Raw genomic sequence first — 56,354 nt, forward strand, 5'->3', positions numbered from 1 at the left:
TGTAGTACGGGTGGAACGGGATGCCGTCGAGCGGAATACCGTTCTCGTCCTTTTTCTTCTTGATGTCGACCCCATCCGGGTTGTTCGAGCCCACCTCGTGCAGGGCCAGAATATGCAGCACGACCAGCCCGAGAATGACGATTGGCAGGGCCACCACATGCAGCGCGAAGAAGCGGTTGAGGGTAATGCCGGAGATCAGGTAGTCGCCGCGAATCCACTGGGTAAGGTCGCCACCAATCACCGGGATGGCACCAAACAGCGAGATGATCACCTGGGCACCCCAGTACGACATCTGCCCCCACGGCAGCAGGTAGCCCATGAAGGCCTCTGCCATCAGCGCCAGGTAGATCAGCATGCCGAACAGCCACACCAACTCGCGCGGCTTCTGGTAGGAGCCGTAGAGCAGGCCGCGGAACATGTGCAGGTAGACCACGATAAAGAACGCCGAAGCCCCCGTAGAATGCAGGTAGCGCAATATCCAACCGTACTCCACGTCACGCATGATGTACTCGACCGAGGCAAAGGCCTCTTCAGCCGAGGGCGTGAAGCTCATGGTCAACCACACGCCAGTGACGATCTGGTTGACCAGCACCAGCAGCGCCAGCGAGCCGAAGAAATACAGGAAGTTGAAGTTCTTGGGCGCGTAATACTTGCTCAGGTGGTCTTCCCACATCTTGGTGGCGGGGAAGCGAGCGTCAATCCAGTCCATGAACTTGCTCATCATGCTTTCTCCTGGTCGACGCCGATGACGACAATGTCATCCGACTCGTAAGAGTGCGGTGGCACTGGCAGGTTGAGAGGCGCCGGCTGCGACTTATACACACGGCCAGCCAGGTCGTAATGGGAGCCGTGGCACGGGCAGAAATAGCCACCCACCCATTTCGGCCCCAGGTCGGCGGGCGCGACTTCCGGGCGGAAGGTCGGCGAGCAGCCCAGGTGCGTGCACAGGCCTACGAGGATGAGCAGTTCTGGCTTGATGGAGCGAACTTCCGGGTCGACGTAGGTCGGCTGCTCCGACGCTTTCGACTCAGGGTCAGACAGCTCCCCAGTGAGTTTCTTGAGATTCCCGAGGATTTCTTGCGTTCGCCGCACGATGAAAACGGGCTGCCCCCGCCATTCCGCGACCATCTGCTGCCCAGGCTCCACCTTGGCGATATTCACCTTCACCGGTGCACCGGCAGCCTTTGCCTTGGCACTGGGAAACCATGACCCCACGAACGGTACCGCAGCCCCCACTGCCCCCGCTGCCCCGACCACGGATGTCGCGGCTACGAGGAAGCGGCGCCGGCCTGCGTTGACGCCGTCATTGCTCATTCAGTCCTCTCCCATCAGCTTGCTTGGCCTGTTGAACCAGGCCTGTACTTAGGTAATGTCTGTGGCACTAAAAGTTGGCCGCCATGGTAAGAAACAAAACCACACAGTGACAAGGTGATTAGCCGGGGTACGGCTACAACCCTCGCTTTGCTTGATCTGCGTCTATGCGGCGGGTCGCCCCGGACATGCTGACAGGTTAGTTCAAGACATAAAAAAAGCCCGGTTCCAAGGAACCGGGCTTTTTTCGACTGCCGAAGCGGTATTAACGCTTGGAGTACTGAGGACGCTTACGCGCTTTACGCAGACCCACTTTCTTACGCTCGACTTCACGAGCGTCGCGGGTAACGAAGCCAGCACGACGCAGAGCGCCACGCAGAGTTTCGTCGTATTCCATCAGAGCGCGGGTGATACCGTGACGGATCGCACCGGCTTGACCGCTGACACCACCACCGGCAACGGTGACGTAGATGTCGAACTTCTCGGTGGTTTCGGTCAGCTCGAGCGGCTGACGAACAACCATGCGAGCGGTTTCGCGACCGAAGAACACGTCCAGAGAACGGTTGTTGATGGAGATGTTACCAGTACCCGGACGCAGGAAAACGCGAGCGGTTGCGGTCTTGCGACGGCCAGTGCCGTAATTTTGAGTCGCCGACATAATGAACTATCCCGTTAGATCTTCAGTTCTTGAGGCTGCTGAGCAGTGTGTGGGTGAGCAGCACCCGCGTACACTTTCAGCTTACGGTACATGTCGCGACCCAGCGGGTTCTTCGGCAGCATGCCTTTGACCGCGGTTTCGATAACACGCTCAGGGGCTTTGGCGATCAACTTCTCGAAGTTGATTTCCTTGATGCCGCCTGGGAAGCCGGAGTGGGAGTAGTACATCTTGTCGGAAGACTTGGCGCCAGTTACACGGATCTGCTCGGCGTTGATGACGACGATGTAGTCGCCGGTGTCAACGTGAGGGGTGTATTCTGGTTTGTGTTTGCCACGCAGACGGCTAGCGATTTCGGTAGCCAGACGACCCAGGGTCTGACCAGCGGCGTCGACTACGAACCACTCGCGCTTTACTGTTTCCGGTTTAGCAGTAAAAGTTTTCATTCTCTAAAGCCTCAGAGGCCGCCCAGCGAAAAATAGACGGCGAATCTTACTGGATAGTGCACAGCTTGCCAAGGGCAAGCGCGCAGCCGAACACAGACGCTTTTGGGGGCTCGGGTCGGGCACGCCAATGTTCGACGGGGTTCTTCCTGCGCGGCGGTGCATCACTCCCACCACACGGAGAGGTGCCGAATTATCCAGATTGCGCGAAAAATTTCAACCTGCTTTTATGGGCTTCTTTGCCAAGGAGTGTTTTCCCGATGGAATACCGCAAGCTCGGCCGTACCGATCTCGACGTCAGCGCCCTGTGCCTGGGCACCATGACCTGGGGCGAGCAGAACGACGAGGCCGAGGCCTTTGCCCAGATCAATCGAGCCAAGGCCAGCGGGGTCAACTTCATCGACACCGCCGAAATGTACCCGGTCCCTCCCCGCCCCGAAACCTACGCCGCCACCGAACGCATCATCGGCAACTGGTTCCGCCAGCACGGCGACCGCGATGACTGGATCCTGGCCAGCAAGGTGGCAGGCCCCGGCAACGGCATCAGCCATATCCGCGATGGCCAGCTCAAGCACAACCGCCAGCACATCGTTGCAGCCCTGGACGCCAGCCTCGAACGGCTAAGCACGGACCGCATCGACCTTTACCAGCTGCACTGGCCGGAACGCAGCACCAACTTCTTCGGCAAGCTGGGCTACCAGCATCTGCCACACGACCACTTCACCCCGCTGGAGGAAACCCTGGAAGTGCTCGATGAACAGGTGCGGGCGGGCAAGATCCGCCACATCGGCCTGTCCAACGAAACGCCGTGGGGCACCATGAAGTTCCTGCAGCTGGCGGAAAGCCGCGGCTGGCCGCGCGCGGTGTCGATCCAGAACCCGTACAACCTGCTCAACCGCAGCTTTGAAGTGGGCCTGGCGGAAGTGGCCATCCGCGAGCAGTGCGGCCTGTTGGCGTACTCGCCACTGGCTTTCGGCATGCTCTCGGGCAAATACGAGAACGGCGCGCGCCCGGAAAAAGGCCGCCTCACCCTGTTCAGCCGCTTCGCCCGCTACTCCAACCCGCAGACCGTGGCGGCCTGCAGCCGCTATGTGCAACTGGCCCGGGACCATGGCCTGGACCCGGCACAGATGGCACTGGCGTTCGTGACACGCCAGCCGTTCGTGACCAGCAACATCATGGGTGCCACCGACCTGGTGCAGCTGGAGAGCAACCTCAAGAGCGTGGAACTGAACCTGAGTGACGAGCTGTTGGCGGCTATCGAAGCGATCCATCAGGACCAGCCGAACCCTGCGCCGTAGCCGGGAAGGGGCCGCGTTGCGGCCCTTTCTCGACACAAGGCCGTTGCTACATTCTGCGGGGTAGACACAATCGCCAAAAAATAAGACGATCCAGCCGGTGATTGACCACTCTACCCTATAAGAACAATGACAATGATGTTTACCCAACCCTCCGCGTCGTTGCGGCGCGTCAGCATCCTGGCCATTGACAAGGTGTTCGCTTCGACCTTGATGCAGGCCAAGGATTTCTTCCACCTCGCCAGCCTGCGTTACAGCAAGCAGCTGGGCCTGGGCTTGCAGCCCATGTTCGAGATCAGCCTGGTGAGCCCGGACGGCCAGCCCGTGGACAGCTTCAGCAATGTGCAGCTGCCGGTCGATGGCGGCCTGGACGATGCCGATGTGATCATCCTCCCTGCCTTCTGGGAAGACTTCGACAACCTCTTGCAGCAGTACCCACAGGTGCTGCCATGGCTGCGCGCGCAGCATGCGCGGGGCGCCGTGCTCTGCGCCGAGGCCAGCGGGGTGTTCTGGCTGGCTGAGTCAGGCCTGCTCGACGGCAAGGAGGCGACTACCTACTGGCGCTTTTTCGCCAGTTTCGCCGAACGCTTCCCGAAGATCCGGCTGAACCAGGACAAGCACCTGACCGATGCCGACAACCTCTACTGCGCTGGCGGCACCACTTCGGCCTGCGACCTGTACATCTACCTGATCGAGCGTTTCTGCGGCGCCAACGTCGCCCGTGCCGTGGCCCGCGACATTCTCTATGAGGTGCAACGCAACTACACCCCTGGCCGCATGGGCTTTGGTGGCCAGAAGCTGCACCAGGACCTGATCATCCTGCAGATCCAGCATTGGCTGGAGGAACACTTCGCCGACAAGTTCCGCTTCGAGGACGTCGCCCGCAACCATGGCATGAGCATTCGCAACTTCATGCGTCGTTTCCAGGGCGCGACCGGCGACAAGCCATTGCATTACCTGCAGCGGCTACGGATCGAAACGGCCAAGGGGTTGCTGTCCAGTACGCGCAAGAGCATCAAGACCATCAGTTATGAGGTCGGCTACGACGATGCCAGCTTCTTCGCGCGGCTGTTCCGCCAGCATACGGAGTTGTCGCCGAACCAGTATCGGCAGCAATTCATGCAAGAGGCCTGAAATGGCTGGGGCCGATGTGTGAGCGGGCAAGCCCGCTCACACACCGATCACGCAAGCTTGAGCAAGACAGTTGCTCCCACAACTGTAATGATTACGGCTTGTGCGCGCGCGACAGGAATTCGTGCGACTGCATTTCCAGCAACCGGCTCAGGGTACGCTGGAACTCGAACGCCAGCCGGCCACCGGTGTACAGGTCTTTGAGCTCCACCTCAGCCGAAATGATCAGCTTGACGTTGCGGTCGTAGAACTCGTCCACCATGTTGATGAAGCGCCGGGCGATGTCGTCGGTGGCGACACTCATCTGCTCGACGTTGCTCAGCAGCACGGCATGGAAGATCTTGCCCAGTTCGATGTAGTCGTTCTGGCTGCGCGGCCCGTCACACAGGGCGCGGAAGTCGAACCAGGCGACGTCGTCACAGGTACGCAGGGCGTGGATCGGGCGGTTTTCGATCATCAGTACGTCATTGTCGACAGCCTGGGTGCACTCCGGCGTCAGCGCCTTGAAGCTTGCACGCATGCTCTGCTCGGCCGCCTCGTTCAACGGGTAGTGGAACAACTCGGCCTGCTCCAGGTGACGCAGGCGGTAGTCGACGCCGCTGTCGACGTTCACCACGTCGGTGTACTGCTTGATCATGGCGATGGCCGGCAAGAAGCGCGCACGTTGCAGGCCGTCCTTGTACAAGCCGTCCGGGACGATGTTGGAGGTCGCCACCAGCGATACGCCATTCTTGAACAGCTCTTCCATCAGGGTGCCGAGAATCATGGCATCGGTGATGTCGGAAACGAAGAATTCGTCGAAGCAGATCACCCGGGCTTCTTCACTGAAGCGCTTGGCAATGATGGTCAGCGGGTTCTTCTCACCCTTGAGGGTTTTCATTTCCTCGTGTACGCGCTTCATGAAGCGATGGAAGTGCGTACGCATCTTCTGCTTGAACGGCAGCGCCTCGAAGAAGGTATCGACCAGATAGGTCTTGCCTCGGCCTACCCCGCCCCAGAAATACAGGCCCTTGACCGGCGTCTGCTCCTTTTTGCCGAACAACTTGCCGAACACGCCGGGCTTGTTGTTCTGGGCCGCCACCAGGTCGTCGTACAGACGCTGGAGGTGACGCACCGCAGTTTCCTGCGCCGCATCATGGAAGAAGTCGGGACGTTTCAGATCTGCTTGATATCGTTCTAGGGGCGTCATGATTTCGTTAGCGAGGCAACAAAAAACGGGCCGTCACTGTAGCGACCGGCCCGCTTAATGGCAATCAGACTTGCGTCAAACTGTCTCAGTCCGCACGCAGTCCCTGTAGGAGCGGCTTCAGCCGCGAACACGGGCCAAGCCCGTGCCAGGCACCGCGGCGCCTGCTTCGCGGATAAATCCGCTCCTACAAAGGCTGGAGCGCTTCACGCAAGCGTTCGACGGCCGTGTCACGGGCTTCGGCGCTGTCGAACTGCGGCCCGTCTGCAACCTGCTCATCACCCAGCCACAGGCTGAAGCCCAGGCCTTCGACACGCACGTCGGCTTCGCCGCCCTGCTGCAATTGCTTGCTTACGGCACCCGCGCTCTTGCCGTCGGCGAAGCTGCGCGACAGCAAAAGTTGCTCGCCATCGGCGGCCAGCAAGCGGAAACGGAAGCTGCCGTCCTCATCACGGAAACTGACGAAACGCGCGCTCTTGGCGGCTTTTTTCTTCACTTCGGTCGTGGCCTGCACGCTGCTGCGGAACGAGCGCAGGCCAACGGCCTCGCGCAGTTGCTCGAGAAACGGCGTGGCGATCTTGCGCGCCTTGGTGGCGCCAGCCAGAAGGATGTCTTCCAGGTCCGCCGGGCGTGAAATCAGCTGGTGATAATGCTCGCGCTTCTCGGCCAGCTGGCCGTCGAGCAACTGGAACAGGCGCTGCTTGGCCTCACCCCAGCCCAGGCCCTGCAGCAGTTCTTCGCGGAACTCGGCACATTGCGCCGGCGACGAGAAGGCCTGGAACAGGGTGAACAGGTGCGAGTTGTCCGGGTCCTTGGCTTCGCCGGGCGCACGCGAATCGGTGACGATGCGCGAGATAGCGTCCTTCATGTCCTTGGCGCTGGTGAACAGCGGGATGGTGTTGTCGTAGCTCTTGGACATCTTGCGACCGTCCAGGCCCGGCAAGGTCGCCACGCTTTCCTCGATCACCGCCTCCGGCAGGGCGAAGAAGTCTTTGCCCTGGCCAAACAGGTGGTTGAAGCGCTGGCCGATATCACGGGCCATTTCCACGTGCTGGATCTGGTCGCGACCGACCGGCACCTTGTGAGCGTTGAACATCAGGATGTCCGCAGCCATCAGCACCGGGTAGCTGTACAAGCCCATGGTCACGCCGGCATCCGGGTCTTCGCCGGCCTCGAGGTTCTTGTCCACCGAAGCCTTGTAGGCGTGCGCGCGGTTGAGCAGGCCCTTGGCCGCAACGCAGGTCAGCAGCCAGGTCAGCTCGGGGATCTCGGGAATGTCGGACTGGCGGTAGAAGGTCACCTTGTCCGGGTCGAGGCCACCAGCCAGCCAGGTGGCGGCGATTTCAAGGCGCGAACGCTGAATGCGCAGCGGGTCGTCGCACTTGATCAGGGCGTGGTAGTCGGCCAGGAAGTAGAACGAATCGGCACCGGGCTGCTGGCTGGCGACGATGGCCGGGCGGATGGCGCCGGCGTAGTTGCCCAGGTGCGGGGTGCCGGTGGTGGTGATACCGGTGAGAATGCGCGTGGTCATGGGTGTTCGCTTATTCAGGCTTGGCTCAATTCGAAAGGCGCGGCAGCAGCAGATCCTTCAGATCGGTCAGCTTGCCATGGAAGAAGTGTCCGCATTCTGCCACTTTCAGCAGCTCATGGGGGCGCGACAGGCTGTCGGACCATTCGTAAACCAACTGCGGCGCGACGACTTCGTCGGCATCGGGCTGCACCACGGTGATCGGGCAACGCTGGGGCAGCGGGAACTCTGCGGTCAGGCGCATCACTGCCGGGGCAATCATGAACAGATGTTGCAGCGAGACATCGGCGCTTTCCAGCCGGCCCGCCAGGCTGGTAGCCACGAACCCACCGAACGAGAAGCCCATCAGCACCAGCGGCAATTGCGGATGTTTTTCACGCAGCCAGGCGGCGGCGGCCTCGGCATCAGCCACCTCGCCGGCGCCCATGTCATGGCTGCCGGCGCTCTGGCCCACGCCGCGGTAGTTGAAGCGCAGGGTCACGTAACCGGCATCACGCGCCGTGCGCTGAAGCGTCGAGACCACCTTGTTGAGCATGGTGCCGCCCTGGACCGGGTTGGGGTGGCAGATCAGCACCGCGCCGCGGGCGTCGGCCACGTCCAGGTACAAGGCTTCCAGCTGGCCGACAGGGCCGTCGATGAACAAGGGGGTTTCGCGGACAAGCAAGGCACTAACTCCGTGACCTCGAAGGGGGTCGATTCGTCTAGGTGAGGAATTCTGTTCTGATTTGCGATCGCTCGCGGTATACAGCGCAGGTCTGAGCCGTTAACGTAAAGCAAAGCCGTTTATAGAGGAAGGACTCGTGGAACTCTCGCTCCTTGTTTGGTTGTTGCCAACCCTGGCCCTGGTCATCGGTGTGGCGGTCGGTTTCATCGTGGCCCGCCTGCTGCCCAATGCGGCGCCCAGCAACACCCAGCGCCAACTGGATGACATCCAGAAGCGCTTCGACAGCTACCAGAACGAAGTGGTGACCCACTTCAACAGCACCGCCATGCTGGTCAAGAAACTGACCCAAAGCTACCAGGACGTGCAGGATCACCTGGCCGAAGGCGCCAACACCCTGGCCCTCGACGACGTCACCCGCCAGCGCCTGCTGGCTGCCCTGCACTCCGAAGCGGCCCAAGGCCCACGTGACCGCCTGACGCCGCCCCGCGACACCGCCGAAGTGCCTCGAGACTACGCGCCAAAGACGCCGAACTCGCCGGGCATGCTCGATGAGAGCTACGGGCTCAAGCGCTGATGCGCTGAAATGAAACAAGGCCTCGCGAGAGGCCTTTTTCTTGGGCTGGTTTTACCGGCCTCTTCGCAGGCAAGCCCGCCCCCACAGAAAAACCAGTGCCCTTGAGGCCCCCACTGTACCTGCAGGAGCCGGCTTGCCGGCGATAGGGCCAGACCAGGCCACCTATCTGCAAGACCCCAATGCCTGCTTCACATCCGCGATCAAGTCCTCGACATCCTCCAGCCCCACCGACAACCGCACCAACCCCTCCGAAATGCCATGGTGCGCACGCTCCTGCGGCGTATAGCTGGAATGCGTCATGCTCGCCGGGTGCTGGGCCAGCGACTCGGCATCGCCCAAACTCACCGCCCGCGCAAACAGCTGCAAGGCGTTCATGAAGCGCCGCCCCGCGTCGATCCCACCTTTGAGCTCGAACGCAATCATTCCACCTGGCAAGCGCATCTGGCGCTGGGCCAGCGCATGCTGTGCAAACGATGGCAACCCTGGGTAGTGGATCAGCTCGACCTGCGGTTGGCTTGCCAGAAACTGCGCCACCTGCTGCGCATTGGCGCAATGGCGGTCCATGCGCAAGGCCAAGGTCTTGATGCCCCGCATCAACAGCGAAGCGTCCTGCGCCGACAGCACCGCGCCGGTCATATCCTTCAGCCCTTCCAGGCGAATCCGGTCGATCAGCGCCTTGCGCCCGACCACCAGGCCCGCCGTGATATCACCATGGCCGCTCAGGTATTTTGTCGCGGAATGCACCACCAGGTCGGCCCCCATTTCCAGAGGCCGCTGCAAATAAGGTGTGCAATAGGTGTTGTCGACCACGATATGCACGTCATGCCCACGCGCTGCGTCGGCCACCCCTGCGATATCGACCAGTTGCATGTTGGGGTTGGCCGGGGTTTCGAAGTAGATCATCCGTGTCTTGCGGGTGATCGCTGCCTTGAGCGCCTCGATGTCGTTAAGGTCCACATGATGGATCTTGACCCCGAACTCGCCGATGCCATGGTGCAGGAAAGCAAACGTGCAGCCATATAACGTACGCCCAACGATCAGCTCGTCGCCCGGCCGTAGCAGCGTCCACATCGTCGAAGTGATGGCCCCCATCCCCGACGCCAATGCCAGCCCCGCCTCGCCCCCTTCCAGTGATGCCATGCGCTGTTCCAGCAGCGCCAACGTCGGGTTGGAAATGCGACTGTAGACGTGCCCGCCCTCCTCCCCGGCAAAGCACGCCGCACCGTATTCGACGGTAGGGAAGGCATAAGTGGCAGTCTGATACACCGGCGGCACCAAGGCGCCGCCGTGAGTAAGCGGGTCGTAGCCATGATGAATGGCGCGTGTGGAAAAACCGTTGTTGTTATGGGAGTCGCGCATGGCAACAGCCTCTGGTGGTTTGCTATAAGCTTATGCCACCGAGCTGCCCGAATTTTTCCAAAATTGCCCACGTATTCGCAGGTGTATTGGAACAAAAACAACAAAAAGCACACCAGGAGGGCAAACCATGCCTGCAAGCCTCGACCGCACCGACCGCGCCCTGCTCGCCGCCCTGCAGGACAACGCCCGCCTCACCGTTTCCGAACTTGCCGACCAGGTAGCATTGACCACCTCGCCCTGCTGGCGGCGGGTCAAACTGCTGGAGGACAACGGCTACATCACTGGCTACCAGGCGGTTCTTTCGCCCAAGTCACTGGGGTTCGGCGTCACCGCCTTCGTCAGCATCATGATGGATTCCCACACCAAGGACATGGCCTTGGCGTTCGAAAAGCGGCTGATGGAAATTCCCGAGATCGTGGCCTGCCACAACATCTCCGGGCGCTATGACTTCTTGCTGGAAATCCTGGCGCGGGACCTGGAGTCATTTGGCGAATTTACCCGGGAAGTACTGCAGCGGTTGCCGGGGGTGAAGGAGATTTACTCGAGTTTTTCCTACAAGGCGGTTAAGGAAAAACGCGTGATTCCCGTGTCGGAAACGCATATCTGAATCAGATCTTTCAAACCGGTCGGAACACTCCTACCGGTTGACAGGCCGCGCCTGACATACGGGAAAAACTGCCTGGAGCACGCTTGCCATGTAGCGATCAGGAGGATGACTACATGGCTCAAAATGACACCATTCACTTACAGAACTCGTACGTTGATGCATCCAGAACGCTGCATATCAATGAAGCCGTCTGGATCAGCGCCCATGCCCCCGACCGAACTCCGCTAAGCCCTTTGCCTGGCGGTGGAGGGCCAGGATACGGCGGCTGGGGCCTTGACGCCGGCCGACCTCGAGGTACCGGAGGGCCTCCACGGTTTAACCACGAAAAGGGCTGGCGAACAGCATTCGGCGATGAACATCAGGCTGTCAGTAACGGCTACGCCGAACAATACGCTCCTACCCTGCAACAACTTCCCACACAAATTGCCGCGGAGAGAGCGGCCATTCAGCAGCAGGCGCACACTGCAGCGACCAGCCCCACCCAGCTTATCGAACTTCAACAACAGTTGATCACGGCAAACGTGCAACAAAAGCGTACCGAATACCTGCAAACCGTGCCAACGGCAACCGGGTTCTACGGCGCCATTCCCTTTTATAAACGCTACGACTCATTTGCGACTCGGCTCAATGATGACGGCGCGTTCGATTTGACTAGCTCGCCCGAGGAGTGGGGCAGACTAATCTGGGAAACTTTCAATGCATCAATCGACGCTGCCTACAGGCTCCACCTTATTGCAGAGAAGCACCGAGCACTGGCCAGCGATTTCCCCGCATTGGCCCAGCAAGTAGACCAAGCAGAGCTTGCGCAGACACCGGTAGATCTGCCCCGGGCGATTGATCGCAGAGCCAGGCAAATTCAACTGGAGCAGCAAATATGCTTTGACTGCCTGCCAAATTTCGTGCAGCAGCAGTTGATGCAGTCCGCCCCTGTTCAGGAAACCGACACGCTCAGCCAACGACTTTCGCTATATCTAAATGCCACCCATGCACTTATAAGTGCCAAGCAATCAGAAACCCCTGCTTTCAGCGAGCCCAACCCGAATATTGTCGGGCCGTTATCCAAGCCGCAGACCGAAGCACTGCAGCACCTTGTCGATGAACAGGCCACGCGAAGAGCGGGACCGCTTTGGGCAGACTATCACCGAGCACTCTCGCTAACGGAGTCCATTCGGCATCTGGAATGGTTCAGCGGCGCCATGAGCGGCCTGGTTCAACGCGCCATAGAGGTGGAGCAACTACAAGCCAGGCATGTAGCCGAGCAAGCAACGGCCGAGCAAGCTGCACGGCTTCAGGCAGAGGCCGAGCGACTGGCTGCCGAACAAGCTGCACGACAACAAGCCGAGGCCGAACGGTTAGCCATCGAGGCCGAGCGTCAGAGACTTGAAGCGGCGCGGCAAAATATCAGCTACATCAACGAGGCCCGCGTCGCCTCTTCAATACCGAGCTTCATTCCTGTAGGTGCTGCGACATTCGGCATTGCCGAGGCCGCATCCACGGCTCTGCTGGCAGCGATCGCGGCGGCAGTTAGCCGAATGTCTGCGGCACTGGTATCCCTTCCCCCTCTTACCGTGGCGGTGCTGACTGCAGCCTGGCCATCAGCGCTCGGCAACGCTGAGCGGCGTTATCTGATCACCGCCCCTCTTTCCAGCCTCTCGCCTGCGGGCGGCCCGGACCTCGCAGCACTGGCCATGTCATCTGCCAGCGTCGACGTGCCGTATTTGCTCGCGGGGGATGAGAACGAGAACGAAATGGGGCTCTATGTAGTGCCGGGTGGCAAGCCGGTAGGGGTACGCGCGGCGACATTCGACAGCGAGCGGCAGGTTTACAGCCTCGCGCTGGACAATCCCCAGCGAATCCTGACATGGACGCCCGTGAGCGCGCCGGGCGATGAAGATGGAAACTCCACAAGCCTGCCTTCAGCACCACCGGGTACCGTCATTTATACCGGCAGCAGCCTGAACCCTGTAAGCACCGAGACGGAAAGCTACCCAGCGTTGGATTTACTGGATCAGGAACGGCTAATCATCACGTTCCCGATTGACTCGGGACTGCCGCCTATTCTGGTGGTGTTTAAAAGTCCACGCTATGAGCCGGGGACCGCTACAGGTGTCGGCATGCAGATAACGGGAACCTGGCTCGGAGACGGTACTCGGGAAAACGGCGCGTCAATCCCAGCACATATTGCTGACCGTCTCAGAGGTGCGGAATACAGAAATTTCGATGCATTCCGAACAAAATTCTGGAAGGCCATCGCTAATGATTCAGAGCTTTCGAAGCAATTTGACGAAAGAAGCTTGCGCCGGATGAGGAAAAACGGGAATGCTCCGCCAGTAGATGACAGTGACATCTACAGGAGTCAGGTATCTTTTGTGCTCCATCACTCCACGCCGATAAGTGAGGGCGGCGGAGTCTACGACATGGACAACATTAAAATCGTGACGCCGGTGGCTCATAATAGAATTCATTATGGAGACAACCAATGATATTTAAAGAAAAACTCAGCGACTATACAGAAGAAGAATTCCTGGACTTCCTGAACGAAATCGACAGAGCAAATGACGACGAGCCTGACGCTGTACTAGCTCCTCTGCTACTACATTTTAGAAAAATCACTGAACATCCATCTGGTATTAATCTATTGTACAAGCCTGCTTCCAGCAAGGATGGTGAGCCACAGGAAATACTCAGAATCGTCAAGGAATGGCGCCTAGCTAACGGTAGAGATAGCTTCAAGACGTCCTGACAAAGTTCACTCAGAGGTCCTGATAACTCAGGCCCTCTGACCTCCTCACGCGTGCAATTGAACATTCCTACACATCAGTAAAAAACGCCCCACAGCCAGGGATTGTTACGCCAGCGGCTCATCATAAGATTCATTATGGAGACAAGTCATGAGTATCAAGCCCAACTACAGCGATTATACAGAGTTGGAGTTCATTGAGTTTTTGAAGGAAATCTATCGCGCCAATGCCGAGGAGCCAGATGAGATACTAGATCCATTGCTGGAGCACTTTTCTGCACTGACCGAGCATCCTAGCGGTACAGACCTGATTTACTGGCCTGAAAATGATGAGCAGGGTGAGCTTGAAGCAGTTCTGAGCATTATCAAAGCGTGGCGTGCAGCTAACGGAAAACCTGGATTCAAGGAAAACTGAACGTACACCCCGCTCCGGCGGGGTGCCTCCCTTTGCAGTGAGAACACTCCTACAAACCCTTCAAAAAGAACCTACATCTAATGTAGCACGGTGAATATTTCCATCCTAAACAAGCAGAGCCATGATCTCGATATCACCCAACAGAGACGCGGACATGGAATTCCCACTACCCGAGCACATCGCAAACAAGCTTGCTGAGCAAACCTTCGAAAACTTTGACGATTCTCCCAAGCCTTCTGGCTGGCAATCGCCGAAGACCCCATCTACTCCCACCAATTCATCCCCTCCCAGCTCAACCGCATCAAACAGGGCTGGCCTCCCCTCGCGCCCTTCCGTGATACCGCAAAAGGCCTGCGTTCTTACCAGATCAGCCATCTCACCCCACCCGTATTCGGCGGCCTGATGTATGACGCCGACAACCTGCGCATCATGAGCGCCATGCAGTACGCGTTCTCTTCGGAGGTGGCGTGATAATCAGCCAAAAACAAAGCCTCGCGGACTACACCTATGCTGAGTTCGAGTCCCTAGTGGAAGAATTGCTGCAGGCTGCCGTCACCTCAGCTTTGCAAGATTGCCTACTGGAGCACTTCAGCTTGCATTGACCGAATCGGTCAGATTCCTCGGCGTCTATTCCAGCTGTACACAGGACCTGGCCCAACGCGCAGCTAAAGTCGAGCAATTGTTAGCACAACATACTGCAGCCCAAGAAGCTGCCCGACATCAGGCAGAGGCCGAGCCACTGGCTGCCGAGGAAGGGGCACGGCAACAGACAGAGGTCGAACTCCGACGTGTTGAAGCAGAGCGCCAACGTGTTAGCTACATCAATACAACTCAAACTGCCGCATCTGCGCCAACCCTCCGCCCCCTAGGCGCAGCGTCCTTAGCAATTGCCGAAACGGCTAGTGCAGCCCTTCTGGAAGCACTAAGTGCCGCAGTAAGGCGCTTCGCTGCAGCAGCTGCAATACCCATCAGCCCGTTGGCCGTAGGCGTGGAAACTCCACAAGCCTGCCTTCAGCACCACCGGGTACCGTCATTTATACCGGCAGCAGCCTGAACTATGTAAGCACCGAGACGGAAAGCTACCCAGCGTTGGATTTACTGGATCAGGAACGGCTAATCATCACGCTCCCGATTGACTCGGGACTGCCGCCTATTCTGGTGGTGTTTAAAAGTCCACGCTATGAGCCGGATCAGTCACAGGTGAAGGATCAATGATCGAAGGTGTCTGGCTTTCAGAGGATACGCGGAAAGCGGGCGCCGCAATTCCATCTGCAATTGCGGCCGTGTTGAGAGGACGGGAGTTTCGAGACTTTGATGCGTTCAGAAGCGAGTTCTGGAAAATCGTCGCCAACACACCAGTGTATTCAACGCAATTCAACACCGCCAATAATAAACTCATGAGCAATGCTCCACCATGTTATTCCAATTTCGGAAGGCGGATCCGTATACGACATAGACAACATCAAAGTGGTGACTCCAGAGGCTCACAACCGAATCCATTACGGGACATCTCAATGAAGGATAACAAGCAATTCTCCGAGTTCACAGAAGCTGAATTCCTCGAGCTAATCATCTCCATCACCGATCCTGCGGATGATGTAAGCGAGAAGGAACTGGACTCACGCATTTCTAAATTCAAAGAAATTTCAGAGCACCCAAGCGGATCCGACCTTATTTACTGGCCTGAAGCCGATGGTTTGGACACCCCCGAAGAAATTCTAAGAATTGTGAAAGAGTGGCGTGCCTCCAACCAGATGCCCGGACTGAAAATCCCTTGAGCCATACACCCCGCTTCGGCGGGGTGACACTTTTCGCTAGTACAACAGTAGCTTGGACCAAGATTATTCCTACTAGTCAGTAGGAAAACCCTTACGCCAGGCTAGGCGCCGTCAAGGTTCTAAATCCAGACAAGCGAAGTCATTATCTCAAGATCACCCACCGAGAGAGATGCCGTTATGGCCTACGACCTCCCAAACCACATCATTAAGAAACTGCCAGGTCGCTCCTTTAATAACTTCGACCAATTCTCCCAAACCTTCTGGCTGGCAATCGCCGAAGACCCCATCTACTCCCACCAATTCATCCCCTCCCAGCTCAACCGCATCAAACGGGGCTGGCCTCCCGCGCGCCCTTCCGTGATACCGCAAAAGGCCTGCGTTCTTACCAGATCTGCCATCTCACCCCACCCGAATTCGGCGGCCTGATGTATGACGCCGACAACCTGCGCATCATGAGCGTCATGCAGTACGCGCTCTCTTCGGAGGTGGCGTGGTGATCAGCCAGAAACAAAACCTCGCGGACGACACCTATGCCGAGTTCGAGTCCGTAGTGGAAGAATTGCTGCAGGCTGCCGGCACTTCAGCTTGGCAAGATCGCCTGCTGGAGCACTTCATCGCTGTAGCAGGCCACCCCGACGGCTCGGACCTCATCTACTACACCGAAACCGCACACGAATGCCGCGCCGAGCAGGTGATCGCACAGGTGGTGGCTTGGCGAAAATCGCAGGGACTTGCCTTGTTCAAGGATACGAAATGAGAAAAACTACACTCTTGTTGATCCCGATTTTGGCAGGATGCGTCCATGGGAGACCCCTGCTTTTACCTGATAAGCAGGACCTGAAGTTCGCTTGCGACATGGACCCCTATAAACAAGGGTGCGAGAGGCGAAGCGACTACGATCAGCATTTCAAATGGATTGAGGACAAGAAAGCCACCTGGCCCGAGGCTGTTGAATAGCGGCTTGGTCAACAGCGCGATCAGATCGGAGAGCGGTCATGAGCAGTGAGATAAAGCGGTATGAAAACGACTTAAAACGAAAGGTACAGCAAGCACTGAACAACTCTCCGGAACTGGTGCGACAAATACGGATAGTGAGCGATTGCGGGGATTTCTTTATGCGCAGCAGTCGTGAGGGTACCTCCTCAGGGGCTGAATAGACCCTTCGAGCACAACCTAGACCGAGCCAGCCCTTTCAACTTGTGCAACTGTCAACCCGTAACGGGTAGTGAGCCATGCACGCTGCATAAACAAAAAACCCCGCCGAAGCGGGGTTTGGCATGGCAGCCAGTACTTAGATCGCGCCACGCTGACGCAGCACATCCAGCACCAACTTCACGCCCTCGTCGACACTGGTGTTCTGGGTATCGATCACCAGGTCTGCATCCAGCGGCACATCGAACGGGAAGCTCTCACCCGGGATGTTGTCGCCACCAGCCGCATACAGGCCCTGCGGGTCACGCTCGCGGCACGCCAGCGGCGAGGCCTGAACGTAAACGGTCACCAGGCGCTCCTTGCCAATCAGTGCCTTGGCCTGTTCGCGGCCTTCGGCATCCGGGGCCACGAACGCGGCCAGGGTCAGCAGGCCGGCTTCGTTGAACTGGCGCGCCACATGGGCGGCGCGGCGCCAGTTCTCGGTGCGGCCAGCGCGGTCTTGTGGCAGGCCCTTGTTCAGGTCGTGGCGCAGGTTCTGCCCATCGAGCACGTACACCGCACGGCCCATGTCGAACAGCTTGCGCTCGACGGCGTAGGCCAGGGTGCTCTTGCCAGCGCCGGACAGGCCGCTGAACAGCACGGTGGCCGGCTGCTGGCCGAAGCGCAGCGCGCGCTCTTCGGTGGAAACGTGGGCCAGCTTGCCATGCTGACCGGTGCTGCCGTGTGGCAGCACTGGCGGGGCGATGATCATGCCGGCGCCGACGGTGCCGTTGGTCAGGCGGTCGATGACGATGAACGCACCGGTGGTGCGGTTGCTGTCGTAGCCGTCCAGGGCGATGGCGCTGTCAAGCGACACCTTGACGCGACCGATCTCGTTCAGTTGCAGCGCGCTGGCTGCGTCCTTCTCGAGCGTGTTCACATCGACCTTGTGGGTAATGCTTGCGATCGAGCCCGGCACATAGCTGGTGGCGCGCTTGATGTCGTATTTCTTGCCTGGGAGCATCGGCTCTTCGGCCATCCACACCAGCATGGCGTCGAACTGATCGGTCACCGGCGGCACGTTGTCGGCATGCACCAGCAGGTCGCCACGGGAGATGTCGATCTCGTCTTCCATGGTCAGGGTCACGGCCTGGCCTGGGCCGGCGTTTTCCAGTTCACCTTCGTAGGTGACGATCGATTTGACCCGGCTGCTCTTGCCCGAAGGCAGTACGACGATTTCGTCACCCTTGTGCACCACGCCGCTGGCGAGCGTGCCGGCGAAGCCGCGGAAGTTCAGGTTCGGGCGGTTGACGTACTGCACCGGGAAGCGCAGGTCGGTGAAGTTGCGGTCGGCCGCCACTTCCACGGTTTCGAGGATTTCCATCAGCGCAGGGCCGGTGTACCACGGCGAACGCTCGCTGCGGTTGACCACGTTGTCGCCCTTGAGCGCCGACATTGGCACGAAGTGCAGGCTGCTCGGGGTCAGGTTGATGGCCTCGGCAAACTTCAGGTAGTCAGCCTTGATTGCCTCGAAGACGCCTTCATCGAAGCCTTTGAGGTCCATCTTGTTGACCGCGACGACGATGTGCTTGATGCCCAGCAACGAGGCGATGTAGCTGTGGCGACGGGTCTGGGTCTGCACGCCATAGCGGGCATCGACCAGGATGATCGCCAGGTCACAGGTGGATGCACCGGTGGCCATGTTGCGGGTGTACTGCTCGTGGCCCGGGGTGTCGGCAATGATGAACTTGCGCTTGGCGGTGGAGAAGTAGCGGTAGGCGACATCGATGGTAATGCCCTGCTCACGCTCGGCCTGCAGGCCGTCGACCAGCAGCGCCAGGTCGACTTCTTCGCCGGTGGTGCCGGACTTCTTCGAATCACGGGTGATGGCTTCGAGGTGGTCCTCGTAGATCATCTTCGAATCGTGCAGCAGGCGCCCGATCAGGGTGCTCTTGCCGTCATCCACGTTGCCGCAGGTGAGGAAACGCAGCAGTTCTTTGCGCTCGTGCTGAGCCAGATAAGCGAGGATGTCTTCGCTGATCAAATCGGATTGGTGCGACATGGAGTAACCCTGAAAATTAGAAGTAGCCCTGACGTTTTTTGTCTTCCATGGAACCGGCGCCATCGTGGTCGATGACCCGGCCCTGGCGCTCGGAAGTGCGCGTCAGGAGCATTTCCTGAATGATGTCGGTCAGCGTTTCGGCTTCCGACTCGACAGCGCCCGTCAACGGGTAGCAACCGAGGGTACGGAAACGCACCTTCTTCTTGACGATGCGGGCTTTCTCTTCCTCGGAGAGGTGCTCGAGAATGCGCTCGTCGTCGATCATGATCAGGGTGCCGTTCTTCTCGATCACTTCACGCTCGGCGGCGAAGTACAGCGGCACGATCGGGATGCCTTCGAGGTAGATGTACTGCCAGATGTCCAGCTCGGTCCAGTTCGACAGCGGGAAGACGCGGATCGACTCGCCTTTGTTGACCTTGCCGTTGTACACGTTCCACAGCTCGGGGCGCTGGTTTTTCGGGTCCCAGCGGTGCTTGCTGTCACGGAACGAGTAGACGCGCTCCTTGGCCCGCGACTTCTCTTCGTCGCGGCGGGCTCCGCCGAAGGCGGCGTCGAAACCATGCTTGTCCAGTGCCTGCTTGAGGCCCTGGGTCTTCATGATGTCGGTGTGCTTGGAGCTGCCATGGGTGAACGGGTTGATGCCCTGCGCCACACCCTCGGGGTTGACGTGGGTGATCAGCTCCAGGCCCATTTCCTCGACCATCTTGTCGCGGAAGCTGTACATCTCCTGGAATTTCCACTGGGTGTCGACGTGCATCACCGGGAACGGCAGCTTGCCCGGGAAGAAGGCCTTGCGCGCCAGGTGCAGCATCACGGCGGAATCCTTGCCGATCGAGTACAGCATCACCGGGTTGTCGAACTCGGCGGCCACCTCGCGGATGATGTGGATGCTCTCCGCCTCCAGCTGTTTCAAGTGCGTCAGTTTGTCGACCATGGCTACTCACGAAAAACGATCTTATGGACGGCCTTCGGGCCGTGTTCGAGCGAGCCACTTTATCACAGCGGCTGATTCTATTTAGGCGCCGGGCTAGATCGAAAAGGTCTAACGATATGACTGAGGGTTTGGCTATCAATGCACCGCCCTACAGCTCACCCCCGGCTCCCATAAGCTCACCACACACCTTGAAGCCTGCAGTATTCCAGTGGGAGCCGGCTTGCCGGCGATGAGGCCGGAACAGGCCTCAGATCGGGTTCGGGCAATCGATGAACAGGTGCTCCACGGCAAAGCGCCGGGCCAGGTAATCCCCCAGCGCCTGCACACCATAACGCTCGGTGGCATGGTGCCCGGCCGCAATGAAACTGACACCGTTTTCGCGGGCGCTGTGGTAGGTCTGCTCGGACGCCTCGCCACTGATGAACAGGTCCACACCGGCCGCAATCGCGGTGTCGATGTAGCCCTGCCCGCCGCCGGTGCACCAGCCGACCCGGCGGATCATCGCGTCGCCTTCGACCAGCAGCGGCTCGCGCCCCATGACTTCCTGCACGCGACGGGCAAAATCCCGCGCGGTCATGGGCTCGGCCAGTGAGCCAACCAGCCCCACCACCTTGGGGTTTTCAGGGTCAAGCGGCCCTTCGACCGTGATGTCCAGCTGCCGCGCCAGTTGCACGTTGTTGCCGACTTCCGGGTGCACGTCCAGGGGCAGATGGAACGCCAGCAGGCTGATGTCGTGCTTGAGCAGGGTTTTCAAGCGGCGCTGCTTGATGCCGGTGATGCACGGGTTCTCGCCCTTCCAGAAATAGCCGTGGTGCACCAGTATCAGGTCGGCCTCGGCCTCGACCGCCGCATCCAGCAGCGCTTGGCTGGCGGTAACGCCGCTGACGATGCGGCTGACCTGCGGCCGGCCTTCGACCTGCAGGCCATTGGGGCAGTAATCCTGGATTTTCGCACTGCCCAGGTAGCGCTCGGCTTCCTCGACCAGGGTATTGAGGGCGACGGCCATGGAAAATCTCCTCGAAATCTGCACGTTCAACGGGAACAACGCCCGTATAATGGCCGCCATTATGGGCCGTCGCCGGCGTTGGGGAAACCGGTGTATGATCGCGCGCGTTTGCGCCCCGCCGCGCCATCATGGCTCTCGCCCACTCCCAGGATTCGTTCATGTTCAAGGCTTTGCGTTATTTTGGCTGGCCCCTGCTTACCGGCATTCTGATTGCCATGCTGATCATCCAGCGCTTCCCGCAATGGGTCGGCCTGCCGAGCCAGGACGTCAACCTGCAACAGGCGCCACAAACCACCCAGATCATGCAGGGCCCGGTGTCCTACGCCGATGCCGTGACCCTCGCCGCACCAGCGGTGGTCAACCTGTACACCACCAAAGTGGTGAACAAGAGCGCCCACCCTTTGTTCGAAGACCCGCAGTTCCGCCGCTTCTTTGGCGACAACCTGCCCAAGCAGCGGCGCTGGGAATCGAGCCTCGGCTCAGCGGTCATCATGAGCCCCGAGGGCTACCTGCTGACCAACAACCACGTCACCAGCGGCGCCGACCAGATCGTCGTGGCGCTCAAGGACGGCCGCGAAACCCTGGCCCGGGTGATCGGCAGCGACCCCGAAACCGACCTTGCGGTATTGAAGATCGACCTCAAGAGCCTGCCGGCGATCACCATCGGCCGTTCCGACAGCATTCACATCGGTGACGTCACCCTGGCCATCGGCAACCCCTTCGGCGTCGGCCAGACCGTCACCATGGGCATCATCAGCGCCACCGGCCGCAACCAGCTGGGCCTGAACAACTACGAAGACTTCATCCAGACCGACGCTGCGATCAACCCGGGCAACTCCGGCGGCGCGCTGGTCGATGCCAACGGCAACCTGGTCGGCATCAACACGGCGATCTTTTCCAAGTCCGGCGGTTCGCAGGGCATCGGCTTCGCCATCCCGGTGAAGCTGGCCCTGGAAGTGATGAAGTCGATCGTCGAGCACGGCCAGGTGATCCGTGGCTGGCTGGGTATCGAGGTGCAGCCGTTGAGCCAGGAGTTGGCCGAGTCGTTTGGCATGCAGGGGCGCCCGGGCATCGTGGTGGCGGGGATCTTCCGCGACGGCCCGGCGCAGAAGGCCGGGTTGCAACTGGGCGACGTGATCCTCAGCATCAACGGCGAACCGGCCGGTGACGGGCGCAAGTCGATGAACCAGGTGGCGCGGATCAAGCCCAACGAGAAGATCACCATCGAGGTGATGCGCAATGGGCAGCAGTTGAAGCTGATCGCCGAAGTGGGGCTGCGGCCGCCGCCTGCTCCGGCAGCTGCCCCAGAAGAAGAGAAATAACAGAAGGGCTGCTTTGCAGCCCATCGCCGGCAAGCCGGCTCCCACAAGTTCTGCGCCTATCCTGAGGGCGGCGCCGTACCTGTGGGAGCCGGCTCGCCGGCGATGGGCCGCAGAGCGGCCCCAGTTGCATCAGTGCAGGATCTGACTGAGGAAGAGTCTGGTGCGGTCACTGCGCGGCCGGTCGAAGAAATCATCCGGCGCCGCCTGCTCCACGATCTCCCCCTTGTCCATGAAGATCACCCGGTTCGCCACGGTGCGGGCAAAGCCCATCTCGTGGGTCACGCAGAGCATGGTCATGCCGTCCTCGGCCAGGCCGACCATGGTGTCGAGTACCTCCTTGACCATTTCCGGGTCCAACGCCGAAGTCGGCTCGTCGAACAGCATGATCTTCGGCTTCATGCACAGCGCCCGGGCAATCGCCACGCGCTGCTGCTGGCCACCGGACAACTGCCCCGGGAACTTGTGCGCCTGCTCCGGAATACGTACCCGCTCCAGGTAATGCATGGCGATTTCCTCGGCCTTGCGCCGCGGCATCTTGCGTACCCACATGGGCGCCAAGGTGCAGTTTTCGAGGATGGTCAGGTGCGGGAACAGGTTGAAGTGCTGGAACACCATGCCCACCTCGCGGCGGATTGCCTCGATCTGCTTCAGGTCGTTGGTCAGCTCCACGCCATCGACCACGATGCGGCCCTGCTGGTGTTCCTCCAGGCGGTTGAGGCAGCGGATGGTGGTGGACTTGCCCGAGCCGGACGGCCCGCACAGCACGATGCGTTCGCCCTGACGCACGTTCAGGTTGATGTCCTTGAGTACATGGAACTGGCCGTACCATTTGTTCACGCCCTGCATCTGGATGATGCCTTCGAGGCCAGCAGGCTGCTTGATCGCTTCACTCATTTCGAAACTCCTAACGCTTGTGGCCAGTGTCCAGCTTGCGCTCCAAGTGCATGGAGTAGCGGGACATACCGAAACAGAAGATCCAGAACACCAGGGCGGCAAACACGTAGCCCTCGGTAGCCATGCCCAGCCAGGCCGGGTCGGCGGCGGCTTGCTTGACGCTGTTGAGCAGGTCGAACAGGCCGATGATGATCACCAGGCTGGTGTCCTTGAACAGGGCAATGAAGGTGTTGACGATGCCGGGAATAACCAGTTTCAGGGCCTGCGGCAGGATCACCAGGCCCATCGAACGCCAGTAGCCCAGGCCCATGGCCGCGGCCGCTTCGTATTGCCCTTTGGGGATGGCCTGCAGGCCGCCGCGTACCACCTCGGCGATGTACGCCGACTGGAACAGGATCACGCCGATCATCGCCCGCAGCAGCTTGTCGAAACTCATGCCCTCGGGCAGGAACAACGGCAGCATCACCGACGACATGAACAGCACGGTGATCAACGGCACACCCCGCCAGAACTCGATAAAGGTCACGCAGACCACTTTCACCGCTGGCATCCGCGAACGGCGCCCAAGCGCCAGCAAGATACCGAGAGGCAAGGCCCCGACGATGCCCACGGTGGCAATCACCAAGGTCAACATCAGCCCGCCCCACTGGCTGGTAGGCACGCTTTCCAGGCCCAGGTAGCCGCCATGCAGCAGCGTGTAGGCGAGGATCGGGTACAGCACCAGAAAGCCCAGGCCGTACACGGCCTTGCGCGGGAAACGCTTGATGAACAAAGGTGCGGCGCCAAGCACGGCAAGCCACACGGTCAGGTCCACGCGCCAGCGCAGTTCGGCCGGGTAGTAGCCATACATGAACTGGCCGAAGCGCTGCTGGATGAACACCCAGCAGGCGCCCTCCTTGGTGCAATCGGCGCGCGTGGTGCCAACCCAGTTGGCGTCGATCAACGCCCACTGCAGCAACGGTGGCACGATCAACCACACCAGGTACACGGCGAACAGGGTCAGCAGGGTGTTGAGCCAACTGGAGAACAGGTTGGCACGCATCCAGGCGAATACGCCGACGGTTTTCACCGGTGGCGGCATGTCAGGTTTGAAAACATGAGCATTCACGGGCGTATCCTCACCGCTCGATCAGCGCAATGCGCTTGTTGTACCAGTTCATCAGCAGCGAAATGCTGATGCTGATGGCGAGATAGACACTCATGGTGATGGCAATCACCTCGATGGCCTGGCCGGTCTGGTTGAGCACGGTACCGGCGAACAGCGAGACCATCTCCGGGTAGCCGATACCAGCTGCCAGCGATGAGTTCTTCGCCAGGTTCAGGTACTGGCTGGTCAGCGGCGGAATGATCACCCGCAGGGCCTGAGGGATGATCACCTTGCGCAGGGTCGGGCCCTCGCGCAGGCCGAGCGAACGGGCAGCTTCGGTCTGGCCATGGCTGACCGAACGGATCCCCGAGCGCACGATTTCGGCGATGAACGCGGCGGTGTAGATAGTCAGTGCCAGCGTCAGCGCCAGCAGCTCGGGTATCAGCACCCAGCCGCCCACGAAGTTGAAGCCCTTCAGCTGCGGCACTTCCCAGTGCACCGGGGTGCCGAACAGCAGCGCACACAGGCCCGGGATGGCAATCAACAGCGCCAGCCCCACCCAGAACTTGTGGAACGGTTCGCCGGTTTCGTTGAAGCGCTTGTTGGCGTAACGCACCATCGCCACGATAGCCACGATCGCCAGCACCACCGCAACGACAAACGGCCAGAAGCCATCAGCCATGGCAGCGCCAGGCATGTTCAGGCCACGGTTGCTGATGAAGAACATATCGTCGATGTTGATGCTCCCCCGTGGCCCCGGCAGGGTCAGGAACACGGCGAAATACCAGAACAGGATCTGCAGCAACGGCGGGATGTTGCGGAAGGTTTCCACATACACCGTCGCCAGTTTGTTGATCATCCAGTTCGGCGACAGGCGCGCCACACCGATGATGAAGCCCAGCACCGTCGCCAGGATGACGCCGATGAAGGTCACCAACAGGGTATTGAGCAGGCCGATGACGAACACCCGCGCGTAGCTGTCGGATTCCACATAGGGGATCAGATGCTGGGCGATACCAAAGCCGGCACTGCGGTCGAGGAAGTCGAAACCCGAGGTGATCCCCCGGTGCTGCAAGTTGGTTTGAGTGTTGTGGAACAGGTACCAGCCCAGGCCCACCACGAAGATGATCGTGAGAACCTGGAACAGCCACGCGCGCACACGCGGATCGTTCAGGGATAGCCCCTTTTGTGCGCCGATTCGATTTTGCATGAAGTGCCCCGGACAGTAGGGATTCGAACAGCCTGCGGCGGCGGGATGCCGCCGCAGGGTGCAGCCATCAGCGCACAGGTGGCGCGTACTGGATGCCGCCGTTGTTCCACAGGGCGTTCATGCCACGGTCGATCTTCAAGTCAGTGCTCTGGCCCAGGTTCTTCTCGAACACTTCGCCATAGTTGCCCACTTGCTTGACGATCTGCACTACCCAGTCCTTGGGCAGTTTGAGGTCCTTGCCGTACTCGCCGTCAGCGCCGAGCAAACGGGCGTTGTCCGGGTTCTTGGTCGATTTGGCTTCAGCCTCGACAGTCTTCGAGGTGATACCCGCCTCTTCGGCGTTGAGCATGGCGAACAGGGTCCACTTGACGATGCTGAACCACTCCTCGTCGCCTTTGCGCACCACTGGGCCCAACGGTTCCTTGGAGATGGTTTCCGGCAACACCACGTAGTCGGTCGGCGCGGCCAGCTTGGAGCGCTGGGCGAACAGCTGCGACTTGTCCGAGGTCAGCACATCGCAACGGCCCGATTCCAGCGATTTGGCGCTTTCGTCAGAGGTGTCGAAGGTGATCGGGGTGTACTTCAGGCCATTGGCGCGGAAGTAGTCGGAAACGTTCAGCTCGGTGGTAGTACCGGCCTGGATGCAGATGGTCGCGCCATCGAGCTCCTTGGCACTGGAAACCCCCAGCTTCTTGTTGACCAGGAAGCCAACGCCGTCATAGTAGGTGACACCGGCAAACACCAGGCCCATGCCGGCATCGCGCGAGCTGGTCCAGGTGGTGTTGCGCGACAGCACGTCGACTTCGCCCGACTGCAGCGCAGTGAAGCGTTCCTTGGCGTTGAGCTGGCTGAACTTGACCTTGGTGGCGTCGCCGAACACGGCGGCGGCAACAGCGCGGCAGACGTCGGCATCGATACCGACGATCTTGCCCTGCGCATCAGGCACCGAGAACCCTGGAAGACCGTCGCTCACGCCACACTGGACGAAGCCCTTCTTCTTTACCGCATCGAGGGTGGCGCCGGCCTGGGCGTTGCTCACGGCGCCCAGCGCGGCGGCAGCGGTGAGGACTGCCAGGGTGGTTTTCAACATCTTCATTCACAACCTCCAAATCGCTCTTGTTGTATGAGCCGGAATTGCACCGCACCCTTATGAGGCGCATCCGACCCGTGTTGGCTTGTTCTTGGGTCAATTGGCGCAATGGGCTGTTCTATGACAGCCTTGCGTGCAAGGGTGTTACCGTGCCGGCCTGACCCTTGCATCGGATGTTCCATAGCAAACGGCGTACCACAGTCGACGGCTAAAGCGTTTAAGCGCACGTCAAGTAGGGAAAGTTGTATCGTTGCGACATTCTTTTTCTGACAATCATTTCCAGCGCCTTCTTTTTGCGCATGCCTTTACCAGATCCGCACACTTTCGGAGCAGTCATGACCAACCCGCTTATTCTCGAACCCCAGAAAACCGCAGACGCTTGTGTGATCTGGTTGCATGGCCTGGGCGCCGACCGTTACGACTTCCTACCGGTTGCCGAATTCATGCAGGAACGCCTGCTCAGCACACGCTTCGTCATGCCCCAGGCGCCAACCCGGCCGGTTACCATCAACGGCGGCTATGCAATGCCCAGCTGGTACGACATCAAGGCCATGACCCCGGCCCGCGCCATTGACGAAGCGCAATTGGAAGAATCGGCCGAGCAGATCATTGCGCTGATCAAGGCCGAACAGGGCAAAGGCATCAACTTGTCACGCATCTACCTGGCGGGGTTCTCTCAAGGGGGCGCAGTGGTGCTGCACACTGCCTATATAAAGTGGCAAGAAGCGCTGGGCGGCGTGATCGCACTGTCCACCTACGCGCCAACCTTCAGCGACAGCCACCAGCTCAGCGCCTGCCAACAGCGCACCCCTGCCCTGTGCCTGCACGGTGTGCATGATTCGGTGGTAATTCCAGCCATGGGCCGTACCGCCTTCGAGTACCTCAATACCTGGGGTGTTGCCGCCCAATGGCATGAATACCCGATGGAGCACGAAGTCGCTGTCGAGGAGCTGAGCGACATCTACAACTGGCTGAGCAAGCAGCTGCAATAAGCAGTATCTCTTGTAGTTGTGGTCCTATTCCGCTACGCCGCGTCCGGATCTTGCATTACACTGCCGGGCGTACATTCCTTAATCAGTTGATGAGACGATCGTGCTCAAGGCACTCAAAAAAATATTCGGCAAGGGAGACGCCGCGCCTCAGGCCGTCGCTCCTGCTGCCAGCCTCACGCCGCCCGCGCCCGCCGCGGCCCCCGTGGCTCAGCCCGAGCCGCAGCCCAGCCAACCGCGTGCCAAACCCGCCGCCAAGCCGGCTGTCGAGGCTCAAGCGCCTGCCGCAATGCCCGCTGCCGACAAGCCGGCCAAGGACAAACCGCGCCGCGAGCGCAAGCCCAAACCCCAGGCCAGCCTGTGGAAGCCGGAAGACTTCGTGGTCGAGCCGCAGGAAGGCAAAACCCGCTTCCATGACTTCAAGCTGTCCAACGAGGTGATGCACGCCATTCACGACCTGGGCTTCCCGTACTGCACGCCGATCCAGGCTCAGGTACTGGGTTACACCCTGCGTGGCCAGGACGCCATCGGCCGTGCCCAGACCGGCACCGGCAAAACCGCCGCGTTCCTCATTTCGATCATCTCCCAGCTGCAGCAGACGCCACCGCCCAAGGAACGCTACATGGGCGAACCGCGCGCGCTGATCATCGCGCCGACCCGCGAGCTGGTGGTACAGATCGCCAAGGACGCCGCTGCCCTGACCAAGTACACCGGCCTGAACGTCATGACGTTCGTCGGCGGCATGGACTTCGACAAGCAGCTCAAGGCCCTGGAAGCGCGCCATTGCGACATTCTGGTGGCCACCCCGGGCCGCTTGCTGGACTTCAACCAGCGCGGTGACGTGCACCTGGACATGGTCGAGGTGATGGTGCTGGACGAAGCCGACCGCATGCTCGACATGGGCTTCATCCCCCAGGTACGCCAGATCATTCGCCAGACCCCACCGAAAAGCGAGCGGCAGACCCTGCTGTTCTCTGCCACCTTCACCGATGACGTGATGAACCTGGCCAAGCAGTGGACCACCGACCCTGCCATCGTCGAGATCGAGCCGGAGAACGTCGCCAGCGAAACCGTCGAACAGCACGTCTATGCCGTGGCCGGCAGCGACAAGTACAAGCTGCTGTACAACCTGGTAACCCAGAACAAGTGGGAACGGGTGATGGTGTTCGCCAACCGCAAGGACGAAGTGCGGCGCATCGAGGAAAAACTGGTGCGTGACGGCATCAACGCCGCCCAGCTGTCGGGTGATGTGCCGCAGCACAAGCGTATCCGTACCCTGGAGAGCTTCCGCGAAGGCCGCATCACTGTGCTGGTGGCCACCGACGTGGCAGGGCGCGGCATTCACATCGACGGCATCAGCCACGTGATCAACTTCACCCTGCCGGAAGACCCGGACGATTACGTGCACCGTATCGGCCGTACGGGCCGTGCCGGCACCAATGGTGTGTCGATCAGCTTTGCCGGTGAGGACGACTCGTATCAGCTGCCTGCGATCGAAGAGCTGCTGGGGCGCAAGATCAAGTGCGAGATGCCCCCGGACGAGCTGCTCAAACCGGTGCCGCGCAAGCATCATTGATAGCCAGGGCTGCTCTGCAGCCCAATCGCCGGCCAGCCGGCGCCCCCCCGCGCCGCCGGGGGGCGGCGGCTGCCCGGCGATCCGGGGCAAAGCCCCGGCCATTCAATCAGGCCTTACCAGCGCCCCGCCGCGTCCTGATCGCTCTGCTTGCCTTCCACCCACCGCGGCCCCTCCTGGGTGTTCTCCTTCTTCCAGAACGGCGCGCGGGTCTTCAGATAATCCATGATGAAATTGCAGGCATCGAACGCCGCCTGCCTGTGCGCACTGGCCACGCCGACGAACACGATCGGCTCTCCGGGCTGCAGTGCACCAATGCGATGCAGCACCTCGACCTTGAGCAACGGCCAGCGCTGTTCGGCCTCGACCACGATCTTGGCCAGGGCCTTCTCGGTCATCCCCGGATAGTGCTCGAGGAACATCCCCGCCACATCCCGACCGTCGTTGAAATCACGCACATAGCCGACAAAGCCGACCACCGCCCCCACGCCGACGTTGGCGGCGTGCATGGCATTGACCTCTGCGCCCGGGTCGAACGCCGCTTGCTGCACTCGCACCGCCATGCTCAGCCTCCGGTGACCGGTGGGAAAAACGCCACCTCATCGCCCGCTTCCAGCGGCTCGTCCAGCCTGCACAGCTCTTCGTTGCGTGCGCACATCAGGTTCTGCTCGGCCAGCACCTCGTACTGCCCACCCTTGGCGACCAAGGCCAGGCGAACATCGTCGACCACCTTGAATTCACCTTCCAGGCGCTCGGCATCCACACCGAGCAACTCGCGGTAACGGGCAAAGTACATCACTTTCACATTCATCACGCCTCCACCTTGTAGTGGCCGCTCTTGCCGCCCAGCTTCTCCAGCAGGCGCACCTGCTCGATGACCATGCCCTTGTCCACGGCCTTGCACATGTCGTAGATGGTCAGCGCGGCGACGCTGGCGGCGGTCAGCGCTTCCATCTCCACACCGGTCTGCCCGGCCAGCTTGCAGCGGGCGACAATGCGCACGGCATCCGCGCCTTCGGCACTGAGTTCGACCTTGACGCTGGTGAGCATCAGCGGATGGCACAGCGGGATCAGGTCACTGGTCTTTTTCGCTGCCTGAATGCCGGCAATACGCGCCACGGCGAACACATCGCCCTTGGGGTGCTCGCCATCGACGATCATCTGCAAGGTCTGCGGCAACATGCGCACGCGCGCTTCGGCAATGGCCTCGCGCTCGGTCACGGCCTTTTCAGTGACATCGACCATGTTGGCGCGGCCCTGGGAATCAAGATGTGTCAGCACTGCTCTGCTCCTGTGAAGGGAACACAGAGTGTAAACCTGTGGGTCAGGTTTGAGCAGTGGAATGTACAGTCAGCGGTGGCTTGCCACGCAAAGAGGCCGGGCGGAGCTCCGCCCGGCCAGTGGGGTTACAGATGCGACTCGGCATACTCGGCCAGCACCGAGCGCGGGACGCCCTGCAAGGTGATGTGCACGCCGTGGGGGAAGTCCTTGAAGCGCTCGGTCAGGTAGGTGAGGCCCGAGCTGGTCGCGGACAGGTAGGGGGTGTCGATCTGCGCCAGGTTGCCCAGGCAGACCACCTTGGAACCGGAGCCGGCACGGGTGATGATGGTTTTCATCTGGTGCGGCGTGAGGTTCTGGCACTCGTCGATCAGGATAAGGCTCTGCTGGAAGCTGCGGCCACGGATGTAGTTCAGCGATTTGAATTGCAGCGGTACCCGCTCAAGGATGTATTCGACACTGCCATGGGTGCTTTCGTCATCCATGTGCAAGGCTTCGAGGTTGTCGGTGATGGCGCCCAGCCAAGGCTCCATCTTCTCCGCTTCGGTGCCCGGCAGGAAGCCGATTTCCTGGTCCAGCCCCTGCACGCTGCGGGTGGCGATGATGCGCCGGTAGCGCTTGCTGACCATGGTCTGCTCGATGGCTGCAGCCAAGGCCAGGATGGTCTTGCCGGAACCGGCGGCGCCGGTCAGGTTGACCAGGTGGATATCCGGGTCGAGCAGCGCGAACAGCGCCAGGCTCTGGTGGATATCCCGCGGTTTCAGGCCCCAGGCCTCCTGGTGCAACAGGGGTTCCTGATGCAGGTCGAGCAGCAGCAGCTCGTCGTTGCGGATGCCCTTGATCCAGCCTACGAAACCTTGCTCATCAATGATGAACTCATTGATGTGCACAGCCGGCAGGTTGTCGATCATCTGTACCCGATGCCAGGTGCGACCCCGCTCCTGACGGGTATCGACCTTGCTGACGCGGTCCCAGAACGAGCCGGTGACCGAATGGTAGCCCTTGGACAACAGCGACACGTCATCCACCAACTGGTCGGTGCTGTAGTCCTCGGCCGCAATACCGCAGGCGCGCGCCTTCAGGCGCATGTTGATGTCTTTGGTGACCAGCACCACGTCGAAGTCGGTGCGCCGGGCGCGGACTTCGAGCAACTGGTTGATGATGATGTTGTCGTTGAGGTTCTCCGGCAGCAGCTTGTTCGGCTCGTTGCGCGGGGTCATCAGGATGGACAGGAAGCCCTTGGGCCCACTTTTGTTGCGTTGGATCGGCACACCCTGCTCGACATCGCTGGGCGAGGCATCACCTAGGGTCTGGTCGATCAGGCGGATGGCCTGGCGGCATTCGGCGGCGATGGTCTGTTTACCGGTCTTGAGCTTGTCGAGTTCCTCCAGCACTGTCATGGGTATGGCGACGTGGTGCTCCTCGAAGTTGAGTAATGCGTTGGGGTCGTGAATCAGGACGTTGGTATCGAGCACATAGAGGATTGGCTTGCTGGAGGAAGGGTTGCGTCCTTGGTCATCCATACTCGGTCACCTTATGTCGAAGCCACACGGCGCGGTCTGCTGCGCCGCAGAGTGACTGCCGTGCTCCCCGTATCCGCGTTGCTACGGGCGGGAAGTAACCTGGCAAGGTGGGCTTGGATGACGCCACCTGTGCTGCAGGAATCGGCTGTCTGGTTTCTTCATACAGCAAAAACGATGACTAAAAAAAGCGTTTTTTCGTGTTGATGAAGTTTATTTTTCCGAATGACGAATAGGCCTTGGCGCTGACCCCAGACGGGTCTACAGTCAAAAATCGAACCCGTTATTCCTGATAGCCGTATTCGCGGCAATCCTCCCAACCGATGCCACTTTGTGCGGTATAGCGCAGCAACCATTCCACTGCCGGCTGAGCCTTAGGCAGGCTGTCGTGGAACTGAATCACGCCCTTGCGCCACAGCAGCATCAACGTCACCACCCGCTGGGCTGACGCTTCAGCAGTCAACGGGCCGTCATCCTGGGCATCGATATCCCACAGCGAAACACGCAGTTGCTGGCTGGCCATGAACGCCTCGCCATCGGCCCGGCGCTGGCCATACGGTGGGCGGAACAGCGGCACATATTGCTCCGGCAAATCGGCCTGCACCCGGGCCTGGCTACGTTTGAGCGAATCCTGCCAACCATTCCACTGGGCATGCGAGCGGTATTCCCAGCCCTGAATACCCACGCATTGCCCTTTATAAAGTCGGCTCAGCGCGCCCACGGCACCGGCATCACGGCGCTGCTGCAAGCGGTTGCCCAAGACGAAGAACGTGCCCTGCAGCTTCTGTTTGCGCAGGTAATGGGCCAGCGTATCGGTGGTGCTGCCTTCGGGGCCAGGGCCACCAACGAAGGTCAGAAGGAACATGCGATCGTTCAGCTCATCGCCATTGCGCTCGCGGTTGGACAGGCGCTCGACCTCGCTGCTGGTCTGTGGCAACAACGCCGCCTTGCGCAGTTGTTCATCAAGGTAGCGCACATGGAACTGGTGACTAGGCTCTATCCAACCTGTATAGAACGTGCCGACATCAGCTGCAAATGTCGCCGCCTTGGTGCGTAAGTCAGCCATGGACTCAACCAGATAGCAGAACGAGGCATCCTGCTCGCAACTGCGCTGCGCCTGCTGGTAACCCTGCCACAAACGCTGCCACATGCGTGCCCGTACTGCTCGCACCTTCTGCAGGTTGATCTGCCGCAGCCCCAAGCGTGCCGCCAGGGTAGCGTCATCCAGCAGCTCGCTTTCATGCAGTACCTGGGCAAACGACAGGATCTCCGCCCGCGAGGCCACATCGAACAGCGCCGGGCTGTCCAGTTGCTCGGGCCACAGGCTGCGGTCGAGGCTGGCCGGGGGAATGGGGGCGGCCTGGGCGGCCAGGCTCATCATCAAGGCCAGCAGGGCACCGGCAATGCGCACGATCGGTCTCTCCGTGACGGCGAAACGGGCACTATAGCGCCTGCTCAAACGATGGTCTGTGTCTATTGTCACCATAGTTTGGCGTTCACCCCTTCAATCCGTAGAATCCCCGGCAACGATTCCAGGAGCCGACCCGATGCTGACGGTGATTTCCCCCGCCAAGACCCTCGATTACGACACCCCGCCGGTGACCGAGCGTTTCACCCTGCCCCAGTACCTGGACGACTCCCAGGCGCTGATCGTGCAGCTGCGCGAGCTGTCGCCGGCGCAGATCAGCGAACTGATGCACCTGTCGGACAAACTCGCCGGCCTCAACGCCGCACGCTTTGGCAGCTGGACCCCAGACTTCACCCCGGCCAACGCCAAGCAGGCGCTGCTGGCCTTCAAGGGCGACGTGTACACCGGCCTGGATGCCGAAACCCTCGGCGAGGACGACTTTACCTACGCCCAGCAGCACCTGCGCATGTTGTCGGGCCTTTACGGCCTGTTGCGGCCACTGGACCTGATGCAGCCCTACCGCCTGGAAATGGGCACCAAGCTGGCCAACAGCCGCGGCAAGGACCTGTATGCCTTCTGGGGCACACGCATCAGCGAATGGCTGAACCAGGCAATGGCCGACCAAGGTGATGACCTGCTGCTGAACCTGGCCAGCAACGAGTATTTCAGCGCCGTGAAACGCACCGCGCTCAAGGGCCGGGTGATCAACGTCGACTTCAAGGACCAGAAAAACGGCCAGTACAAGATCATCAGCTTCTACGCCAAGAAAGCCCGCGGCATGATGAGCCGCTTCGTCATCCAGGAGCGGGTCAACGACCCGGAGCAGCTCAAGCAGTTCGATGTGCAGGGCTACTACTACAGTGCCGAGCAGTCCAAAGCTGATCATCTGGTGTTCCTGCGCGACCACCCTGCCGACTGATCGGCGCAACACCTGCCTGTGGGCGCCGGCTTGCTGGCGACAGGGCCGCAACGCGGCCCCCTACGGGACCTGCACATAACCCGCCTGCAGCCCTTGCACTTCTACCCCTTGCGCTACCGCGATACCGACCGTGACCGCGACCCTGCGCTCCGGCCCATCAGCCGCACTGCGGTAGCGCACGTAATCGCGCCCTGCCTCATCCACCCGCAGTGCTTGCGCTGGCACCGCAACCCCCTGCTCCGTTCGATGAACCCTCACTGTCAACTGCGCACTCATCCCCAGGCGCAGCCCCAATTCCGTTGGCTCGCGAGGCGCATCCAGTTCCACCAGCACGTCATACCAAGCCCCCTGCCCCGCATCGTCCCTGGCCTGAAGCCCGATGCGCCGCACCTTGCCTGCCAGTGCCTGGCCCGCGACCAACACATCGGCCTGCTGCCCCTCGCGCAGCCAGGCAAGATCCTGTTCGTGCACCCCGGCCAGCACCTGCAGCTGGCCCAGGTCGATCAGCGCCAGCAATGGGGTGCCTTGGCTGACCTGCTGGCCAGCCTGCACGGCGCGTGCAGCTGCGCCGTCGCGGCTACCGACGGGCGCAACCAGGGCGGCGAAAGGTGCAGTGCCTACCTGCCGCTGTCGCAGTGCCAGCAATGCCTGCCAACGCGCTTGGGCGTTGGTCAGTTCCATCTGCGCGATGCGTAACCCATCACCCTGCCCACGCGCCAGCACCCCCTGCAGTTCGTCTTCGGCATCCTGCAAGGCCTGGCGCTGCGCCGACACTTGCTGCGCCAGGCTGTCGACCTCGATACGGGCAACGATCCCGCGCTCGAACAAGCGCCGCGTGTCTACCAACGCCGCCTGGCTGAGCGCCAGCGAAGCGCGGCCGGCCAGCACCGACCGGCGTGCCCGCGTGACCTCAGGCCCCGCCTGCCAGCCCTGCAACTGCCGGTGGCTCGCACGGGCTTTGAGCCACTCGGCCTCGGCCTGACGTGTCTGCACATCGATCTGGGCGGTATCGAGCCTGTACAGCGGCTGGCCAGCGCTCACCCGCTGCCCTTCGGCGACCATCAGCGCGGCGACCACCGCGTCAAAGGGCGCAGCTTGAATTTCCTGGCGCGCCGCCTGGACCTTGCCGACCAGGCCCAAGCGACGCTCGAGCCGTTGCGGCTCCACCCACACCCAGCGCTCGTCAGCAATCGGCGGCTCGGCAGCGGGCCACGCCCACCACAGCACCGGCGCCAGCAGCCCGGGCAGCAGCCATGCCAACCGCCGCCAGCTAGTCATTCAGCGCGACCGCCCAGCGCTCCAGCGTGGTGCCCAGAACCTGGTCAAGTTGCGCCTGGCCATTGAGGTAGGCGATCCTGGCATCGAGTTCGGCATGCTGGGCCTGGCGCAGGTCGCCCTCGAAACTCAGCACCTGGAAGTTGCTTGAGCGCCCCGCTGCCAGCCGCTCCCGCTCGATCTCCAGCTTGCGCCGCGACAACGCCAAGGCCCGCCCGGCAATTTCCAGCTGACGCCAGCGTACCTGGGTATCACGCACCGCACCCAGCACCTCACGCTGTAACTGTTGGTGGAACTCGGCAAGGCTGACCTGCTGGTTCTCCACAGCCACCCGCGCCCGTACCTCGGCCTGGCGGCGGCTCAAGTCGCCGATGGGAATTTCCACCTCCAGGCCCAGATAGTGCTCCCAGCTGGCGTGGTTGCCTGGCCGCTGGCGAGTCTGGCTGGCTCCACCGACCAGGGCCAAGTCCCACCACTGGCCGTTGCGCGCCACCTGCAGGTCGATGGCCGCCTGTTCGCCGCTGATCAACTGCATCAGATAGGCCGGTTGCAGCGCTTGCGCTTTCACCAGCGCCTGCTCGGCATCCACCTGCAAGCGCTGAACCTCAACCCGCTCCACCGCCCGCAAAGGCGCGCCAAGGTCCACGGCCAACACCTGGGCCAGGGCCTGCCGGCTGGCATGCAGCTGATTGCGGCTACCTTCCAGTGCCAGTTCCTGGCTGGCCACTTCGGCCTCAGCCTGAACCCTGTCGAACGCTGCCATACGCCCGGAGGCGATCAACGCCTGGTTGACCTCGAGCAATTGCCGCGCCCGCGCCAGCGCCTGCTCGGCGATACTCAATTGTTCCTGGGTTTGCAGCAGCTCGCGGTAATGCAGGATGGTACGGGTGATGGCCAGGGCCACGCTGTCCTTGAGCGCCAACCGGTTGAGTTGCTCAGTCAGCTGGGCCTGGCGCAGGGGCGCGCTGGCCACCTCCCGCCCGGCGCCACGCAACAGCGGTTGGATCACCATCAGGTTGGCGCCATCCCGGTATCGTGCGCCAGCCCGGTCGGCGCGAGTTTGGCCATAGGCCCAATCCAGGCTCAGGCGAGTGCCGTAGGGTGTGAGCAAGCTCGCCGAGGGGGCCAGCTGGGTTTCGCGGTAGTGATCATCACTGTTGCGGTTACCCAGGTAGCGGGCCTTGAGTTGCAGCTGCGGGGCATAGCGATCATGCGCCACGCGCAGGTCGAATTTCTGCGCGATGCGTTCAAGGTAGGCACTGCGGACAGCGCGGTTGTCGCGCAGGGCCAGGGCGATGGCATCGGCAAGTTCAAGCTCCACTTCACCGCCTTCGGAGGCTGTCCAGGCGATGGCGGATACTGCCAGTGCCTGGCTGGGGTAAGACGGGCGCAACACTTCGGTGGCACATGCCGACCCGCCCAGCAATGCCAGCCACAGGGCAAGCAAAGGCCTAATCATCCCGCAGTGCCAGCACCGGCTGCAGGCGTGCGGCAGCGAGCGCCGGCTGCAGGCCGAAAAACAACCCAAGCGCCAGCGCACTGCCCATACCCAGCGGTATCGAGAACACATGCAGGGCAAAGCCCCACCCGGACATCAGGACAAAGCCTGCGGCAGCCACCAGCCCCAGCAGCGCCCCAAGCACTGCCCCACCCGCTGCCAGCAACACGGCCTCGAGCAAGAACAGCCAGGCGATGTCGCGGGCACGTGCGCCCAACGCCAGGCGCACGCCGATTTCGCGGCGCCTTTGCGTTACGCTCATCAACATCACATTCATCACCCCCACCCCACCCAGCAGCAAGGCGATACCCGCGAACCCACCCAACATCCAGTTGAACATCCGTGACTGGTTGGCCATGCCTTCAAGCAACTGCTGGGGCAACTGCACGTCCACTTCGTACCCCGGCAAGCGTGCGCGCAGGTAGCGGGCGAGCAATTGCGCGGTGCGTTGCTGGCCTGCCGCGTCATGCCCACGGGCAAGCAGCATGCCGGCTTGCGGGGCAACGCCCAGGCGGCGCATGCCTGCCAGCGGCATCAACAACGCCTCGTCGACTTCCAAGGGCAGTAGCGGGTTGTGGCCGCGGGGCGCCAGCACGCCAACTACCTCGAACAGATAGCGGGCCAGCTGCAGGTAATCGCCTACCGTTGCATTCAAATGGAGGGCCAACGCAGCCCCCAACAGCACGTGCGTGGCATCGTCGTCATAGCTGGACAACAACCGGCCTTGCCTGGCCTCCAGGCCCAATACCGGTGCCAACTGCAAGGTGCTGCCAGCGACCATGACCTCCTGGCGCACACTCGCCAGTTGCAGCGTGGCTACCGTGACCATCAGTGGCGCCGCGGCGCGAATGGAGGCAGGCAACCCGGCAAGGTCCAACGTTGCCGGCACCACGCCTTCTGCCTCAGCCTGCAGATTGGCGACCAGCAGCTCGCTCCCCATGCCCTGATACAACTGCTGTGCATGCTGCGCCGCACTGTGGCCGATGTTGAGCAAGGCCACCAGCGCGGCACAGCCCACGGCGATGCCGATCAACGCCAGCCCTGTGCGACGGCCCGCCTGGCGCAAGCCGGCCAACGCCTCGCCCAGGCGCTGTGACCAGGAAGGCCCATAGCACTCAGGCATCGAAGGCCCCGCCATTACGTACTTCGATGCAACGGTCCATGCGCCGTGCCATGGCGGGATCGTGCGTGACCATCAGCAAGGTCACACCGCGCTCGCGATTGAGCCGCAGCAACAGCCCGGCAATCTCCTCGGCCGTGGCGCCATCGAGGTTGCCAGTCGGCTCATCGGCCAGCAGCAACGCAGGCTCGGTCACCAGCGCCCGGGCGATGGCCACCCTTTGCCGCTGGCCGCCGGACATGTCGGCCGGCAAGTGTTGCGCCCGCTCGCCAAGCCCGACCGCCTCCAGCTGCGCCCGCGCTGCCCGCCGCGCGGCCGCTTGCCCAATGCCGCGGTAGCTCAGCGGCAAGGCGACGTTGTCCAGCGCAGAAAGCCGCGGCAGCAGGTTGAAGCTCTGGAAGATGAAACCCAGCATGCGGTTGCGCAGGATTGCCCGTTGGTCTGCCGTGGTTGCCGTCATGTCCCGGCCGGCCAGCATCATCCGGCCGCAGCAAGGCTGGTCGAGCAGGCCAATCAGGTTGAGCAAGGTGCTTTTGCCCGCGCCGGAGGGGCCGATGATGGCGCAGGTCTGGCCGTGCGGGATGGTGAGTGAAAGGTTGTGCAGCACCGGTTCAGTGCCCAGTCGGCGCGTAATGCCCTGAAGGGTGACGATCGGGTTCATGCTTTGGGTTCCCCGTTGGGCGAACCTTCAGCCTGCGGGTCGAGTGGGTTAGCCATAGCGTCCTTCGCCGGCGCCCATTCTTTGGCAATCATGTCGATCAGCGAAGTATTGAATTCAGGCCATTCAACTTCGGAAATCGAGAATTGCATCATGATGTCAGCTTCGTAATTCCCCAGCTGCGCTTGTTCAATGGGAGGTAATGACCTGTAGTAATCGAGCATTTCATAAAGCCCCTGATCTTTACTTCCTGTCGTTTGAATTTCAGCACTGATTTTATGGCCCATATAAACAGTCCACTCACATTCGCGCTTACTCAGCTCTTGCCAGGCGGCATGGCGTTCATTCATTGTAAATTCACCGCCTTCGTCATACACGATCAAGCTCAACTGCTCTCGAGCGAGTTGCCCGAAAGGGTTCTCTTCCTTACCGTTTAAAAATGCTGTCGCCTGCCGCGCGCGCTCCAGCAATGCAGAATCTTCGGTATCCGGGACGAAGGCGTCGTAGGCACTTTTGCTGAATTGGTAACTGCCGCCCCACACTTTATCCAGTATCGTTTTGGCCAGCTCCGCAAGCTCTTTTCGACCCAACTGAGCATCCCTGGACGCCGCGCGTGTTGCGGCATCGCTGAGCTGGCGGGCTAACGACGATATCTCACTTCGCGTGTCCGATGAGGGCGCTGTTACAGGCTTTGTCTGTTCAGCTTCAGCAGGATCAGCGACGCGCCTGATAGGTACTGAATTATTTAAATTCAATTCGCGCATCACGAAAGTATTGATGATTTCCATAACTCACCCATGTCACTATTGCGCAAGCAAATGGTATATGCCTAAACAATCTGCCTCGCAGGCTCACAGGCGAGGCAGATTGCAGCCACTGGAATGAGTTACTTCATGGTGAACTCAACACTCCATGAATTATCCGCGCGCGTGCTGGTTATATTCGCTGTACACGTTGCTCCCCCGCTGGGCGTCGCAGTTTTGGTCCACTGGGGTTGTTTTATCCCACCGGGAAGTACGCGCATCTGGAAAGTTGTACCAAATGCGCACGTTTTACGGCCAATGGTATAGCGAACCATGGCGGCATTGACGTCTGGGCTTACCACGCGCTGCACGTTGAAGTTGATCTGGCCACCCGCGGGGACCCCTTGGGCCGGTTTAGGGCTGGCTATCTGATAGGTACTGGTCTCGTTCGACGTAACCATCTTCAACTCTGCGGGTACAGTCCCCACATTTTTGAACGTCACATTGACGTTAGGCCCAGCCTGCGCCAACCCGGCAGCAAGCAGCGATACGGTGGCGAGCAAAACCTGCGATGTCTTTTTCATTAGCGTCATCTCGTCTCTTCCCTGTGGTTAAGGATGAGACGCCCCTGGTGGCCAGTGGCCCCAGGCTGCCCAAGACGCTCCGTCGTACATGAACAGCTCCAAGTGAGCGTCCCTTGGGGTTAACGACCACCCCGGGCAAAACCTTAGCTTTCGTAAGGCTTTGCAGTGTTTCCGAATGTGAGCACGCACCACCAGGGGGCATGCATCACCGCGCCACCATGTCAACGAATCGGCGCCATAAATCCGTCGAGAGTGGGGTTATCGCCAACCGTCATAAGACCGTTCGTACTTTTTTGACGAATTTTGAAAAAATTTTTTCGATACTGGCATAAAAACATCTCCCCTCAGGCTCGCCCTTTATATACAGGGGTAAAACGCCCCTGTGCTATCAGTTTGAAAGTATTTGCCACTGAAGAATTATTTAGAAATCTTTCATCGAGGCAAAACTCACCCAGGAACTTCTCCTGCGACCTATCGCTCATAGTGCCGTAACGAATTTCATGCCCCGACGGTGTGAGAGATGACTTACAGATGACAACCGGCAGGCATCAAACGCCCGCCCCAGAAACTTCGACAGGTGCCACAGGTTCCCCTGAACGCCCTGTCCATGCAGGAGAGCCGCGCCCCTTTAAACTCGTCCTAGTGGTTGATTTCAAAGGATTTATCCACTTGAAAAAACAAGCACAGCAGGGCGCCACGTAGCGCTTTGCAATAAAGACGGCTGCATTTCAGGGCACGCCTTTTAATTACTGGCCTTTAACTGCCAACTTTGAGTGCATAACTTTTTGCGCTCCGGATTTATTCATGCCTGCGCTCGGTGAAGTGTGCATTCGCCAGGGATCCGTGCGCCCTGAAACTGATGTTAATCAACCCAGTCCGGCTCTTCCCGGAAGAGCTGACGTGATAAACACATGAGGTGATAGCGATGCGTATCAGCATCTTTGGTTTGGGTTATGTGGGTGCGGTCTGTGCAGGCTGCCTGACGGCGCGAGGCCATGACGTGATCGGTGTGGACGTGTCCAGCACCAAGATCGACCTGATCAATCAGGGCAAGTCGCCCATTGTCGAACCTGGCCTGGAAGCACTGCTGCAGCAAGGCATCGCCAATGGCCGCCTGCGTGGCACCACCGACTTCGCCGAGGCCATCCGCGCCAGCGACGTGTCGATGATCTGCGTCGGTACCCCCAGCAAGAAAAACGGCGACCTGGGCCTGGAATACATCGAGTCGGTGTGCCGCGAAATCGGTTATGTCCTGCGCGACACCACCCGCCGCCACACCATCGTAGTGCGCAGCACCGTGCTGCCTGGCACCGTGAAGAACGTGGTCATCCCGATCCTCGAAGACTGCTCGGGCAAGAAAGCCGGCGTCGACTTCGGCGTTGCGGTCAACCCTGAGTTCCTGCGTGAAAGCACCGCGATCAAGGACTACGACCACCCACCGATGACCGTCATCGGCGAGCTGGACACCGCCAGCGGCGACGTGCTGCAGAGCCTGTACGAAGAACTCGACGCACCGGTCATCCGCAAGCCGATCGAAGTGGCCGAGATGATCAAGTACACCTGCAACGTGTGGCACGCCACCAAGGTCACCTTCGCCAACGAAATCGGCAACATCGCCAAGGCTGTCGGTGTCGATGGCCGCGACGTGATGGACGTGGTCTGCCAGGACAAAGTACTGAACCTGTCGCAGTACTACATGCGCCCAGGCTTCGCCTTCGGCGGCTCCTGCCTGCCCAAGGACGTGCGCGCCCTCACCTACCGCGCCTCCAGCCTCGACGTACGGGCACCGCTGCTCGATTCGCTGATGCGCAGCAACGAGTCGCAGGTGCAGAACGCCTTCGAACTGATCGAAGCCCACGACAAGCGCAAGGTCGCCTTGCTCGGCCTGAGCTTCAAGGCCGGCACCGACGACCTGCGTGAAAGCCCCCTGGTGGAACTGGCCGAGCGCCTGATCGGCAAGGGCTACCAGCTGGACATCTACGACGAGAACGTCGAGTACGCCCGTGTTCACGGTGCGAACAAAGAGTACATCGAGTCGAAGATCCCGCACGTGTCGTCGCTGCTCAACGCCAACTTCCAGCAGGTCATCGACAACGCCGACATCATCGTCCTGGGTAACCGCGACGAGCAGTTCCGCGCCCTTGCCCAGCAGGCTCCGGACGGCAAGCAAGTGATCGACCTGGTCGGCTTCATGAGCAAACCGACCTGCACCACCAGCCGTACCGAAGGCATTTGCTGGTAAGCCCTCGGCCGGGCAACGCAGGGCGCTCTGCACAGAGCCTCTGCGCTGCCCATCCCCCAAGAATTCTCCACGGATGCTGAACATGCAAAGGCTCCAGACAGTGCTGTTGCAGTGCGCCGGTTGGTTGCTCTACATGAGCCTGCTCATGTTGATCGCCCTGGCCCTGCCGGCCGATATCTTCGACTCGCAGTCGAAGCACTTCATCTTCCTGGTCGGCGCAGTCGGCATCTGGCGCTACTCCATGGGCGCCACCCATTTCATTCGCGGCATGATCTTCCTTTACGGTGTCTACCCGTACCTGCGCCGCAAGGTGCAGAAGATGGGCGCGGCAGCCGACCCGTCGCACGTGTACCTGATGGTCACCAGCTTTCGTATCGAAGCGCTGACCACCGCCCAGGTTTACAGCTCGGTAATCCGCGAGGCGATCGACTGCGGCTACCCGACCACCGTGGTCTGCTCGCTGGTTGAGATGTCCGATGAGCTGCTGGTGAAAAGCCTGTGGGCCAAGTACAACCCGCCGGCACACGTCAAACTCGACATCGTGCGCATCGCCGGCACCGGCAAGCGTGACGGCCTGGCCTACGGCTTTCGCGCCATCTCGCGGATGCTGCCGGACGAGAACGCCGTGGTCGCGGTCATCGACGGCGACACCGTGCTGGCCGAAGGCGTGGTCCGCAAGACCGTCCCATGGTTCAAGCTGTACCCCAACGTGGGTGGCCTGACTACCAACGAATTCTGCGAAGTACGCGGCGGCTACATCATGAGCGAGTGGCACAAGCTGCGCTTCGCCCAGCGCCACATCAACATGTGCTCGATGGCACTGAGCAAACGCGTGCTGACCATGACCGGGCGCATGTCGATGTTCCGCGCCAGCGTGGTGACCAACCCCGAGTTCATCGCCGACGTCGAAAGCGACTCGCTGATGCACTGGCGCCTGGGCCGCTTCAAGTTCCTCACCGGTGACGACAAGTCCAGCTGGTTCAGCCTGATGCGCCTGGGCTACGACACCTTCTACGTGCCGGACGCAGCCATCAACACGGTCGAGCACCCGCCGGAAAAAAGCTTCCTCAAGGCCAGCCGCAAGCTGATGTACCGCTGGTACGGCAACAACCTGCGGCAGAACTCCCGCGCGCTCGGCCTGGGCCTGGGGCGCCTGGGGCTGTTCACCAGCATCGTGCTGTTCGACCAGCGTGTATCGATGTGGACCAGCCTGCTGGGCCTGACCGTGGCGGTGATCGCCAGCCTCAAGTTCGGCCTCGGTTTCCTGCTGGTGTACCTGCTGTGGATCGGCATTACCCGCCTGATCCTCACCATCATGCTGCTGTGCTCGGGCCACAACGTCGGCCCGGCCTACCCGCTGATCCTCTATTACAACCAGATCGTCGGCGCAATGATGAAGATCTACGTGTTCTTCCGCCTCGACAAGCAGTCCTGGACCCGCCAGCCCACTGCCCTCAAACGTGATCTCGCCAGTTTTCAACAATGGTTCAACACCTGGTCCTCGCGGACCATGACCTTCTCGGCAGCCAGCATCTTCGTCGCTGTGCTGTTCATGGTCGTGTGAGCCCAACCCGGATCGGATTAACAGGAACAAACCACCATGAATACCGCCGTGAACGTCAATGTCGTGCATGAGTCCGAAGCCCAGCGCCAACACGCCCGGGTGCGCATCCCGGCCAAGCTGCGCTACCTGGATGGCGAACGCCAAACCCATGAGGTCAAGGTCGATGACCTGTCTGCTGGCGGCTTGAGCTTCCATGCCAAGCAGCCGCTGCAGGTCGGCCAGGTGCTGCGCGGGCGCTTGCAGTTCGTGGTCGACAACCTCGGGCTGTCGATGGACATCGAGTTCCAGGTGCGCTCCTGCAACCCGAGCACCGGCCGTACCGGTGCGCAGTTCCAGAACCTAGAACCGCGCGACATCGCTACCCTGCGCCACATCATCACCAGTCACCTGTCGGGTGAACTGATCAGCGTGGGCGATGTGCTCAGCACCCTGCAGCGCGACAACTTCACCAAGGCGCGCAAGCAGAAAGACGGCGGCTCTGGGCTGTCCGCCTTCGGCCGCTTCAAGGCAGTGACCGTTACCCTCGGCGTGTTCGTGGTCGGCGTTGCCGCCTTCGGCTTCGTCGCCAAGTCGCTGTATGGCATGTACTTCATCAGCCATGCCGAGGCCGGCGTGGTCGCAGTACCGACCACCAGCGTCACCATGCCGCGTGACGGCACCGTGAACAGTTTGGTCCAGGCCGGCGGCCAAGTGGTCAAAGGCGCGCCGCTGGCAAGCTTCAGCACCAGCATGCTGGACATGCTCAAAGGCCACCTGGACGACTCGCAGCTGGAGCCGGCCAAGGTCGAGGAACTGTTCGGCAAGCAGCTTTCCGGCACCCTCACCAGCCCATGCGATTGCGTGGTCGCCCGCCAGCTGGTGGACGATGGCCAGTACGCCGCCAAGGGCCAGCCGATCTTCCAGCTGATCCCGCGTACCACCAACCCGATGGTCGAAGCGCGCTTCAGCTACCGCCAGTTCGACGAGGTCAAGCCAGGTACCCGGGTCAACTTCCAGGTGGCCGGCGAAGACGAAGTGCGCACCGGCCAGATCGTCAGCAGCGCCAGCCTCAACAGCGAAGACCTGGCCTCCGACATCCGTGTCCAGATCAAGCCTGACAGCGGCCTGCCAGCAGAACTCGCCGGGCGCCCGGCTTCGGTCAACAGCGACCGCGGCCCATCGCTCAACTGGCTGATCGACAAAGCCGCGGCCCGTGGTCTGTAAGAGGACAAGCCGATGACTAGCAGACAACCCGATACCTGTGGGAGCCGACTTGCCGGCTCCCACAGGGTCCGAGTGAACCTTGGAATGTGCGCCCTGGCTGCAGCCATCACGCTGGCCGGCTGTGCGGGCCTGCCCGACCAGCGCCTGGCCAACGAAGCCCTGAAGCGCGGTGACACGGCGCTGGCCGAGCGCAACTACAAGGCCCTGGCCGACCTGGGCTACAGCGACGCGCAGGTGGGGCTGGCCGATATCAAGGTCTCCACGGGCGACCCAGAGCAGTTCAAGGAAGCCGAGGCGACCTACCGCGCCGCCGCCGCCACCTCTCCCCGTGCCCAGGTGCGCCTTGGTCGCCTGCTGGTGGCCAAGCCCAACAGCACCCAGGCCGAGCGCGAAGAAGCCGAGACATTGCTCAAGCTCGCGGCACAACAGGGCGAACAGAAAACCCTGATCCCACTGGCGATGCTCTACCTGCTGTACCCGCAGAGCTTCCCCAAGGTCAACGCCCAGCAGCAGATCGATCAGTGGCAGGCCGCCGGCTACCCGGAAGCGGGCCTGGCGCAGATCCTGCTGTATCGCACCCAAGGCACGTACGATCAGAACCTCGACAACGTCGAGAAGCTCTGCAAGCAAGCCCTGGACACCATGGACGTGTGCTACGCGGAACTGGCCACCGTCTACCAGAAGCGTGGCCAGGCAGACCAGCAGGCAGCGTTGCTGCAACAGCTGAAATCCGCCTATGCCCGCGGCACCGTACCGGCTACCCGCGTCGACAACGTTGCCCGCGTGCTGGCCGACCGCAGCCTCGGCCAGACCGACGAGAAAACCGCCAAGGCGCTGCTGGAGCAGGTTGCCCCGGCCAACCCGGCTTCCTGGGTAAGCCTGGCGCAGCTGGTCTACGACTTCCCCGAGCTGGGCGACACCGACCAGCTGATGGCCTACATCGACAAGGGCCGCGCAGCCGAACAGCCCCGCGCCGAACTGCTGTTGGGCCGCCTGTATTACGAAGGCAAGACCGTACCGGCCGATGCCGAAAAAGCCCAGCAGCACCTGCAGGCTGCCGCCGACGCCGGCGAAGTCAGCGCCCACTACTACCTCGGCCAGCTGTACCGCCGTGGCTACCTGGGCGAAGTCGAACCCCAGAAGGCTGTGGATCACCTGCTCAGCGCCGCCCGTGGTGGCCAGAACAGCGCCGACTACGCCCTCGCCCAGCTGTTCAGCGAAGGCCACGGCATCCGCCCGCAACCGGGCAACGCCTGGGTGTTCGCGCAACTGTCGCAGGCCAACCCGACGCCACAGTCCGCCGAACTGCTGCAGCAACTCGACCAGCAACTGACGCCTGACCAGCGCAGCCAGGCCCAGAGCCTGTTGGCGCAGGAAAAACAGGCACGCGGCAGCATGGTCCAGGGCGGCACCAGCACCCTGGCCATCGAGGCCTTGCAAGACGACGAAAAAGACGTAGACGGTGAGGACTCGCTATGACGCTCAATCCCTTCGTGAAAGCCGGCATCGGCCTGAGCTTCGCCCTGCTGTGGTCCTGCCCGACCCTGGCCGACATGACGGCGCAGAAAAACTTCGGCCTGGACGTGAAGATCACCGGCCAGTCCGAAGACGATCGCGACCTGGGCACCCGCTCCGGCGGTGACGTCAATGGCCTGGGCCTCGACCTACGTCCGTGGGTGTATGGCGAGCGCGGCAACTGGAGCGCCTACGCCATGGGCCAGGCAGTGGCCGCCACCGACACCATCGAAACCGACACCCTGCGCCAGAACGACGACGGCACCACCACCGACACCGGTGATGACAGCCGCAAGCCAGACAAAAGCTACCTGGCCATGCGCGAGTTCTGGGTTGGCTACAGCGGCCTCACCCAATACCCCGGCGAGCAACTGCGCCTGGGTCGCCAGCGCCTGCGCAGCGACGACGGCATGTGGCGCGACACCAACATCGAAGCACTCAACTGGACCTTCGACACCACCCTGCTCAAGGCCGACCTGGGCGTGGCCCAGCGCTTCAGCGAATACCGCACCGACCTCACCGAACTGGCGCCGGAAGACAAGGACCGCACGCATATCTACGGTAACGTCGCCACGCAATGGACACCCGGCCACTGGGTTGGCGTGCGGGCCCACCACACCCATGACAGCGGCAGCCTGAAGAGCCCGGGCGAGACCATCGATGCGCTCGACAAGACCCGCACCGGCGACCTCACCTGGCTGGGCCTGGAAGCCAACAGCGACGCCTACAACTGGCGCAACGACCACACCGTCAACTACTGGGGCAGCCTGACCTGGCTGACCGGTGACCGCGACAAGCTCAGCAGCCAACAGGTGGGCGACGACCAGGTGGCCACCGGCAAACAGAGCGGCGACGTCAACGCCTGGGCCACCGACCTCGGTATCCGCCTGCGCCTGGACCCCAACTGGCAGGTCGGCGCGGCCTACGCCCGTGGCAGCGGCGGCGGTGGCGACGACGGTTCGAACAACTTCGAGCAGACCGGCCTTGAGAGCAACCGCTCCAACTTCACCGGCACCCGTTCGCGCGTGCACCGCTTCGGCGAAGCCTTCCGTGGCGAGCTGGGCAACCTGCAGGCCGCCACCCTGTTCGCCTCCTGGCAGCTGCGCGACGACTACGACGCCAGCTTCATCTACCACAAGTTCTGGCGTGTCGACGGCTCGCAGAACATCGGCTCCAGCGGCATCAACGCGGCGGTCAACGACAACGGCGTGAGCCGCCCGCTGATCAACGGCGAAAAAGACCTCGGCCAGGAAATGGACGTGGTCGTCACCAAGTACTTCAAGCAAGGCCTGCTGCCAGCCTCGATGAGCCAGGCGATCGACGAGCCGTCCGCGCTGGTGCGCCTGCGCGCCGGTGTGTTCAAGCCGGGCGATGCCTATGGCAAGGAAGCGGATTCGTACATGCACCGTGCCTTCGTCGACGTTATCTGGCGCTTCTAAGGCCGGGAGAGGACCTGCAATGAACCTTCACCCGCACATCCGTCACAGCCTCCTGGCCAGCGCACTGCTGTTGGCCTCGGGCCTCGCCGTCGCCGCAGAACCTGCGGTTGTCGCCAAGGAACTGCAGCAGGCCAAGACCTACACCGTGGCCAGCGCGCCGATCGAGCCGCTGCACATGGATCCGCCCAAGCTGCCCGACCTCAGCGGCTACACCGCTGAGGCCGTGCAGAAGAAGATCGACCGCCGCCACAAGGGCAAGGTCAGCGTGCGCCGCATGCTGCAGGAAGAGTCGCTGAAGGAGTTCATCGGCGGTGACAACAAGGCCGCCGAGTGGGTGCAGCGCCAGCATGGCATTCCCCAGGCGATCTTCGTCGACGACGGCCATGTCGACCTGGTGGAACTGAGCAAGAAGGTGCCCAAGCAGTACCTCAGCGAAGTCGAGCCGGGCGTGTACCTGGCGCGCCTGCCGATCGTGGTCGGGCAGAAGGGCATCCTCGAGATCGACGGCAAGGTCAAGCAACTGCGCCTGTCGCAGGAAGGCGGCGCGTTCCTGGTCAACGACGGCAAGTTGTTCGTCACTGACACCCAGGTCACCGGCTGGCGCGAAAAGGACAAAGGGCCGGCGACCTTCCGCTCGCCCCAGGAATTCCGCCCGTTCCTGCTGTCGTGGGGCGGCACCGAGACTTACATCGTCAATACCAGGATGGCCAGCTTCGGCTATGCCAAGTCCAAGTCTTACGGCGTGAGCATCTCGCAGTACACGCCGAACATGGCCAAGCGCATGGGCCGCCCGGAACCCACCGGCTGGATCATCGGCTCGGAATTCAGCGACATGTGGTACGGCTTCTACTGCTACGAGACGCAGGACTTCGTGGTCAAGGACAACACCTACCGCGACAACATCGTCTACGGCATCGACCCGCATGACCGTTCGCACCGCCTGATCATCGCCGGCAACACGGTGTACGGCACCAAGAAAAAGCACGGGATCATCGTCTCGCGTGAGGTCAACGACAGCTGGATCATCAACAACAAGAGCTACGACAACAAGCTCTCCGGCGTGGTGATCGACCGTAACAGCGTGAACAACCTGATCGCCTACAACGAGATCTACCGCAACCACACCGACGGCATCACCTTGTACGAAAGCGGCGACAACCTGATCTGGGGCAACAAGCTGATCAACAACCGCCGCCACGGCATCCGGGTGCGCAACAGCGTGAACATCCGCCTGTACGAAAACGTTGCCATGGCCAACGGCCTGGTGGGTGTGTACGGGCACATCAAGGACCTGTCGGATACCGACCGCGACATCGACCTCGACCCGTTCGACACCAAGGTCTCGCTGATCGTGGTCGGCGGCGAACTGGCGGCCAACGGCTCCGGGCCCCTGTCCATCGACTCGCCGCTGTCGGTCGAGCTGTACAACGTCTCCATGCTCGCCCCGCGCAAAGCCAACGGCATCAGCCTCAACGGCATCCTCGGCGAGCGCCAGGACGAAATCCTCGACCTGCTGGTGCGCCAGCAGAAGGCCGTGCTGATCGACCCGGTCGAACGCCAGACCGAAATGATCGATTAAGGAAGCCCAGACCATGACCCCACACCTGATCAAACTGCTGGGCCTGTCCGCCGCCCTTCTGGCCATCAGCCAGGGCGTACGCGCCGACGAAGTGAAGGCCCCGACCTTCACCGCCGAGCCCTGCTGCCAGCTGTGCCCCGAGGCGCATGACGCCAGCCGCTACACCACGCGTTACCAGCAGAACTTCACCACGCTGGTGCAGGCCCAGGGCGACTGGCTGTTCCGTACCCGCGAAGACCTGCGCACCGAGTTCAACACCACCCCGGCCGGCTACAAACGCCTGCAGCAAGTGCACGACGCGTTCAAGAAGCGCGGCGTGGAACTGGTCGTGGTCTACCAGCCGACCCGTGGCCTGGTGAACCGCAACATGCTCAAGCCGGCCGAAAAAGCCGCGTTCGATTACCAGAAGGCACTGGGCAACTACCAGGCCATGCTCAAGCGCTTCGCCAGCATGGGCTACAACGTGCCCGACCTGTCGCCGCTGACCAACGAGCAGTTGGCCGCCGCCGACCAGGGCAAGGACTTCTACTTCCGTGGCGACCAGCACTGGACGCCATACGGTGCCGAACGTGCCGCCAGGATCGTGGCCGATACCGTGCACAAGATGCCGGCCTTCGAGGGCATCCCGCGCAAGGAATTCGAAACCCAGAAGTCCGGGCGCATGGGCAAGACCGGCACCCTGCACAACGTTGCCGGGCAGCTGTGCGGCACCAGCTACGCGGTGCAGTACATGGACCAGTTCGCCACCGAGCCGAAAGGCTCGAGCGGCGGTGGCGACGACCTGTTCGGTGACGGCGGCAACGCGCAGATCACCCTGGTCGGCACCAGCCACAGCGGCAAGAACTACAACTTCTCGGGTTTCCTGGAGCAGTACATCGGTGCCGACGTGCTCAACGTCGCCTTCCCCGGTGGCGGCCTGGAGGGCTCGATGATCCAGTACCTGGGCAGCGAAGAGTTCCAGAACAACCCGCCGAAGATCCTCATCTGGGAATTCTCGCCGCTGTATCGCCTGGACCAGGAAACCATCTGGCGGCAGATCCTCGGCCTGCTCGACGATGGCTGTGACGCGCGCCCGGCACTGATGAGCGCCAGCAGCACCCTCAAGCCCGGCAAGAACGAGCTGATGGTCAACGGCAAGGGCGGCGTGATCAAAGACCTGATCAACCGCAACCTGCAGATGGACATCAAGTTCGAAGACCCGTCGGTGAAGGTGCTGCAGGCGACCCTCTGGTACCTCAACGGCCGCCACGAGGACATCAAGCTGGAGAAGCCGGAAACCTCCGACACCGACGGCCGCTTCGTCTTCCAGATGCGTGAAGACGAGGACTGGGCGAGCCAGAACCTGCTGGCACTGGAAGTCCAGGGGCCGGAAAAAGGCACCCAGAAAGTCGAAGCCAAGCTCTGCAAACGCAACAACTTCGCCGTGCCCGCGCACACCGCGCAAGCCGGCCAGTGAGGCGACCCATGACCATGCTCAAGCGAACCTTCAGCCCCGCCCTGCTCACGCTGGCCCTGTTTGGCGGTGCCGCGCATGCTGCGCTGGTACCACCCCAGGGTTACTACGAGGGGATCGAAAAGCTCAAGACCAGCGACGGCAACTTCCGTTGCGAAGCGCCGCCCAAGCCGTATACCGGCGCGCTGCAGTTCCGCAGCAAGTACGAAGGCTCGGACAAGGCCCGGGCCACCCTGAACCTGGACTCGGAACAGGCCTTCCGCGACTCCACCAAGGACATCACCACCCTTGAGCGCGGCGTCGCCAAGATGGTCAACCAGTACATGCGTGACGGCCGCCCGGCGCAGCTCGACTGCACCCTGACCTGGCTGGGCACCTGGGCACGCGCCGATGCGCTGATGTCGACCAACTACAACCACACCGGCAAGTCCATGCGCAAATGGGCGCTGGGCAGCATGAGTGGTTCGTGGTTGCGCCTGAAATTCTCCAACTCGCAGCCGCTGGCCGCGCACCAGGCCGAGGCCGAGCTGGTCGAGAAATGGTTCGCCCGCCTCGCCGAGCAAACCGTGCGCGACTGGAGCAACCTGCCGCTGGCCAAGATCAACAACCACAGCTATTGGGCGGCCTGGTCGGTGATGGCCACCGCCGTGGCCACCGACCGCCGCGACCTGTTCGACTGGGCGGTGAAGGAATACAAAGTCGGCGCCAACCAGATCGACGACCAAGGCTTCCTGCCCAACGAAATCAAGCGCAAGCAACGCGCCCTGGCCTACCACAACTACGCCCTGCCGCCGCTGGCGATGATCGCAAGCTTTGCCAAGGCCAATGACGTGGACCTGCGCAGCGAAAACAACTTCGCCTTGCAGCGCCTGGGCGAAGGCGTGCTGTACGGCGCGCGCGACCCACGCTACTTCGCTGAACGCGCCGGTGAAAAACAGGACATGAAAGACCTCAAGGTCGACAGCAAGTACGCCTGGCTCGAGCCCTGGTGCGCGCTGTACCAGTGCGTCGGCGACACGCTGCAGCGCAAGCACGGGATGCAGCCGTTCGACAGCTTCAGGCTGGGCGGCAACCTGACCCGGGTCTACGACCCGAGCGCGGCTTCGAAGAAATAACGCAAAACCCTGTGGGAGCCGGCTTGCCGGCGATGGGCCGCGAAGCGGCCCCTGACTACCGCTGGGCAAGGCTGTCGCCTTGCATCGCCGGCAAGCCAGCTCCTACAGGGATCTAGGTAGCCCGCCACATTTGCGTGGGGGGTTTGGGGGGCGCTTTGCCCTGGATGCTGTGAACCATTAGGAGAACCGGGATGGTCTTCTCGTCCAACGTGTTCCTGTTCCTGTTCTTGCCGATATTTCTCGGCCTGTACTACCTGAGCGGGCAACGCTATCGCAACCTGCTGCTGCTGGTCGCCAGCTACATCTTCTACGCCTGGTGGCGGGTGGACTTCCTCGCCCTGTTCGCCGGCGTGACCCTGTGGAACTACTGGATCGGCCTCAAAGTTGGCGCCGCCGGGGTGCGCACCAAGCCCGCCCAGCGCTGGCTGCTGCTCGGCGTGGGCGTGGACCTGGCGATCCTCGGCTACTTCAAGTACGCCAACTTCGGCATCGACAGCCTCAACGCGATCATCACCTCGTTCGGGCTTGAGCCGTTCATCCTCACCCACGTGCTGCTGCCGATCGGTATCTCGTTCTACATCTTCGAGTCGATCAGCTACATCATCGACGTGTACCGCGGCGATACCCCGGCCACCCGCAACCTGATCGACTTCGCGGCGTTCGTGGCGATCTTCCCGCACCTGATCGCCGGCCCCGTGCTGCGCTTCAAAGACCTGGTCGACCAGTTCAACAACCGCACCCACACCCTGGACAAGTTCTCCGAAGGCTGCACCCGCTTCATGCAGGGCTTCATCAAGAAGGTGTTCATCGCCGACACCCTGGCGGTGGTTGCCGACCATTGCTTCGCCCTGCAGAACCCGACCACCGGTGACGCCTGGCTCGGCGCCCTGGCCTACACCGCGCAGCTGTACTTCGACTTCTCCGGCTACAGCGACATGGCCATCGGCCTGGGCCTGATGATGGGCTTCCGCTTCATGGAGAACTTCAAGCAGCCGTACATCAGCCAGTCGATCACCGAGTTCTGGCGCCGCTGGCACATCAGCCTTTCCACCTGGTTGCGCGACTACCTGTACATCACCCTGGGCGGCAACCGCAAAGGCACCTTCAACACCTACCGCAACCTGTTCCTGACCATGCTGCTGGGCGGGTTGTGGCACGGCGCCAACTTCACCTACATCATCTGGGGCGCCTGGCACGGCATGTGGCTGGCCATCGAGCGTGCGCTGGGCCTGGATACCAACCCGCAGCGCTTCAACCCGGTCAAATGGGCCTTCACCTTCCTGCTCGTAGTCGTCGGCTGGGTGATCTTCCGCGCCGAGAACCTGCACGTGGCCGGGCGCATGTACGGCGCCATGTTCAGCTTCGGCGAATGGCAGCTGTCGGAGCTCAACCGCGCCCAGCTCACCGGCCTGCAGGTGGCCACCCTGGTGATCGCCTACATCACCCTGGCGTTCTTTGGCCTGCGCGACTTCTACCGCAATGCCAAGCCGACCCCCAAGGCGACCCCGGTGCAGATCAACGCCGACGGCTCGATTGGCCTGGACTGGACCCGGGTAATGACCCGCGCCCTGATCCTGCTGCTGTTCGTGGCCTCGATCCTCAAGCTTTCGGCGCAGAGCTACTCGCCGTTCCTTTACTTCCAGTTCTGAGGTTGATGACCATGACCCGGACATTACGTATCACCTATTCCCTGTCGTTCCTCGGGCTGCTGGTGGGCATGGGCGCCTGGTCCACAGGTGGCCTGCAAAGCTTCCAGCGCACCGAGCAGATGACCGTGCTCAACGGCAAGCTGGCCAAGGCCGCCGAGACCCACTACGACGCTGAATTCCCGATCAAGCGCCTGGGCACCAACCTCTGGGCCGCGCTGGACTTCAAGCTGTTCAACGAAGGCCGCCCGGGCGTTGTGCTGGGCCGCGAGCAGTGGCTGTTCAGCGATGAGGAATTCAAGCCCACCGCCGGTGCCGACCAGCTGATGCAGGAAAACCTGGCGCTGATCCGTGGCGTGCGCGACACCCTGCAGCAGCACGGCAGCCAGCTGGTGCTGGCGATCGTGCCGGCGAAGGCGCGGGTCTACTCGGAGTACGTTGGCAAAGAGCTGCCGGCCAGCCTGCATGACGACCTGTACAACCAGTTCCATGCCCAGGCCCGTCAGGCCAACGTGTTCGCCCCCGACCTGATGGCAACGATGGAGCAGGCCAAGTCCCGTGGCCAGGTGTTCCTGCGCACCGATACCCACTGGACGCCGATGGGCGCCGAAGTCGCCGCACAGGCGTTGGCCGAGGCGGTCAGCCGCCAGAGCCTGCTCAATGGCGACCCTCAGGCCTTCATCACCGAGGCCGGCGACACCGCGCCGTACAAGGGCGACCTGACCAACTTCCTGCCGCTCGACCCGCTGTTCAGCAACCTGCTGCCGACGCCGGACAACCTGCAGCAACGCACCACGCGCCCCGCCGAAACCGAAGGCGAGGCAGGCGATGCGCTGTTTGCCGACAGCCAGATCCCGGTCGCACTGGTGGGCACCAGCTACAGCGCCAACCCGCACTGGAACTTCCTCGGCGCGCTGCAGCAGGCCCTGCACAGCGACGTCGCCAACTACGCCGAAGACGGCCATGGCCCGCTGCTGCCCATGCTCAAGTACCTGCAAAGCGATGCTTTCAAAAATGCCGCACCACAGGTGGTGGTGTGGGAATTCCCCGAACGTTATCTGCCAATGAAAAACGACCTCAGCAGCTTCGATCCGCAGTGGATCGCGCAGTTGAAGAACTCCCGTAAATCCGAAGAAAACCTGGCCTTGTCGTCCACCCGGACGAACCACTGAACGATAGAGAGGAACACGCACATGACTACCAAAACTTCCATTGCCAAAGCCCTCACCCTCGCGGCCGGCCTTTCCCTTGCTTCGATGCAGGCCTTCGCCGGCGCCGATGCCGCGCTGTATGGCCCGACCGCGCCGAAAGGCTCGACCTTCGTGCGCCTGTACAACGCCGCCAGCGCACCGGCCGCCGCCTCGGTTGGCAACACCCAGATCAAGCAGGTCGGCGCCCAGGCCAGCAGCGACTTCAGCTTCCTGCCAGGGGGTGACTACACCGCTCAGGTGGGCGGCAAGAGCGTGCCGGTGAAGCTGGCCTCGGACAAGTACTACACCCTGGTCAACAGCGCCAGCGGCAACCCACAACTGATCGAAGAGCCACCGTTCAAGAACAAACAGAAAGCCCTGGTGCGCGTGCAGAACCTCAGCGACCAGTCGCTGACCCTGAAGACCGCCGACGGCAAGACCGAAGTGGTCACCCCGGTAGCCGCCAAAGGCCGTGGCGAGCGTGAGATCAACCCGGTCAAGGTCAACCTGGCCCTGTTTGCTGGCGACAAGAAAGTCAGCGACGTCAAACCCGTCGCTCTGGAGCGCGGCGAAGCTGCCGTGCTGTACGTCACCGGTTCCGGCAGCAGCCTGTCGCCGGTCTGGGTTACCCGCCCAGTGTCCACCAACTGATCCCCTGCCTCGTTAACGACCTTATTGGAGAAACAACATGATCCCGGTAATTCTTTCTGGTGGTAGCGGTTCCCGTCTGTGGCCTCTGTCGCGCAAGCAGTTCCCCAAGCAGTTCCTGGCGCTGACCGGTGAACACACGCTGTTCCAGCAGACCATCGAGCGCCTGGTGTTCGAAGGCATGGACGCACCCATCGTGGTCTGCAACAAGGACCACAAGTTCATCGTCCAGGAGCAGTTGGCCGCGCTGAAGCTCGAAACCCAGGGCATCCTGATGGAGCCCTTCGGCCGCAACACCGCACCTGCCGTGGCGCTGACGGCCATGAAGCTGGTCAACGAAGGCCGCGATGACTTGATGCTGGTGCTGCCGGCCGACCACGTGATCGACGACCAGAAAGCCCTGCAGCGCGCCCTGGCCCTGGCCACCGTGGCCGCAGAACGTGGCGAGATGGTGCTGTTCGGCGTGCCGGCGACCAAGCCTGAAACCGGCTATGGCTACATCCGCTCCAGCCAGGACGCCCTGCTGCCCGAAGGCGTGGCGCGGGTCGCGCAGTTTGTCGAGAAGCCCGATGAAAAACGCGCTGCCGAGTTCGTCGCCGCCGGTGGCTACTTCTGGAACAGCGGCATGTTCCTGTTCCGCGCCAGCCGCTTCCTCGAAGAGCTGAAAAAACACGACGCCGACATCTACGACACCTGCGTGCTGGCCCTGGAGCGCAGTGACGAAGACGGCGATGTGCTGAGCATCGACGAAGCCACCTTCGCCTGCTGCC

54 protein-coding genes and 1 pseudogene (2 of these 55 only partly in view) are annotated in these 56,354 nt (G+C 61.5%); 29 read left to right on the forward strand and 26 right to left on the reverse strand.

Features of this window, described 5'->3' with window-relative positions; all coding sequences use genetic code 11:
• From ACNQPL_RS05550 to rplM, 4 genes are all read right to left on the reverse strand, one after another.
• Nucleotides 1–721: the 5' portion of a cytochrome b gene (locus ACNQPL_RS05550; RefSeq protein WP_346615603.1), read on the reverse strand. The gene continues 491 nt to the left of window position 1, outside the view; the window shows 721 of its 1,212 coding nt (coding positions 1–721); its start codon is at nt 719–721; the stop codon falls past the left edge of the window.
• Nucleotides 721–1,314 (reverse strand): ubiquinol-cytochrome c reductase iron-sulfur subunit, encoded by a 594-nt coding sequence (petA, locus tag ACNQPL_RS05555; RefSeq protein WP_346615550.1) that lies wholly within the window; start codon nt 1,312–1,314, stop codon nt 721–723. The genes ACNQPL_RS05550 and petA overlap by 1 nt, the downstream gene beginning before the upstream one ends.
• 262 nt (nt 1,315–1,576) lie before the next feature.
• The gene (gene rpsI / locus ACNQPL_RS05560; protein ID WP_346615551.1) at nt 1,577–1,969 is read right to left on the reverse strand and encodes a 30S ribosomal protein S9; all 393 of its coding nucleotides are present in this window, start codon (nt 1,967–1,969) and stop codon (nt 1,577–1,579) included.
• 14 nt (nt 1,970–1,983) lie between these two features.
• Nucleotides 1,984–2,412 (reverse strand): 50S ribosomal protein L13, encoded by a 429-nt coding sequence (rplM, locus tag ACNQPL_RS05565; RefSeq protein ID WP_008097538.1) that lies wholly within the window; start codon nt 2,410–2,412, stop codon nt 1,984–1,986.
• Nucleotides 2,413–2,669: 257 nt separating this feature from the next.
• On the opposite strand from rplM, the gene ACNQPL_RS05570 reads away from it, so the two are divergent.
• Entirely contained in the window at nt 2,670–3,710 is a 1,041-nt protein-coding gene (locus ACNQPL_RS05570) for an NADP(H)-dependent aldo-keto reductase (protein ID WP_416466167.1), read from the forward strand.
• Nucleotides 3,711–3,920: 210 nt separating this feature from the next.
• Entirely contained in the window at nt 3,921–4,841 is a 921-nt protein-coding gene (locus ACNQPL_RS05575; protein ID WP_346615604.1) for a GlxA family transcriptional regulator, read from the forward strand.
• 91 nt (nt 4,842–4,932) lie between these two features.
• Here ACNQPL_RS05575 and zapE read toward each other — a convergent pair whose 3' ends face one another.
• The 3 genes from zapE to ACNQPL_RS05590 all read right to left on the reverse strand — a co-directional run bounded on the left by zapE (nt 4,933) and on the right by ACNQPL_RS05590 (nt 8,216).
• Nucleotides 4,933–6,027: a cell division protein ZapE gene (gene zapE / locus ACNQPL_RS05580; protein ID WP_346615553.1), complete on the reverse strand. Its 1,095-nt coding sequence runs from the start codon at nt 6,025–6,027 to the stop codon at nt 4,933–4,935.
• A 184-nt stretch (nt 6,028–6,211) separates the two neighbouring features.
• On the reverse strand, nt 6,212–7,555 hold the full coding sequence (locus tag ACNQPL_RS05585; RefSeq protein WP_346615554.1) for a tryptophan--tRNA ligase: 1,344 nt from the start codon (nt 7,553–7,555) through the stop codon (nt 6,212–6,214).
• Between the two features lie 25 nt (nt 7,556–7,580).
• Entirely contained in the window at nt 7,581–8,216 is a 636-nt protein-coding gene (locus ACNQPL_RS05590; protein WP_346615555.1) for an alpha/beta hydrolase, read from the reverse strand.
• A gap of 136 nt (nt 8,217–8,352) precedes the next feature.
• Here ACNQPL_RS05590 and ACNQPL_RS05595 point away from each other — a divergent pair, with 136 nt between their 5' ends.
• Complete coding sequence (locus tag ACNQPL_RS05595; protein ID WP_346615556.1) at nt 8,353–8,790, forward strand: YhcB family protein; 438 nt, start codon at nt 8,353–8,355, stop codon at nt 8,788–8,790.
• Nucleotides 8,791–8,952: 162 nt separating this feature from the next.
• Here ACNQPL_RS05595 and ACNQPL_RS05600 read toward each other — a convergent pair whose 3' ends face one another.
• Complete coding sequence (locus ACNQPL_RS05600) at nt 8,953–10,149, reverse strand: methionine gamma-lyase (RefSeq protein WP_416466168.1); 1,197 nt, start codon at nt 10,147–10,149, stop codon at nt 8,953–8,955.
• Between the two features lie 127 nt (nt 10,150–10,276).
• Between ACNQPL_RS05600 and ACNQPL_RS05605 the strand changes: the two genes are divergently transcribed.
• From ACNQPL_RS05605 to ACNQPL_RS05650, 10 genes and pseudogenes are all read left to right on the forward strand, one after another.
• Complete coding sequence (locus ACNQPL_RS05605; protein ID WP_346615558.1) at nt 10,277–10,756, forward strand: Lrp/AsnC family transcriptional regulator; 480 nt, start codon at nt 10,277–10,279, stop codon at nt 10,754–10,756.
• A gap of 113 nt (nt 10,757–10,869) precedes the next feature.
• The gene (locus tag ACNQPL_RS05610) at nt 10,870–13,239 is read left to right on the forward strand and encodes an S-type pyocin domain-containing protein (protein ID WP_416466169.1); all 2,370 of its coding nucleotides are present in this window, start codon (nt 10,870–10,872) and stop codon (nt 13,237–13,239) included.
• Complete coding sequence (locus tag ACNQPL_RS05615; protein WP_346615560.1) at nt 13,236–13,499, forward strand: bacteriocin immunity protein; 264 nt, start codon at nt 13,236–13,238, stop codon at nt 13,497–13,499. Before ACNQPL_RS05610 ends, ACNQPL_RS05615 begins: the two co-directional genes overlap by 4 nt.
• A gap of 148 nt (nt 13,500–13,647) precedes the next feature.
• Nucleotides 13,648–13,911 carry a bacteriocin immunity protein gene (locus tag ACNQPL_RS05620; RefSeq protein WP_416466170.1) on the forward strand — a complete coding sequence of 88 codons (264 nt, stop codon included), beginning with the start codon at nt 13,648–13,650 and terminating at the stop codon, nt 13,909–13,911.
• A gap of 279 nt (nt 13,912–14,190) precedes the next feature.
• Nucleotides 14,191–14,382 (forward strand): hypothetical protein, encoded by a 192-nt coding sequence (locus ACNQPL_RS05625; protein ID WP_416466249.1) that lies wholly within the window; start codon nt 14,191–14,193, stop codon nt 14,380–14,382.
• A 561-nt stretch (nt 14,383–14,943) separates the two neighbouring features.
• On the forward strand, nt 14,944–15,126 hold the full coding sequence (locus tag ACNQPL_RS05630; RefSeq protein ID WP_416466250.1) for an S-type pyocin domain-containing protein: 183 nt from the start codon (nt 14,944–14,946) through the stop codon (nt 15,124–15,126).
• Nucleotides 15,123–15,429 (forward strand): annotated as a pseudogene (locus ACNQPL_RS05635) (HNH endonuclease signature motif containing protein). The gene ACNQPL_RS05630 and the pseudogene ACNQPL_RS05635 overlap by 4 nt, the downstream one beginning before the upstream one ends.
• Entirely contained in the window at nt 15,426–15,689 is a 264-nt protein-coding gene (locus tag ACNQPL_RS05640; RefSeq protein WP_416466171.1) for a bacteriocin immunity protein, read from the forward strand. Before ACNQPL_RS05635 ends, ACNQPL_RS05640 begins: the two are co-directional and overlap by 4 nt.
• Nucleotides 15,690–15,866: 177 nt before the next feature.
• The gene (locus ACNQPL_RS05645; RefSeq protein WP_416466172.1) at nt 15,867–16,115 is read left to right on the forward strand and encodes a hypothetical protein; all 249 of its coding nucleotides are present in this window, start codon (nt 15,867–15,869) and stop codon (nt 16,113–16,115) included.
• Nucleotides 16,116–16,182: 67 nt separating this feature from the next.
• Entirely contained in the window at nt 16,183–16,446 is a 264-nt protein-coding gene (locus ACNQPL_RS05650; protein ID WP_416466173.1) for a bacteriocin immunity protein, read from the forward strand.
• 534 nt (nt 16,447–16,980) lie between these two features.
• Here ACNQPL_RS05650 and cysN read toward each other — a convergent pair.
• The 3 genes from cysN to ACNQPL_RS05665 all read right to left on the reverse strand — a co-directional run bounded on the left by cysN (nt 16,981) and on the right by ACNQPL_RS05665 (nt 20,822).
• Complete coding sequence (cysN, locus tag ACNQPL_RS05655) at nt 16,981–18,882, reverse strand: sulfate adenylyltransferase subunit CysN (protein WP_346615563.1); 1,902 nt, start codon at nt 18,880–18,882, stop codon at nt 16,981–16,983.
• 16 nt (nt 18,883–18,898) lie between these two features.
• Nucleotides 18,899–19,816 (reverse strand): sulfate adenylyltransferase subunit CysD, encoded by a 918-nt coding sequence (gene cysD, locus ACNQPL_RS05660; RefSeq protein ID WP_003251799.1) that lies wholly within the window; start codon nt 19,814–19,816, stop codon nt 18,899–18,901.
• A gap of 247 nt (nt 19,817–20,063) precedes the next feature.
• Nucleotides 20,064–20,822 carry a Nif3-like dinuclear metal center hexameric protein gene (locus ACNQPL_RS05665; RefSeq protein WP_346615564.1) on the reverse strand — a complete coding sequence of 253 codons (759 nt, stop codon included), beginning with the start codon at nt 20,820–20,822 and terminating at the stop codon, nt 20,064–20,066.
• A 158-nt stretch (nt 20,823–20,980) separates the two neighbouring features.
• On the opposite strand from ACNQPL_RS05665, the gene algW reads away from it, so the two are divergent.
• Nucleotides 20,981–22,144 carry a Do family serine endopeptidase AlgW gene (gene algW / locus ACNQPL_RS05670; RefSeq protein ID WP_346615565.1) on the forward strand — a complete coding sequence of 388 codons (1,164 nt, stop codon included), beginning with the start codon at nt 20,981–20,983 and terminating at the stop codon, nt 22,142–22,144.
• A 129-nt stretch (nt 22,145–22,273) separates the two neighbouring features.
• Here the strand turns inward: algW and ACNQPL_RS05675 are convergent, their stop codons facing one another.
• From ACNQPL_RS05675 to ACNQPL_RS05690, 4 genes are all read right to left on the reverse strand, one after another.
• Nucleotides 22,274–23,038 carry an amino acid ABC transporter ATP-binding protein gene (locus ACNQPL_RS05675; RefSeq protein ID WP_346615566.1) on the reverse strand — a complete coding sequence of 255 codons (765 nt, stop codon included), beginning with the start codon at nt 23,036–23,038 and terminating at the stop codon, nt 22,274–22,276.
• A gap of 10 nt (nt 23,039–23,048) precedes the next feature.
• The gene (locus tag ACNQPL_RS05680) at nt 23,049–24,146 is read right to left on the reverse strand and encodes an amino acid ABC transporter permease (RefSeq protein ID WP_346615567.1); all 1,098 of its coding nucleotides are present in this window, start codon (nt 24,144–24,146) and stop codon (nt 23,049–23,051) included.
• Nucleotides 24,147–24,156: 10 nt separating this feature from the next.
• Nucleotides 24,157–25,335: an amino acid ABC transporter permease gene (locus tag ACNQPL_RS05685; protein ID WP_416466174.1), complete on the reverse strand. Its 1,179-nt coding sequence runs from the start codon at nt 25,333–25,335 to the stop codon at nt 24,157–24,159.
• Between the two features lie 67 nt (nt 25,336–25,402).
• A complete protein-coding gene (locus ACNQPL_RS05690; protein WP_346615569.1) occupies nt 25,403–26,431 on the reverse strand; it encodes an amino acid ABC transporter substrate-binding protein in 1,029 nt (342 codons plus the stop codon).
• A 329-nt stretch (nt 26,432–26,760) separates the two neighbouring features.
• Here ACNQPL_RS05690 and ACNQPL_RS05695 point away from each other — a divergent pair, with 329 nt between their 5' ends.
• Together ACNQPL_RS05695 and rhlB are read left to right on the forward strand one after the other, a co-directional pair.
• A complete protein-coding gene (locus tag ACNQPL_RS05695) occupies nt 26,761–27,417 on the forward strand; it encodes an alpha/beta hydrolase (protein WP_346615570.1) in 657 nt (218 codons plus the stop codon).
• 100 nt (nt 27,418–27,517) lie between these two features.
• Nucleotides 27,518–28,990, forward strand: a complete 1,473-nt coding sequence (gene rhlB, locus ACNQPL_RS05700) for an ATP-dependent RNA helicase RhlB (RefSeq protein ID WP_346615571.1) — start codon at nt 27,518–27,520, stop codon at nt 28,988–28,990.
• Nucleotides 28,991–29,103: 113 nt separating this feature from the next.
• Here rhlB and moaE read toward each other — a convergent pair whose 3' ends face one another.
• The 5 genes from moaE to ACNQPL_RS05725 all read right to left on the reverse strand — a co-directional run bounded on the left by moaE (nt 29,104) and on the right by ACNQPL_RS05725 (nt 33,196).
• Complete coding sequence (moaE, locus tag ACNQPL_RS05705) at nt 29,104–29,550, reverse strand: molybdopterin synthase catalytic subunit MoaE (protein ID WP_346615572.1); 447 nt, start codon at nt 29,548–29,550, stop codon at nt 29,104–29,106.
• Between the two features lie 2 nt (nt 29,551–29,552).
• The gene (gene moaD, locus ACNQPL_RS05710; protein WP_416466175.1) at nt 29,553–29,798 is read right to left on the reverse strand and encodes a molybdopterin converting factor subunit 1; all 246 of its coding nucleotides are present in this window, start codon (nt 29,796–29,798) and stop codon (nt 29,553–29,555) included.
• Complete coding sequence (gene moaC / locus ACNQPL_RS05715) at nt 29,798–30,268, reverse strand: cyclic pyranopterin monophosphate synthase MoaC (protein ID WP_416466176.1); 471 nt, start codon at nt 30,266–30,268, stop codon at nt 29,798–29,800. Before moaC ends, moaD begins: the two co-directional genes overlap by 1 nt.
• A gap of 125 nt (nt 30,269–30,393) precedes the next feature.
• Nucleotides 30,394–31,788, reverse strand: coding sequence for a PhoH family protein (locus ACNQPL_RS05720; RefSeq protein ID WP_346615575.1), 1,395 nt, complete (start codon nt 31,786–31,788; stop codon nt 30,394–30,396).
• 280 nt (nt 31,789–32,068) lie between these two features.
• Complete coding sequence (locus ACNQPL_RS05725) at nt 32,069–33,196, reverse strand: polysaccharide deacetylase family protein (protein ID WP_416466177.1); 1,128 nt, start codon at nt 33,194–33,196, stop codon at nt 32,069–32,071.
• A 136-nt stretch (nt 33,197–33,332) separates the two neighbouring features.
• Between ACNQPL_RS05725 and yaaA the strand changes: the two genes are divergently transcribed.
• Nucleotides 33,333–34,112, forward strand: a complete 780-nt coding sequence (yaaA, locus tag ACNQPL_RS05730) for a peroxide stress protein YaaA (RefSeq protein ID WP_346615577.1) — start codon at nt 33,333–33,335, stop codon at nt 34,110–34,112.
• Nucleotides 34,113–34,172: 60 nt separating this feature from the next.
• On the opposite strand, the gene ACNQPL_RS05735 is transcribed toward yaaA, so the two are convergent.
• From ACNQPL_RS05735 to ACNQPL_RS05760, 6 genes are all read right to left on the reverse strand, one after another.
• The gene (locus ACNQPL_RS05735) at nt 34,173–35,390 is read right to left on the reverse strand and encodes an efflux RND transporter periplasmic adaptor subunit (RefSeq protein ID WP_346615578.1); all 1,218 of its coding nucleotides are present in this window, start codon (nt 35,388–35,390) and stop codon (nt 34,173–34,175) included.
• Entirely contained in the window at nt 35,383–36,846 is a 1,464-nt protein-coding gene (locus tag ACNQPL_RS05740) for a TolC family protein (RefSeq protein ID WP_346615579.1), read from the reverse strand. The genes ACNQPL_RS05735 and ACNQPL_RS05740 overlap by 8 nt, the downstream gene beginning before the upstream one ends.
• Nucleotides 36,839–38,008, reverse strand: a complete 1,170-nt coding sequence (locus ACNQPL_RS05745) for an ABC transporter permease (protein WP_416466178.1) — start codon at nt 38,006–38,008, stop codon at nt 36,839–36,841. Before ACNQPL_RS05745 ends, ACNQPL_RS05740 begins: the two co-directional genes overlap by 8 nt.
• A complete protein-coding gene (locus tag ACNQPL_RS05750) occupies nt 38,001–38,666 on the reverse strand; it encodes an ABC transporter ATP-binding protein (RefSeq protein ID WP_416466179.1) in 666 nt (221 codons plus the stop codon). Before ACNQPL_RS05750 ends, ACNQPL_RS05745 begins: the two co-directional genes overlap by 8 nt.
• Nucleotides 38,663–39,451 (reverse strand): hypothetical protein, encoded by a 789-nt coding sequence (locus tag ACNQPL_RS05755; RefSeq protein WP_416466180.1) that lies wholly within the window; start codon nt 39,449–39,451, stop codon nt 38,663–38,665. Before ACNQPL_RS05755 ends, ACNQPL_RS05750 begins: the two co-directional genes overlap by 4 nt.
• 98 nt (nt 39,452–39,549) lie before the next feature.
• The gene (locus ACNQPL_RS05760; RefSeq protein ID WP_416466181.1) at nt 39,550–39,990 is read right to left on the reverse strand and encodes a hypothetical protein; all 441 of its coding nucleotides are present in this window, start codon (nt 39,988–39,990) and stop codon (nt 39,550–39,552) included.
• A gap of 925 nt (nt 39,991–40,915) precedes the next feature.
• On the opposite strand from ACNQPL_RS05760, the gene ACNQPL_RS05765 reads away from it, so the two are divergent.
• The 12 genes from ACNQPL_RS05765 to ACNQPL_RS05820 all read left to right on the forward strand — a co-directional run.
• Entirely contained in the window at nt 40,916–42,232 is a 1,317-nt protein-coding gene (locus ACNQPL_RS05765; protein WP_387525823.1) for a nucleotide sugar dehydrogenase, read from the forward strand.
• Between the two features lie 82 nt (nt 42,233–42,314).
• A complete protein-coding gene (locus ACNQPL_RS05770) occupies nt 42,315–43,796 on the forward strand; it encodes a glycosyltransferase family 2 protein (protein WP_346615585.1) in 1,482 nt (493 codons plus the stop codon).
• A 36-nt stretch (nt 43,797–43,832) separates the two neighbouring features.
• Nucleotides 43,833–44,999 carry a PilZ domain-containing protein gene (locus ACNQPL_RS05775; protein WP_346615586.1) on the forward strand — a complete coding sequence of 389 codons (1,167 nt, stop codon included), beginning with the start codon at nt 43,833–43,835 and terminating at the stop codon, nt 44,997–44,999.
• Nucleotides 45,000–45,011: 12 nt separating this feature from the next.
• Nucleotides 45,012–46,478, forward strand: a complete 1,467-nt coding sequence (algK, locus tag ACNQPL_RS05780) for an alginate biosynthesis TPR repeat lipoprotein AlgK (protein ID WP_416466182.1) — start codon at nt 45,012–45,014, stop codon at nt 46,476–46,478.
• Entirely contained in the window at nt 46,475–47,953 is a 1,479-nt protein-coding gene (locus ACNQPL_RS05785; protein ID WP_416466183.1) for an alginate export family protein, read from the forward strand. The genes algK and ACNQPL_RS05785 overlap by 4 nt, the downstream gene beginning before the upstream one ends.
• A 19-nt stretch (nt 47,954–47,972) precedes the next feature.
• Nucleotides 47,973–49,532 carry a mannuronan 5-epimerase AlgG gene (algG, locus tag ACNQPL_RS05790; protein WP_346615589.1) on the forward strand — a complete coding sequence of 520 codons (1,560 nt, stop codon included), beginning with the start codon at nt 47,973–47,975 and terminating at the stop codon, nt 49,530–49,532.
• A 13-nt stretch (nt 49,533–49,545) separates the two neighbouring features.
• On the forward strand, nt 49,546–50,988 hold the full coding sequence (locus ACNQPL_RS05795; protein ID WP_416466184.1) for an alginate O-acetyltransferase: 1,443 nt from the start codon (nt 49,546–49,548) through the stop codon (nt 50,986–50,988).
• An 8-nt stretch (nt 50,989–50,996) separates the two neighbouring features.
• Nucleotides 50,997–52,100 (forward strand): mannuronate-specific alginate lyase, encoded by a 1,104-nt coding sequence (locus ACNQPL_RS05800; protein WP_346615591.1) that lies wholly within the window; start codon nt 50,997–50,999, stop codon nt 52,098–52,100.
• A gap of 191 nt (nt 52,101–52,291) precedes the next feature.
• Nucleotides 52,292–53,749: an MBOAT family O-acyltransferase gene (locus tag ACNQPL_RS05805; RefSeq protein ID WP_346615592.1), complete on the forward strand. Its 1,458-nt coding sequence runs from the start codon at nt 52,292–52,294 to the stop codon at nt 53,747–53,749.
• An 11-nt stretch (nt 53,750–53,760) separates the two neighbouring features.
• The gene (locus ACNQPL_RS05810; protein ID WP_416466185.1) at nt 53,761–54,918 is read left to right on the forward strand and encodes an alginate O-acetyltransferase; all 1,158 of its coding nucleotides are present in this window, start codon (nt 53,761–53,763) and stop codon (nt 54,916–54,918) included.
• 21 nt (nt 54,919–54,939) lie between these two features.
• Nucleotides 54,940–55,587 carry an alginate O-acetyltransferase AlgF gene (locus tag ACNQPL_RS05815; protein ID WP_346615594.1) on the forward strand — a complete coding sequence of 216 codons (648 nt, stop codon included), beginning with the start codon at nt 54,940–54,942 and terminating at the stop codon, nt 55,585–55,587.
• Nucleotides 55,588–55,624: 37 nt separating this feature from the next.
• A protein-coding gene (locus tag ACNQPL_RS05820; protein WP_346615595.1) for a mannose-1-phosphate guanylyltransferase/mannose-6-phosphate isomerase crosses the window boundary here: on the forward strand, nt 55,625–56,354 show its 5' portion. Its footprint extends 725 nt past the window's final position; only the first 730 of its 1,455 coding nucleotides appear in the window; the start codon lies at nt 55,625–55,627; its stop codon lies beyond the right edge, outside the window.

Source organism: Pseudomonas sp. LFS044 (assembly GCF_047978245.1).
In the GTDB taxonomy this organism is placed as follows: domain Bacteria; phylum Pseudomonadota; class Gammaproteobacteria; order Pseudomonadales; family Pseudomonadaceae; genus Aquipseudomonas.

Excerpts from the sequence above, each read along its gene's own strand:
- petA (WP_346615550.1), bottom strand. The coding sequence starts at position 1,314 with ATGAGCAATGACGGCGTCAACGCAGGCCGGCGCCGCTTCCTCGTAGCC.
- rpsI (WP_346615551.1), bottom strand. The coding sequence starts at position 1,969 with ATGTCGGCGACTCAAAATTACGGCACTGGCCGTCGCAAGACCGCAACC.
- rplM (WP_008097538.1), bottom strand. The coding sequence starts at position 2,412 with ATGAAAACTTTTACTGCTAAACCGGAAACAGTAAAGCGCGAGTGGTTC.
- ACNQPL_RS05570 (WP_416466167.1), top strand. The coding sequence starts at position 2,670 with ATGGAATACCGCAAGCTCGGCCGTACCGATCTCGACGTCAGCGCCCTG.
- ACNQPL_RS05575 (WP_346615604.1), top strand. The coding sequence starts at position 3,921 with ATGCAGGCCAAGGATTTCTTCCACCTCGCCAGCCTGCGTTACAGCAAG.
- zapE (WP_346615553.1), bottom strand. The coding sequence starts at position 6,027 with ATGACGCCCCTAGAACGATATCAAGCAGATCTGAAACGTCCCGACTTC.
- ACNQPL_RS05585 (WP_346615554.1), bottom strand. The coding sequence starts at position 7,555 with ATGACCACGCGCATTCTCACCGGTATCACCACCACCGGCACCCCGCAC.
- ACNQPL_RS05600 (WP_416466168.1), bottom strand. The coding sequence starts at position 10,149 with ATGCGCGACTCCCATAACAACAACGGTTTTTCCACACGCGCCATTCAT.
- ACNQPL_RS05605 (WP_346615558.1), top strand. The coding sequence starts at position 10,277 with ATGCCTGCAAGCCTCGACCGCACCGACCGCGCCCTGCTCGCCGCCCTG.
- ACNQPL_RS05610 (WP_416466169.1), top strand. The coding sequence starts at position 10,870 with ATGGCTCAAAATGACACCATTCACTTACAGAACTCGTACGTTGATGCA.
- ACNQPL_RS05615 (WP_346615560.1), top strand. The coding sequence starts at position 13,236 with ATGATATTTAAAGAAAAACTCAGCGACTATACAGAAGAAGAATTCCTG.
- ACNQPL_RS05620 (WP_416466170.1), top strand. The coding sequence starts at position 13,648 with ATGAGTATCAAGCCCAACTACAGCGATTATACAGAGTTGGAGTTCATT.
- ACNQPL_RS05640 (WP_416466171.1), top strand. The coding sequence starts at position 15,426 with ATGAAGGATAACAAGCAATTCTCCGAGTTCACAGAAGCTGAATTCCTC.
- ACNQPL_RS05645 (WP_416466172.1), top strand. The coding sequence starts at position 15,867 with ATGGCCTACGACCTCCCAAACCACATCATTAAGAAACTGCCAGGTCGC.
- cysN (WP_346615563.1), bottom strand. The coding sequence starts at position 18,882 with ATGTCGCACCAATCCGATTTGATCAGCGAAGACATCCTCGCTTATCTG.
- cysD (WP_003251799.1), bottom strand. The coding sequence starts at position 19,816 with ATGGTCGACAAACTGACGCACTTGAAACAGCTGGAGGCGGAGAGCATC.
- ACNQPL_RS05665 (WP_346615564.1), bottom strand. The coding sequence starts at position 20,822 with ATGGCCGTCGCCCTCAATACCCTGGTCGAGGAAGCCGAGCGCTACCTG.
- algW (WP_346615565.1), top strand. The coding sequence starts at position 20,981 with ATGTTCAAGGCTTTGCGTTATTTTGGCTGGCCCCTGCTTACCGGCATT.
- ACNQPL_RS05675 (WP_346615566.1), bottom strand. The coding sequence starts at position 23,038 with ATGAGTGAAGCGATCAAGCAGCCTGCTGGCCTCGAAGGCATCATCCAG.
- ACNQPL_RS05685 (WP_416466174.1), bottom strand. The coding sequence starts at position 25,335 with ATGCAAAATCGAATCGGCGCACAAAAGGGGCTATCCCTGAACGATCCG.
- ACNQPL_RS05690 (WP_346615569.1), bottom strand. The coding sequence starts at position 26,431 with ATGAAGATGTTGAAAACCACCCTGGCAGTCCTCACCGCTGCCGCCGCG.
- ACNQPL_RS05695 (WP_346615570.1), top strand. The coding sequence starts at position 26,761 with ATGACCAACCCGCTTATTCTCGAACCCCAGAAAACCGCAGACGCTTGT.
- moaE (WP_346615572.1), bottom strand. The coding sequence starts at position 29,550 with ATGGCGGTGCGAGTGCAGCAAGCGGCGTTCGACCCGGGCGCAGAGGTC.
- moaD (WP_416466175.1), bottom strand. The coding sequence starts at position 29,798 with ATGAATGTGAAAGTGATGTACTTTGCCCGTTACCGCGAGTTGCTCGGT.
- ACNQPL_RS05720 (WP_346615575.1), bottom strand. The coding sequence starts at position 31,788 with ATGGATGACCAAGGACGCAACCCTTCCTCCAGCAAGCCAATCCTCTAT.
- yaaA (WP_346615577.1), top strand. The coding sequence starts at position 33,333 with ATGCTGACGGTGATTTCCCCCGCCAAGACCCTCGATTACGACACCCCG.
- ACNQPL_RS05735 (WP_346615578.1), bottom strand. The coding sequence starts at position 35,390 with ATGACTAGCTGGCGGCGGTTGGCATGGCTGCTGCCCGGGCTGCTGGCG.
- ACNQPL_RS05740 (WP_346615579.1), bottom strand. The coding sequence starts at position 36,846 with ATGATTAGGCCTTTGCTTGCCCTGTGGCTGGCATTGCTGGGCGGGTCG.
- ACNQPL_RS05745 (WP_416466178.1), bottom strand. The coding sequence starts at position 38,008 with ATGCCTGAGTGCTATGGGCCTTCCTGGTCACAGCGCCTGGGCGAGGCG.
- ACNQPL_RS05750 (WP_416466179.1), bottom strand. The coding sequence starts at position 38,666 with ATGAACCCGATCGTCACCCTTCAGGGCATTACGCGCCGACTGGGCACT.
- ACNQPL_RS05755 (WP_416466180.1), bottom strand. The coding sequence starts at position 39,451 with ATGGAAATCATCAATACTTTCGTGATGCGCGAATTGAATTTAAATAAT.
- ACNQPL_RS05760 (WP_416466181.1), bottom strand. The coding sequence starts at position 39,990 with ATGAAAAAGACATCGCAGGTTTTGCTCGCCACCGTATCGCTGCTTGCT.
- ACNQPL_RS05765 (WP_387525823.1), top strand. The coding sequence starts at position 40,916 with ATGCGTATCAGCATCTTTGGTTTGGGTTATGTGGGTGCGGTCTGTGCA.
- ACNQPL_RS05770 (WP_346615585.1), top strand. The coding sequence starts at position 42,315 with ATGCAAAGGCTCCAGACAGTGCTGTTGCAGTGCGCCGGTTGGTTGCTC.
- ACNQPL_RS05775 (WP_346615586.1), top strand. The coding sequence starts at position 43,833 with ATGAATACCGCCGTGAACGTCAATGTCGTGCATGAGTCCGAAGCCCAG.
- algK (WP_416466182.1), top strand. The coding sequence starts at position 45,012 with ATGACTAGCAGACAACCCGATACCTGTGGGAGCCGACTTGCCGGCTCC.
- ACNQPL_RS05785 (WP_416466183.1), top strand. The coding sequence starts at position 46,475 with ATGACGCTCAATCCCTTCGTGAAAGCCGGCATCGGCCTGAGCTTCGCC.
- algG (WP_346615589.1), top strand. The coding sequence starts at position 47,973 with ATGAACCTTCACCCGCACATCCGTCACAGCCTCCTGGCCAGCGCACTG.
- ACNQPL_RS05795 (WP_416466184.1), top strand. The coding sequence starts at position 49,546 with ATGACCCCACACCTGATCAAACTGCTGGGCCTGTCCGCCGCCCTTCTG.
- ACNQPL_RS05800 (WP_346615591.1), top strand. The coding sequence starts at position 50,997 with ATGACCATGCTCAAGCGAACCTTCAGCCCCGCCCTGCTCACGCTGGCC.
- ACNQPL_RS05805 (WP_346615592.1), top strand. The coding sequence starts at position 52,292 with ATGGTCTTCTCGTCCAACGTGTTCCTGTTCCTGTTCTTGCCGATATTT.
- ACNQPL_RS05810 (WP_416466185.1), top strand. The coding sequence starts at position 53,761 with ATGACCCGGACATTACGTATCACCTATTCCCTGTCGTTCCTCGGGCTG.
- ACNQPL_RS05815 (WP_346615594.1), top strand. The coding sequence starts at position 54,940 with ATGACTACCAAAACTTCCATTGCCAAAGCCCTCACCCTCGCGGCCGGC.